Consider the following 56,000-nt stretch of genomic DNA (forward strand, 5'->3'; position numbering starts at 1 on the left):
CACAGCGCCGCCGCGTCGAGCAACTCACGGTTGGATTCGCTCCGTCCTTGCACCCGACAATTCTCGACGGTCTGGGCCCAAATCGCGAGCACCGAAGCGAGAATTGTTCAACAGTGTCCTAGTCGGCCTCCGGGCGCCGGCCGACAGCCCCGTCGGGGTGGTCGAGTCGTTCTGCGCCCGGTATGCCAGCGGGCGAACCCGAACCGCTCTGCGGCGACGGTCATTGGAGTGGTGTATCTCCGCACGGGCGAGAGAACTGCGTAGGGTCACACCCGGCTGACGGTCACTTCGTGCTTGGCGTGGCGGGCCAAGGCGCTGAGGTCACCTGGATCGCCGGTGAGGATGGTGGCCCCACCGGCGCCGTCGGCTACCGCAACGACGATGGCATCCACACCCGAAGGGATCCGTCGGCCGGTGACTTGCGACCGCAGGACGGCTGCGGCTCTGGCCACAAGCTCGTCCACGGGCCGCACGTCGCACGCTCGAAGAAGCCGGTTCTCGGGGTAGTCGCGCCGGTGGTCGCCGGTCAGCGCTCCGGTGAGGACGACGCAGGGCAGGCCAAGGGCTTGATCGGCCCAAGTCCGAGCTTCGGCTCGGTCCTCCTCGGTGACCGGGCCGAGTTCGGCGTCGAGCTCGGCGAGGTAGGTGTCGAGCTCGGCGATCTTGCTCAGACGGTCCAGCTCGGCCGCCACGGCGCGTTGAGCAACCTGTGACAGGTTCAACCGGGCGTTGCGGGCTTGGATGACGAGTTCGTCGGGCATCGTGATGTTGACCCTCGCCATGCGCATGGTATACGCATTGGCGGCGGCGGGGGACTGTCGCTTCGTCGAGTCCGCCATCGGCGACGCGCCGTGAAATGTTCACTGCTCGGGCCTCTGGCCGCGCTGGTAGCGTGCGAGCGCCTGGCCGACGACGGTAGGTCTCGTACGGGCAGACGGGCGCCGGGGGGCGCCCGCATCGATAAGGGGGTCAGCCGACCATGAAGCCGTCATCCAGGCGCGGCGTCGCGGTCATGTCCGCAGCGGCGCTGGCCGGCACGATGGCCTATACGGGAGCGACCGGTGTTGCAACTGCGTCCGCACAGACTGTGAGTTGCCCGGCCTCGACCGTCAGCAGCATCGCCGGCGGAGGCCGAGGCCGAGGCCGAGGCAGGGGCTAACTTCGTAGTCCTGGCCGGCCCGGCTGCTTCTCCCGGTGGCGATGTCGTGCACTAGAAGGAAGCCTATGACGCGCCTTCTGGCGCTGGTAGCACTCGTGGCAACCGCTACGGCATGCGGGGGATCCAGGTCACCCGCGACATCGCCAGCGGGATCGACCGCCGGTGCGTTGCGGTGTCAGACGAGGGCTTTTCAGCCGGGCGATCAGGATGTCATCCAGCCCTCGCTGGGGACGGGCTCTTCTGAACCGACGGGCGCAGTAAAATCGGAGCCAGGACGTCCCCTGGTCATCGTGGTTTCAAGCGGGGGTTGCCTCGGCCGGGACACGGTGACAGCGTTACGCGTGTTGAGCCCCGGCCATCTGCAGATCAGGTTCAAGGCGCCGGCCCGCAACGAGGTATGTAGCATGTCTGCGTTCTTCTTCGAGGTGGTGTCCGACTGGGTCACGCCCAATCCGGCGCCCGCGGTAGACATCGCCGTAGGTTGAAGCTCTGCCGCTCGCGTGGCATGGCCAACTACTCGGTGGCCGCTCGTCGCGAGACCGTGCGGTTTCATCCCCGCCTGCCTGAGCGCTCCCCTCGGTCGCGTGGTGGGAGCCGGCCCTGCCGGCCCGTAGGCTCACCGGGTGCCCCCCAGCTCCGACGGTGTCCGCCAGCAGCGCTTCCGCCCTCCTCCTGGGGCCACCGAGATCCTCTTGGTCCGTCACGGCGAGTCCGCTCCCGCGGAGCGCGGCGCCCCGTTTCCCCTCGTCGACGGGCACGGGGACCCGCCCCTGCACCCAGACGGGCGGCAACAGGCCCGTCTGGTCGCTGACCGCCTGGCCGGCGAGGACCTCGCCGCCTTGTACGTGACGAACCTTCGCCGCACGGCCGAGACCGCTGGTCCCCTAGCCGAGCGGCTCGGGCTGCGCCCGCTCGTTGAGCCAGACTTACGGGAGGTGTTCCTCGGAGAGTGGGAGGGCGGCCTGTTGCGTCACAAGGTCGCCGAGGGCGATCCGATCGCCGCCCGGATGATCGAGGAAGAGCGATGGGACGCCATCCCGGGGGCGGAGCCCGCCGCCGACTTCGCGGCCCGGGTGCGCGCCGGGCTGTTGCGGGTGGCCGACGCCCACCCCGACCGGATCGTCGCAGTGTTCACCCACGGCGGGGTCATCGGCGAGCTCCTGCGCCAGGCCACGCAGTCCCGCCCGTTCGCGTTCACCGGGGCGGACAACGCGTCGATCTCCCACCTGGTCGTCGCCGGTTCACGGTGGATCCTGAGGTGCTACAACGACACCACCCACCTCGGCCCGCGCTTCGCCGCGGCCCCCCAGCCGCCGACCTAAACCCGACCGGCTGACCCGCGGCGATGGCCGACCCGGTCAGTGGGGGCCGAACCCGAACGGGCGCCCGCGGTCCGGCGGCGTCCCCCGCCCGGCCCCGAGGATGTCGTGGACCAGGCCGTAGGCGAGCGCCTGCTCTGCGTCGAGCCAACGGCCGGCCGAGATGTCCGCCTCGACGTGCTCGAGGGGTCGGCCGGTGGCAGTAGAGAGGACACCGGCCAGGCGATCGAGCTCGATCTGACGCTGGCGGGACCACGCCGAGAGCTCGCCGGCCGTCCCCGACGCCGACGACGACGGCTCGCTCAGGTGGAAGCTGGCGTGGCGTGATGCGCTCCGGTGCTCTGCGGCGGCGAGCACCGCAACGGCGGAGCCCTCGACCCGCCCGACGCAGGCGGCCCGCACCGGCACTCCCATCAACCCGATCGTGTCGACCAGGGTCAAGGCGGCGCGCAGCGGCCCTCCCGGGCTGTCGATCTGCATCTGCACGGCGCTGTCGCCGGTGGCGTCAAGCAGCATCAGCTCAGCGGCCACCCGGCTGGCGGCCTCGTCGTCGAGCGGTCCCCGCAGGACCACCTGGCGCTGGTTGAGCAGCTGGCCGCGTAGCCACGCCTCCATCCCGTCCCCCACATCGCGGTCGTCGCCAGGAACGGTCATCGTGCCGGCCTCCCGCGCCCCACGTTCACCCGTCGACTGCTCAGCTGTCGTGCAGCCGCCAGTCCAGGCGCTGACCGAGCGCCGCGGCGTAGCGCTCGAGGGTGGAGAGCCGCACATCGGCGTCGCCCGACTCGAGACGGGCTACCGCCGACTGAGAGGTGCCCATCCTGGCCGCCACCTGGGTCTGCGACAGGCCCAACGCAGTGCGCTGCGCGACCAGCAGCTCGGTGAGGACGTGACGGCGCTCGGCCATCTCCCGGAACCCCGGGAAGACCGTCTCGTGGCGTCGCTCGTTGACCTGCGCTTCGTTCGGTTCCGACTCCTGCATTCCTCGCTCGACCCGTTCCCTTCACCGCTCGAACCCTACCCGGCCAATAGCGTTGGCGCTATCTCAAACTCGCGATATCATTCCAGCTATGTCAGTTATCCCGACCGTTGTCGACCAGTCCGCCCGCGGCGACCGCGCCTTTGACATCTACTCCCTGCTCCTGAAGGAGCGCATCGTGTTCCTCGGGCAGGAGGTGGACGACCAGATCGCCAACCTGCTCGTCGCCGAGATTCTCTATCTCGACGCCCACGACCCCGACCGGGAGATCTTCCTATACATCAACTCGCCGGGGGGCCAGGCCTACGCCGGCATGGCCATATACGACGTCATGCAGCATGTCCGGGCCCCGGTCTCCACCGTCTGCATCGGCATGGGCATGTCGGCGGCCGCGATGATCCTCTGCGGCGGAGCCAGCGGTCGGCGGCTGGCCACGCCCAACGCCAGGGTAATGATCCACCAAGGCTCAGCGGGGACCCGAGGGGCCCCGCGCGACATGGAGATCCACCTGCGGGAGGTACTGGCCACCACCAAGCGCATGGCCCAGATCATCTCCTTCCACACCGGGCGTCCACTGGAGCAGGTCGAGCGCGACATCGACCGGGACTACTTCATGACCGCGGATGAGGCCAAGGAGTACGGGATGATCGACGAGGTCCTCACCCCGCATCGCGGCATCTCGGCCGAGCTGCTGGCGTTGGCCGACGCGGCGGCGGCTGCGGAGGTCGCCGCGACCGCCTGACCCGCCGCTCACTCGTCCTCCGCGTCCTCCCGGTCCCACTCCTTGTTGCGGGCCTCGGTGGTCGCTTTCCAGTTGGCGGCGGCTTCGCGGGTCGGGTAGGGGCCGAGGCGCTCCGCGTTGGCGCAGCCGTCCTCGGGCTCGACCCGCTCGTGGCGCAGGCACCAATACCAAGGGCCGCTCGATGCTTCGGGCATGTGGTCTCCTCATCTCTAGGGGGTCTCTACCCGGGCGAGCCGGCTCAGACCCGTTCGGAGAGGAGCCGGGCCAGGCGGGCTGCGTCGCTGGCTCCCAGGCCTCGCAGCATCAGCCCGTGCGCCCATCGCTCTCCGCGCGCCTCGGTCCAAACCAGGAGGGCCTTGGCCACTATCGGCTCGCCGGGAGCGTCCAGCATCACCGTCTGGTCGACTCCGCGCACCAGGTCCTGTTCGGTGACCAACCGCATCCCCAACGCTGAGACGTCGACGGTGTGGCCACGGACTCCGGGCCCCGCAAGACCGCTGGCGAACACGGTGACCGCCAGTCGCACCGGGTAGCGCCGGGCCCGGCGCCGCTCCTCGAACGACTCCTCGGCCATGCCCTCCCTCCTGAACATGCGAGCGACTATCGGGGACAGTAGCGGCCGCTGGTCGCCGCGGGCGGCGGTCCCGCGCACCGCGGTACGGGTCAGCGGGTCGCGGCCCGGACCGTCTCGGCGGCGCCGTGGCGCGTCACATCGGCCAGCGCCTCGGTCACAAGCGACCGGAAGGCGGGATCTCGTCCGAGATCCGGGCCGAATACTTCCTCCACGCCAAGGAGGGCGTCGGCGACCGCCCGGGCCGAGCCGGCTTCCCCGACCCGGTCCCGCAGGAGCTGCGCCAGCGGGTCGTCGAGGGGCAACGGCCGCCCGTCGTCTGATCGCCCGGCGGCGACGAATCGCATCCAGCCGGCCACCGCCAGGCAGGCCAGGCGAGGTTCGTCTCCGGCGGCCAGCCGCTGGCGGATCACCGGGAGCAGCCGCTGAGGCAGCTTCTGGGTGCCGTCCATGGCCACTTGAACGGTGCTGTGGCGCAGAGCCTGGTTGGCGAAACGCGTTCGCAGGTCCGTCTTGTAGGCGTCGAGGTCGAAGCCGAACGGCACCTGGAGGGTCGGCGTGACGTCTTTGTCCATGAGGGCGTGTACGTAGGCCTCGTACCCCTCGGCTCGGATGGCGTCGGAGATGAACTCGTGCCCGGCCAGGGAGCCGAGGTAGGCGAGCGCAGAATGACTTCCGTTGAGCAGCCGGAGCTTCATCGCCTCGTACGGCTCCACGTCGCCGGTGAGGACCGCCCCGCCCTCCTCCCAGGCGGGACGAGCCGCCGGGAACCGGTCTTCGATTACCCACTGGCTGAACGGTTCGGCCACCACCACCGCGTGGTCGTCCAAGCCGAGCATCCCGGCCGCGTCGGCCCGGTCCTGATCGGTGGACGCCGGCACGATGCGATCCACCATGGTGCAGGGGAAGGTCACGTTGCCCGCCACCCACTCCGCCAGCCCTCGGGTGTCCTCGGCGGGCAGCATGGTCAGGAAATCCTCGACCAGGCGGCCTAGCAGGCGGCCGTTGCCCGGCAGGTTGTCGCATGACACCACCGCCAGCGGGGCGCCGCCGGTCCGGTAGCGACGCTGCAGGCCCCGGCCCAGCTGCCCCACGACGGTGGCGGGGACCCGGCCGGCGGCGTCCGCGGCCACCTCCGGGTCGTCCCGGCGCAGTCGGCCGGTGGCGGGGTCGTGGCGGTACCCCTTCTCCGTCACGGTGAGCGTCACGACCCGGGTGGTCGGCTGGGACAGCCGGACGAGGAGTTCGTCGCTGTCCTCCCGGGCGAAGAGCACCTGACGCACCGCGCCGACCACCGACACCCTCGACGATCCGTCCTGGCGTTCGAGAACGCTGTAGAGGCAGTCCTGTGGGGCCAGCGCGTCGACCACCGACCGGCTGCGCTGGGTCACCCCGCAGATGCCCCATCCGGTGTCGCCAGTGTTGGCCATGGCCGCCTCGGTGTAGACGGCCTGGTGAGCCCGGTGGAAGGCCCCCAGGCCGAGGTGTACCACCCCCACCGACACCGACCGGGGGTCGATCGACGGTCGCATCGAGGGGTCGAGTCGGGCGAGGGAGGCAAGGGTGAGGCGCTCGGTCACAGCACCGCTCCGAGCTGCCACGGGACGAACTCGTTGTCGCCTACCCCCAGCTCCTCGCTCAGCGTGCGCCGCCCCGACGCCACCGCGACGACGGCGTCGAAGATCCGCCGGCCGGCTTGTTCCACCGTCTCGTCGCCGTCGAGGATGCTCCCGCAGTTGATGTCCATGTCGTCGGGCATCCGCCGGTACACCTCGCTGTTGGTGGCCAGCTTCAGGCTGGGCGCCGGTTTGCAGCCGAACACCGAACCCCGCCCGGTGGTGAAGCAGACCACGTTGGCTCCGCCGGCCACGATTCCCGTGACCGACACCGGGTCGTACCCGGGGGTGTCCATGAACACCAGACCCCGCCTGGTCGGCCGCTCGGCGTAGCCGACCACCTGCTGCAGTCGGCTGGTCCCGGCCTTGGCCACCGCCCCCAGCGATTTCTCCAGGATGGTGGTCAGCCCCCCAGCCTTGTTGCCCGGCGACGGGTTGTTGTCGAGACTGCCTCCGGACGCTTCCACGTAGGACTCCCACCACCGGACGCGCTCGAGCAGCGCCTCGGCGACGGCCGGGTCGGCCCGACCGGTGAGGAGGTGCTCCGCCCCGTGGATCTCCGGTGTCTCACCGAGCACCGCGGTGCCGCCCTGCGCGATGAGCAGGTCGGCTGCGACACCCAGAGCCGGGTTGGCCGTGATCCCCGAGTAGGCGTCCGAGCCCCCGCAGTTCAGCCCGAGCACCAGCTCCGACACCGGCACCGGGCGTCGCCTCACCTCGGCGGCCGCGCCCACCATCTCCCGTATCCGGGCCACGCCCTCGTCCACCGTCGCTCGTGTACCGCCGAGGGCTTGGATGGTCATCGTGTGCACCGGTGTCGACGGAGGCAGATCGAAGCCTTCCGCCAGGCTGTCGACCTGGTTCACCTCGCATCCCAGCCCGAGGACTAGCAGCCCAGCGAAGTTGGGGTGGCGGGCGTAGCCGGTGATGGTGCGGCGCAGGAGGGACAAGCCATCACCGGACACGGCCATCCCGCACCCCGATCCGTGGGTCAGGGCCACCACCCCGTCCACGTCCGGGTGCTGCGCGAGGAGGTCGGACCCCGGTCGGAACCGGTCGGCGATCAGGCGGGCGGCTGTCGCCGAGCAGTTGACGGAGGTGAGGATGCCGATGTAGTTGCGGGTGGCGATCCTGCCGTCGGGTCGGACGATCCCGGCGAAGGTGGTCGCCGGCGGCGACGTCCCGCTGGAGGTAGCCGCCCGCGAGGCAGTACCGACCGGGGCCGGGCCGTCAGCCGATGGCACGCCGGTCTCGCCGGCCGGTCCGGTGGTGTGCGCAGCGGGCGGTCCCACCGCGAGGTTGTGGGTGTGGACGTGGTCGCCGGCTGCGATCGGCGAGGTGGCCACCCCGATCCGCTGCCCGTACTTGCGGACCGGTCCGCCGGCGGCCACAGCCCTAACCGCGATCTTGTGGCCTGCGGGCACGTCGGACCCGGCGGCGAAGGTCCGGGACCCGTCGTCTATCTCAGTGCCCGCCAGGACCTCCGATCGGGCGACCGCGACGTCGTCGTCGGGGTGCAGGCGGATGGCGACCCGGTCCAGCGGGGTGGCGGTCACGACGTGGCCTCCGCCCATCCGGCCAGATGGGAACGAGTCGAGCGAAGCGTGGGGATGTGGCCGGTGCCCCCCCGCCCCTGAAGGGACAGCGAGGCCGCCGCGCCGCCCAGGCGGGCGGCGGTGAGCAGGTCGTCGCCGCAGGCCAGGCGGCCGGCCACGGTGCCGATGAACACGTCGCCGGCCCCGGTCTGGTCCACCAGGGCGGGCGGCGGAACGGCCGGCAGACGCTGCGTCCCCCTCGCGTCGGCGATGACCACCCCGTTCGCACCGCAAGTGACGGCCGCGGCCCGCGCTCCCAGCGCCAGGCAGGCGGCGGCGGCCTCCGCCGGGTCGGAAAGCCCGAGGAGCTGAGAGGTCTCACCCGGGCAGGCCGGGGACACCACGGCCGCGGACCGCGCCAGCCGCGACAGGTGGGCGCCGGCCGCTTCCGGGGTGGTCAGCCGCGGGCGGTAGTTCGGGTCGTAGACGAAGCGGCCACCGCGCCGGTTGACCGCCTCGGCCAGGTGCGCGACCGCCTCCGCCGATGACGCGGACAGGCTGCAGGTGATCCCGCTGGCTACGACCACCGCGGCGTCCGCCACGCCGGTGCGGTCCACGTCAGCCGGGCTCAGGGTCGAGCCCGCGCTGCAGGCCCGGGCGTAGCAGAACTGACGGTCGCCGCTCGGGTCGGCGGACACGAAGTAGACGCCGTGCTGACCCTTCACCCGGCGGATCAACGAAGCGTCGATCCCGAGCTCGGCGACCCGGCGGACCAGCCCGTCGCCGAGCTCGTCGTCGGGCACCAGCGCCAGTAGCGCGGTGCGAGCCCCGGCGGCTGCGGCCGCAGCCGCGGCGTTGAGGGCGTCGCCAGAGAATCCCACCCGCGCCGGGCCGGGTCTGTCGAGTGCTTCGTCGCTCGACACCTCTACCAGGACCTCTCCCATGACCAACACGTCGGGGGTCACCAGCTGTGCACCGTTCCGTCTCGGAGCCGGTTGACCGGAAGGTAAGCGGCCCGGTAGGGATACCGGGCCGCGGCCTCCTCGTCGATGTCAACCCCCAGCCCCGGCTCCTCGCCGGCCAGCAACGCGCCGTCCTCGAAGCGGTACGAGTGGGGGAACACCTCGTCGGTCTCGGCGCTGTGGGCCATGTACTCCTGCAAACCGAAGTTCGGTATGGACACGTCCACGTGGAGGGCCGCAGCCAGGCAGACCGGCGACAGGTCGGTCGCGCCGTGGAATCCGGAACGGACGTGGTACAGCTCCGCTAGCCCCAGGATCCGCCGCAGGTGGGTGATGCCCCCGCCGTGGGACACCGGCGTGCGCACGAAGTCGATGAGCTGCTCGCTGATCAGCTGCCGGCAGTCCCACACTGCGTTGAACACCTCGCCCACCGCGATCGGCGTGGTGGTGTGGCCGCGGATCAGCCGGAAGCCTTCCTGCAGCTCGGCGGGGACCGGATCCTCCATCCAAAACAGCCGGTACGGTTCCAGGTCCCGGCCGAGCCGGGCCGCCTCGATCGGCGTCAGCCGGTGATGCACGTCGTGAAGGAGATGGAAGTCGAACCCGTACTTGTCGCGTACCGCGGCGAACAGGTCCGGGATGTGGCGGAGGTAGGCGGCGGTGTCCCAGACCGTCTCGGGCGGCAAACCGGCGACCGCCGGCTCGTAGGGCTGGCCGTGCCCGCCCACACCGTAGATGCCGGCCACTCCGGGCACCCCAGCTTGGACCCGCACCGCTCGGTACCCGGCCCTCAGGTAGGCGCCCACCTGTTCGACCGCCTCGTCGACGGTCTCGCCGTTGGCGTGACCGTACACGGTGGCTGCGTCCCGGCATCGGCCGCCCAGCAGCTGGTAGACCGGCAGTGCGGCCGCCTTGCCCTTGAGGTCCCAAAGGGCCACGTCGACCGCGGCGATGGAGGTCATCGTCACCGGCCCCCGTCGCCAGTAGGCGCCCTTGTAGAGGTAGTTCCAAGTGTCCTCGATGCGGCCGGCATCGCGCCCGATCAGCAACGGGCAGACATGGTCGGTGAGGTAGGACGCCACCGCCAGCTCCCGCCCGTTCAACGTGGCGTCACCGAGTCCGACGAGCCCCTCGTCGGTGGTGAGCTTCAGGGTGACGAAATTGCGGCCCGGGCTGGTGACTATGACCCGAGCTTCGATGATCTTCACCGTCGGATCCCCGCGGCGTCAACAACCCCCCGCACCCGGCTCTCGATGTCACCGGCGGAGGTCAGGTCCGAGCCGACCCCTACTGCGAACGCACCGGCCTGCAGCCACAGCGGCACGTCCTCGAGGCGGATACCGCCGGTCGGAATGATCTTGGCCCCGGGAAGGACCGCCAGCAGCGACCGCAGCATGGCCGGGCCGCCCACATGGGCGGGGAACAACTTGGCCGCCCCGCGCCCGGCGGCGTCGGCGACCTCCGCAGGGGTGAAGCCCCCCTCGATGAACGGCACCCCGGTTCGGGCTGCCACCGCCCGGACCGTCGGGGCCGGATAGGGGCTGACGAGGAATCGGGCCCCCGCGGACACGGCCGTCTCGGCGTCAGCAGCGGTCACCACCGTGCCGGCGCCCACCACCATCGCCCGGTTGCTGGCGACCGCCGCCACGGCGTCGGGCCACCCGGCTGTGGTCGCGGTCAACTCGACCACGCCGATCCCGGCGTCCGACAGCCGCTCGGCGACCGCGACGGCCTGCGCGGCGGTGGCCTCCCGGATCACCGGCAGCAAGACGGCCGCCGCGATGGCCTCGAGGGCGTCGGAGGTCACCGGCTCTGCTGAAGCCACGCGTGGTGAGGGTCGAAGTGGGGGATCATCTCCCGCCCGTCCCCCGCCATGACCCACAGGTAATAGAGCGAGTACCCCGGAGCGGCGACCACCGGGTGGTAGCCGGACCGGATGGCGGCGGCGTCGTCGTTGCGCACGAAGAACGCCTCCTCGGTGCCGGCGTCGTCGTAGCGCAGCTGCACCCCGAACCCGCCGGCGGGGTCGACCTTGAACAGGTAGACCTCCTCGAGGCGGACCTCCTCGGGTGGGGCCTGCCGGTCGTGCTTGTGCGCCGGGTACGAGGACCAGTTCCCAGGCGGGTTGATGGTCTCGCCGAGCAGCAACCGGCCGGCGGAGTGCTCGGGCCCGAGGATGGTGCGTACCGACCGCGACCAGTTGGACTGGCCGACCTCCGCGATGCGCTGGTCTTCGGGGCCTATGACCCGAGCGGAACCGGCCGTCCCGTCACCCACCGCGGCGGACGCCACCGCGAGCTCCGCCGGACCCCGGGCGGTGAGCCGCAACGGGCATCCCGGAGGTGCGTACACGGTGTGGCCCGGCGCCTCAAACACGCTCTTGCGGCCCCCGGCCGGGACCGCATCCTTGCCTTCGAACTCCACGTCGACCTCGCCGCTCAGGATGACCACGGCTGTCTCCTGCTCCGACGACTGCTCCCAGGATTGGCCGTCAGCCAGGTCGGCCAGGTCCAGCTGGATGATGTCGGTCTCCCGGCCTGGGGCCACCACTGTCTTCGTCACGTAGGGTCCTTCCTTTCGGGGGGGATGGGGCGGGGGCGGGCCCCGCGTCCGGTCATCCCGCGACCTCTTCTTTCATGCGGGTGACCAGCTGCGTCGGGTTCACGAAGCGCAGTGCGATGATCAGCAGCACCATCATCGACGCGGTGTAGATCACCGCCATGGAGTCGATGGACTGCTGCGCTCGAATGCCGGCCGAGAACACCGAGTAGTACAGCGCCACCACCAGCGTCTGGCTGCTCGGCCCGGCGGTCAGGAACGTCAGGTCGAACATGCCGACGGTGCGCACCAGCACCAAGATCCCCGCCGCCAGCACGCCTGGTACGAGCAGAGGGGCCAGCACCCGAGTGAACACCGATGTAGTGCGAGCCCCGCACATCCGGGCCGCGGCCTCGATCTTCGGGTCGACCTGCTCGATGAACGGCGTCATGGTGAGCACGACGAAGGGGACCGAGGGCACCAGGTTGGCGAGGATGACACCTGACAGCCGGCCGGCCAGGTGAACCTTGTAGAGCAAGGTGGCCAGAGGGATGCCGTAGGTGATCGGCGGGATCAGCACCGGAAGAAGGAACAGCAGCATGACCAGCTTCTTGCCGGGGAATTGCCTGCGGGCCAGCACGTACGAGGCCGGGACCCCGATGAGTACCGACACCACCACCACGACCAGCGCCACCTCACCGGTCACCGTCATCAGCTGCGACAGGTTGAAGCTGCTCCAAGCGTCGGAGTACCAGTGGGTGGTGAGCCCCTGCGGCCACCAACTCCCGAACCACCGGGTGGCGAACGAGTCGACCGCCACGGAGAAGATCACACCTGCCAGGCAGATGAAAAACAGCACGACCCCGCCCCACACCAACCAGGTCCCCGGCTTGGCGATGAGCCGGTGGCGGCTGCCGGTCTGGTCGTGGCCACCGGTCAGCGCGTCGGCGGCCATCAGCCCTTACCTCCCGTGGAACCGCGGTACATCCGGCTGCGCCAGAACAGCACCACACCGATGATGACCAGCATGATGGCGGCCATGATCATGGATATCGCTGACCCCATCGAATAGTCGTACTGCTCGAAAGCGGCGTGGTATGCCGCGATCGAAATGACATGGGTGGCGCCCGAAGGGTCGCCGACCAGCTGAGCCGAAGGGAACACCGAGAAGGCCAGCACGAACGACAGGCAGAACGTCATGGCCAGACCAGGTGACAGCAACGGCAGGGTGATGTGACGGAAGCGGTGCCACCAGCCTGCGCCGAGCGTGGCGGCGGCCCGCTCCAAGCTGGGGTCTATCCCCGAAAGGTAGGAGCTGATCAGGAGGAATGCGAACGGAAACCCGGTGATCACCAGCGAGAAAAACACACCCCAGTAGTTGTGGACCAGCCGCACCGGCTGGCTGACCAGGTGCAAGTCGACGAGGATCTTGTTCAGCCAACCAGCCTGTCCCAGGAACTCGAGTAGCCCCTCCGCGGTCAGGACCGTGCCGAGGGTGATGGGCACCACCAGCAGCGTCGTGAGCAGCCGCTTCCCCCTGAAACGGCCCCGCATCTTGTAGGCGATGGGCACCGACACGACCACGTTGAACAGCGCGGCGGGGATCCCCAACCACAAGGTGATGCCGATGCTGCCGCGCAGGTACGGGTCCGAGAAGAACGTTCGGTAGTTCGCCAGCGCCCCTCCTCCGTGCTGGGGGCTGAACGAGAGCTGCAGCCCGTACAGGAAGGGGTAGAGGAAAAGCAGCAGCATGAACAGCACGCCCGGAGCGAGCAAGGCCAAGCTTCGATCGATACCCCGCTCGGCCAGCCGGTGCCGCAAAGAGGCCTTCCCCCGGCCCGGCAGGACGGTCACGCTCGGGGCGGTGGTCACGCCGCCGCCTCGGCGAGGGCGCCGGCTCCGTCGGCCGGGTAGATGAGCACCCGGCCGGCCGCGACAGCCAGCGGTGCCCGGTCGCCGGGGGCGAGGCGGGCCTCGGTCCGGAAGTAGACCGGCTCGCCGCTCGGGAGCCGACCCTGGACGCTCTGCTCCCGGCCGTGGTACTCCACCACCTCCACGACGACATCGAAGCGGTTCTCGCCGGTCTCCGACACCACCAGGTCCTCCGGCCTGATGGCCGCCACCGCCCGGCCGGAGGGCAAATCGTCTCGGGCTGTGCCCTCCAGCTGAATGCTGCCTCCGCCCACGGTGACCCTCTCACCGTCGCGGCGGCTCACCGGCAGCTCTATCAGGTTGCGGTACCCCATGAACCCGGCGACGTATCGGTTGGCAGGCTGGCAGTACACATCCTCCGGGGTGCCGACCTGCTGGACCCGGCCATCCCGGAGCACCACCAGCCGGTCGGCCAGCGACAGAGCCTCCTCTTGGTCGTGGGTGACATACACCGTGGTGAGGCCAAGAGCCTGATGGAGTCGCCGGATCTCCATGCGCATCTCCAACCGGAGCTTGGCGTCGAGGTTGGACAGCGGCTCGTCCATGACCACGACCGGCGGACGGATGACGATGGCCCGGGCGATAGCAACTCGCTGCTGCTGGCCGCCCGACAGCTGGGCGGGGAACTTGGCGACGTGCTCTTCCAGCTGGACCAGTCGGATGGCCTCGTCCACCCGGTGGGCCGCCTCCTTCTTGGGGACCTTGCGCATCTGCAGCCCGAAGCCGACATTGCGTCGCACCGACATGTGGGGAAACAGGGCGTAGTTCTGGAAAACCATCCCGATGTCCCGCCGTTCCGGGGGGAGCCCGTCGATGCGGCGTTCGTCTAGCCAGATGCTCCCGCCACTGAGAGGAAGCAACCCGGCGAGGCAGTTGAGCGCGGTGGACTTGCCGCAACCCGACGCGCCGAGGAGTGCGATGAACTCACCGGCGTGGATGCTCAGATCCAGGTCAGCCAGAGCCGTCTGCCCCCCGAAGCGGCGGGTGACCCCTTCGAAGCGCAGCGTAGAAAAGCGCGGGTCCGACATGGATCAGGCCTTCGACTTCCCGCTGCCGACGCTGCGGTCCCAGATGTCGAACGCCTTGACCTGCTCGGGGGCCGGCAGGGACGTCTCCTTCGGGTACTGGGAGATCCACGACGAGTACTCCGGTCGCCCGTACTGGGCGATCACCTGCTGGCTGTGCTGGGGGGCCATGGACAGCGACACGCCGCTCACCGCGGGACCCGGATAGAAATACCCGTCGTCATAGGCGATGGCCTGCTGCGAGGGCTGCAGCATCCACTGGATCAGGTCCAAGTCGGCCGAAAGTACGTCGGAGGAGACGCCCTTGGGGACCACCGCGTACTGGGCGTCGGTCACCCAGTGCATCGGCTGCATCAGGGAAACCTTCACGTTGTTGGGCACGGTGCCGAGCACCCGCGGGTTGATGTCCCAGCCGGTGGTGGTGGCAATCATGTCTACACTGCCCGACGCCAGGTTCCTCATGGTCTCGGTAGTCCCCGACGGGTAATAGGAGATGTACTTGCCCAACTGCTGCAGGTACGACCACGTCTTGGTCCAACCGTTGGTGGGGTCCTTCGGGTTGCTGTCTCCGAGGAGGTAGGGCAGCCCCATCAGCAGGGTCCGGCCCGGGCCCGAGTTGGTCGGGTCGGCGTACTGGAACTTGCCCGGGTGGGCCTGCGCCCACGACAGCAGCTCCTGAGGGGTCGAAGGCGGGTTCGGGACCTTCTGGGGGTTGTACTCGAGCAGCGGTCCCGACGGGTAGTACACCAGTTCGATGCCATAGCCTTGTGCCAATTGCTCCATGGCGGCTGCCGGCGCCAAGTAGTTCGCCATGAGGTTCGGGAATCGGGCGCTGTAGGTCGGCAGCAGGCTGGTCAAGAGATTGTTAGCGATCCCGGCCGACAGCCCGTCAGTGCCGGTGAGCACCAGATCGGTCTGCACCTGGCCGGCCTGCTGCTGGGCCTGCAGCTTGCCGGCCATGGACGGCGCCGGCGCCGACGTGTAGGTCACGTTGTTGACGATGTCGGGATGGGCCTTGATGAAGTTCTGGATCATCCCCTTCGTCAGCTGCAGGTTTCCGGCGATGTCCAGGATGTTCAGGGTCACCGGATGGGCTGGCTTGGCCGGGACCGACGCCGGGGACTTGGCCGAGGTGGCCGTGCTGGACGGCGCCCCGGGCCCCCCACAGGCCGCTGCCACCATGCTCACGCCGGCGATCGATACGACGATCCTCGTATGCCTCATTCTCCTCATCTTCCTTTCCGGGACAACGGCTTTCGGCCGTCCCATTGGTTGCTCACCGGATGACCCGGAGGAGCGGTTGATGCTCGAACGATCAGCTGTGTTGGCACCGAGCGTTGGTGTTGGCCTCCGTCGGCGTCGCCGCGGCCGGCCAGCTGGTCCACCAACGACTCGACCGCGGCCCGGCCGCTCGCCTCGGTGGGCATGGCCACGGTCGTGAGGGACGGGGTGATCATGGAAGCCATCGCGATGTCGTCGAAGCCCACGACGCTGACGTCGTCGGGCACGCTCAGACCCCGCTGGTTGAGCCGGGACAACACCCCCAGGGCCATGAGGTCGTTGAAAGCCACGATGGCTCCCACCTCGGCAGCGATGGCGATGTCGGCCGCTTGCAGGCCGGCGTCGAAGTTCGGGGCGAACGGCCCAAGCTCAACGACCTCGACCCCAAAAGCCCGCGCCGCCAGTCGCAACCCTCGTCGTCGCTCCTTGTTGGACCACGACGTGGGAGGCCCCGACAAGAACGCGCATCGGGTGTGGCCCAAGGCGGCCAGGTGTTGGACCGCTTGGCGGCTCCCATCAGCAGTGTCCATGAGGACCGCCGGCAAGTTGGCGTACCGTCGGTTCAATAGCACCAGTGGGGTGCTCTCGGAGACCCTCTTCAAGTCCGCATCACCCATCCTGGCCGAGCACACAATGACCCCATCAACCTGCTTGGCCATGGCGTAAATCAACTCGGCCTCGAGGCGAGGGTCCTCTTCGCTGTCGGCGAGAAAGATGGCGTAGTCACTCTCCCGGGCCCGGGCTTGGATGCCTTTGACCACGGAAGGGAAAAAGGGGTTGGCCAGGTCGGGCACGACCACGCCGATGTTGGCCGTCCGGCCGGTAATGAGGCTGCGGGCCGCACGGTTGGGTCGGTAGCCCAGCGCGCGCGCCGCCTCCAGTACCCGCTCCCGGGTAGATGCCTGGACCAATTCGGGCATGGTGAACGACCTCGATACCGTCGATACCGACACCTCGGCTCGACGGGCCACGTCATGGACCGTGACTGCCAATTTCACCCTCCCCCCTTGCTCGGACATCATTCTTACAAACGTTTGCAGAAACTGTCAACTGCTTGTCGGAGCAGCGTGCAGCATGAAGCTCCGAGACAAGCCGGCGAGCGCCGACCGGGCAGTGGGCGGAGACCATCCCGTTGTAGGGTTCGACCGGCAACGTCGCTTTCAGCCAGCCGATCGTCGGCATGGCCGCCACCCCCGACGGGGGTGGCTACTACCTCACCGCGTCCGACGGTGGCATCTTCAACTTCTAGGCCACCGCGGCTCGCCGGGGAAGGTGAAACGTAAGCCGCCGGCGCAGGTGATGCGATGCAACCCCGGGATGGCCGCAACGTCGGTCAGCGGCCCGCAACCCTGGGTCAAGCGAGCCCGAGGTCGGATTCGAACCGACGACCTGACGCTTACAAGGCGCCTGCTCTGGCCAACTGAGCTACTCGGGCGAGGGAACCCTTCAACGTCAAGGGCTTAGGAGGTCCCCAGTCGGCGGGTCGCAATGGGCGCCGGCGGGGGACCGTCCCGTTCTAGCAGGACCCGACCGGGCGCAGCGGCGTAGCTCCGAGCGACTCCGGCTCGAGCCGGTACGTTGTCGACGGCACGCAGGCCCGAGCACATCCTCCCGGAGGCAGATGATCACCATGTCAACGTCCGACACTCCTAGCCGCGGCAAGTCAGGGATCGTCGTCGTCGGCGTCGACGGGTCCGAGCCCTCCAAGGAGGCGCTGAGGTGGGCCGCCGAGCAGGCCCGCCTGGTGGGCGCCCGGCTGCGGGTGGTGCTCTCCTGGGAGCTCCCCAGCGTCGCGTACATGGCGCCCTTGCCAGCCGGCCTGGACTTCGACAAGGACGCCCACCGGGTCCTCGACGAGGAGATCGCCGGGGTGCTGGGCCAGCCCGATGTCGACATCGAGAAGGTGGTCGCCGAGGGCCACCCCGCTCCGGTCCTCCTCGAGCTGTCCAAAGACGCCGACCTGCTCGTCGTCGGCAGCCGAGGCCACGGCGAGTTCGCCGGCATGCTCCTCGGTTCGGTCAGCGAGCACTGCGTCTCTCATGCCACCTGCCCGGTGGTGGTCGTCCACCGCCGCGAGGCCGCTGGGTCCCAGCCGGCGTAGTCGGTCAGGCGCCGGTCACGAGAACCGGGGCGCGGCCATGGCCGCCAGGCTCTCGTTTTTGTGGACCCGCTCGTCGTAGCTGATCATCCGGAACAGATCGGCGACGCTGTCCACCTCCGCGTAGTCGGCGGCGAACACCGACTCGAACGGCTGCTCCTCCCACTCCGGGTGCTCGGCGACCAAGTAGGCGTACTCGTGTTCGGCGTGGTCCTCGAAGTCGGCGTTGAGCCGGTAGCTCCATGCCGGGCGGATCACGTAGAGCAGCCACGACAGCTGGTAGTAGACGAACGCCAGCAGCTGCGGGAACAGGGTGAAGCGGATCCATCCCTCGCGGCTGTCGGAGCGGGCGATCATCTCCTCGAGGATCAACAGGTGCCACTGCTCGTTGTCCTCCTGCCCTCGACTCTCGGTGACCCGGTCGAAGACCCTCCGGGCCAGGTCCGGCCGCTGGTGGGTGTGGGTAATGGCGATGTAGGCCACCTGCTCCCAGCTCTGGTAGGGGACGCGAGCCACCAGTTCGAGGACCTTGAACTTGGAGAGCGTCCGCGGCTTTCCGTACACCGCATCGAGCAGAGCGAACAGCGCCTTCGCGCCCGGCCCGTACCGCCTCCTCGGTGCCTCCAGCGTCTCGCGCTGGGTCGTGGCCAGCTGCTCATGACTCAGCTGTGCCATCGCCCCCTGCGGTCTCGAGCCGGTCAGCCCCGCGGGTCGCACCTCCGCATCGCGCTTCGCTTCGCTCATCGTCCAACACTCCTTCGACGCCGCCTGCCGTGGGACGGTCCTACCCCCGGGCGGTGCGCTTCCCACGGTGTGACCTTCGTCGCCGGCGTTCTCGCCCAGGCGCATCTCGGACCTATCGCGCCCGAGGGGGCACATTTCTCCTCTGCCTGCTCAAGAGCGGCCTGCGGGTGCCGACAAAGGTTCCGACAACGGCGACCCGAGCTCACGGACAGGACCTGGTGGTATGGCAAAGATCAAGCTGAACAACCTCACGATCGTGGCGAGGCTCGTCTTCGGGCTCGGCGCGATCGTGGTCCTGCTGCTGGTCATGAGCGCGGTGGCCTGGACGTCCGCCAGTTCGGATCGATCGCATGCGAAAACCGAGAGCGTCCAGGTCGGCCAGACCCTGAACGGGACGCAGTTGAAAACCGACGCCGCCCTGCTCGCGCTCGACGAGAACTCCGTCGCTGGCGACTACGCCCTCCACGTGTCCCCGGCCGGCGACCTGGCGTCGTTCCAGGCTGACAGCTCGACGACGGCGTCCGACCTCGCGGTGGTGCCGGCAAGCCAGCTCTCGTCCGATGAGGCGGCCCTGATGAACGGGTACAAGCAGGCCTACCAGACGTACCTGTCGCTCTCCGGCCAGGCCAACGCCGCGCTGGCGACCGACACGCCGGCGTCTCGCGCTCACGCCGCCGACCTGATCGGCCAGCTGTCCGTCGGGTCCATGCTCACCCCGGCCAACAAGCTGGCGGCCATCCGCACGGCCAAGATGTCCAGTGACAGCGCGGGGGCGATCTCGTCTGCCAACAACTCCCAGACCCTGGTGCTGGTGCTGGGAGCGCTGGCCCTCGTGCTCGCGGTCTTCGCCTCGATCATGCTGATCCGCTCGGTGACCAGGCCGCTGCGCAAGACCGTCGATGTCCTGGAGACCCTTGCTGAGGGCGATCTCACTCGTACCGTCGAAGGCGTCTCCACCGACGACGCGATCGGCAAGATGGCGACCGCGCTCAACAAGGCGCTGGGCCGTCTGAGGGAGGCGATGGCCGCGATCGGCGAGCACTCCCGCTCCCTCGCCAGTGCCTCCGACGAGCTGTCCTCGATATCCGAGCAGATGACCGGGAACGCGGACGACACCTCGGCCCAGGCCAATTCGGCGTCGGCCGTCGCCGAGCAGGTGTCGCACAACGTGCAGACCGTGGCTGTCGGCACCGAGGAGATGGCCGCCTCCATCAGGGAGATCGCCCGATCGGCCAGCGAGGCGGCCCACGTGGCCAGCCAGGGGGTGACCGTCGCCGGAGCGGCGAACGAGACGGTCACCAACCTGGCCCGCAGCACCACCGAGATCGGCGAAGTGGTCAAGGTGATCACGGCCATCGCTGGCCAGACCAACCTCCTCGCGCTAAACGCCACGATCGAGGCGGCGCGCGCCGGCGAGGCCGGCAAGGGATTCGCGGTCGTCGCCAACGAGGTCAAGGAGCTGGCCCAAGCCACCGCCAAAGCCACCGAGGACGTGACCGCACGAACCAGGGCCATCCAGGCCGACTCCGAGCAGACCATCTTCGCCATCGGAGAGATCGTCCAGATCATGGAGCAGATCCACTCCGCCCAGGCGACCATTGCGTCGGCGGTCGAGGAGCAGAGCGCGACCACCAACGAGATCGGTCGGAACGTAACCGAAGCCGCCAGCGGCTCCAGCGAGATCGCCCGCAACATCGCCACCGTCGCAGGGACGGCGTTGGAGACCACGTCGGGCGCGTTGAGCACCCGACAGGCCGCCGACGAGCTGGCTCGGATGGCCAGCGAGCTCGAAGTGCTCATCGCCCGTTTCAGCTACTGACGGGAGCGGGAGGCGGCTCGCGTCCGGCGTCGCGAGCGGGGATGCTTGAACCGCAAGGGGCGGAGTGGCAGGCTCCACGGAATGGCACTCTCAGATCGCGACCGGGCGATCCTCGATTTCGAGCGCACCTGGTGGGCTCAGACCGGTCCCAAGGAGGATGCCATCCGCAGCCAGTTCGGCCTGTCCTCCACCCGCTACTACCAGCTGTTGGGCGTGCTCATGGACGCCCCGGAGGCCGAGGCGTATGATCCGCTGGTCGTGCGCCGGCTACGCCGGGGTCGCAATCTCCGCCGGCGGGCTCGCTTCGAGGGCCGCTCTGCCGGCGGCCGGCCGGCCCGTTGAGCCGCCGGCCCCCGATGCCGCCCCGCAGGGAAGGCGGCATCCAGACCGGCCGGGCCGTGGTCTTGCTGGTGGTCGCGGTGCTGGTAGCGGTGGTCCTCCTCAACAAGCTCGGCACCGGCAAATCCACGACGTCGACCGCCGCCGGGACGGCCACGACCACGCCTACCACCGTCAAAGGCGGTGGCGCCACGACCACCACCTCAACGACTGTTGCGCCGATCCCGCCTGGCCAGGTGAAGCTCCTGGTCCTGAACGGGACCCTCTCGGGCAACCTGGCCGGCACGGCGTCGAAGAAGCTGGCGGCCAGCCCCGGTTTCACCACCCTGGCCCCTGACAACACGACGTCCAAGGTCCTCACGTCGAGCGTCTACGCCGCGTCGCCGCAGTATCTGCCGTCGGCCCAGGCCGTCGCGGCCGTGTACGGCATCCCCGCCAGCGCCGTGACCACCCCGATCCCGTCGTCCGCGCCGATCGCCGCGTCGGAGAAGGCCCTGGCCAACGTGGTCCTCATCATCGGGCCAGACATCGCGGGCAAGGTGGCGGCGGGCTGAGCGCGTCGGCCGCCGAGCTGGCCCGCCGGCTCGCCCCGTGGCGTGGCGAGGGGTCGGGCATCCTCACCGACTTCGACGGGACGTTGGCGCCGATCGTCGACGATCCCGACGCGGCCGAGGCCCTTCCCGGCAGCGCCGAGGTGCTGAGCGCCCTCGCCGCCCGCCTCGCGCTCGTGGCGGTCGTCTCCGGCCGCCCGGCGTCGTACCTGACCCGCCATCTGCCCGACGCCCGCGGGGTGGTCCTCGCCGGCCTCTACGGTCTGGAACGGGTCGTCGACGGTCGCGTCGTCGAGAGCGACGAGGCCCGCCGGTGGCGTCCCGTCGTAGCCGAGGTCGCCGACCGGGCCGAGCGCGAAGCGCCTGCAGGGGTGACCGTCGAGCGGAAAGGGTCCTCGGTGGCGCTCCACGTGCGCACCGCGCCCCAGCACGCCGGGTGGATCGAGCGCTTTGCCGAGCACGCCGCCGGCGGCAGCGGGCTGGTCGCCCATCCGGGGCGCATGTCCGTCGAGCTGCGGCCTCCGACCGGGGGCGACAAGGGGAGCGTCGTCGAGGAGCTCGGAGCCTCCCTGAGCCGGGTGGCGTTCCTCGGTGACGACCGCGGAGACCTCCCGGCGTTCGCGGCGTTGGAGCGCCTGCGCGCCGGTGGCGTCACGACGTTGGCGGTCGCAGTGGACAGCACCGAGGCGCCTGCCGAGCTGCTCGCCGCGGCCGACGTCGTCGCGGCCGGTCCCGCCGCGGTCCTCGAGGCGCTGCGCACACTGCTGGGCTGAGCCGCGTCACTACAGGCCAGCGTCGCTACAGGCGAGCGTCGCTGGCGGTTGTGAGTGCTGCCGCGTCGACCAGCGCGTCCCACCAACCCAGCGGGGAGTGGGCGCCGACCGCCGTCGCCAGCCGCTCGGCTGCGGCCGTCCTGGCGTCGGGCCGGCGGTCCAGCGCCTCGGCGATGGCCTCTGCGGTGGCGGTGACGTCGAAGGGGTTGATGCCGAGGGAGTGCTCGCCCAGGGAGTCCCACACGCCGGCCTGACGGCTGAGGACCACCGTGCCGGAGCGGTCGTTCACCAGCGGGCCCTCCTGGGCCACCAGGTTGAGGCCGTCGCGGATCGGGTTGACGAGCAGGACGTCATAGCGGCGCAGCGCGGCGACCGACCGGTGGTAGTTGTCCGTTGGGTCGAGGACGATCGGCGTCCATTCGTCGTCGCCCCACTTGGCGTTGAGCAGCTCGACTACCGTCCGCACCTCTTGGCCGTACGCCAAGTAGTCGGGGAGGCCCTGGCGCGACGGGTACACGAACGCCCCGAACACCACCCGACCCCGCAGGTCGGCTCGGGTCTCGAGCAGCTCGTCGAACGCCCAGAAACCCCGCAGGATGTTCTTGGACAGCTCGATCCGGTCGACCCTGACGATGAGCTGGCGGTCCCCGACGAGGCGGTCCAGGGCGGCCAGCTCGGAGCGGCACTCCTGCGACGCGGCGACGGCTCGAAGGTCGTCGGCGTCGGTGGCCGCCGGCGCGACGAAGGTGGCCGGGGACGCCCCGAGGACCGTCCGGCAGCACTCCGCAAATGCGTCCGCCCACCGAGGCGAGTGGAACCCGACCGCACCCGCCCCAGTCATGCCCGCAAGGAGCTCAGCCACCGAGTCGTCCGGGAGCACCGCCATCTCGCCGGGGCTGCACCACGGGGTGTGCACGAAAAGCGACGTGCGCAGATCAGGGCGCCGGTCCCGCAGCATGGCGCCGACCAGGCCCAGGTGGTAGTCCTGAAGCAGCACGGTGGAGCCGGCCTCGGCCGTCGCCGCGACCGCGTCGGCGAACGCGGAATTGACCGCCCGGTACGACGCCCACGCGTCGCGCCAGTGACGATCGAAACGAGGCCGGCGGGGCAGGTCCCACAGCCCATGGGTGCAATACCAGAGGGCGCCGTTGGCGACCACGTCGTAGTACGCCTGGTACTGGACCGGGTCCACCACCACCGGCTTCCACCGGAACCCGTCGTCGGCGTGCACGATCCCGTCGGGGGCGCCGGCGCCCGCCGCGGCCTCCCGGTCGGCGTCGCCGAGGGCCGCAGACACCCACAGCGCACCGGCGCGCTGCGCGCCCGGTCCGAGCGTCACGACCAGGCCGCCGGCGCCCCGCCGAGGGACGAGCGAACCGTCGGCACCCCTCGAAAAGGCCAACGGCCCACGGTTGGAGACCACGACGGGTGAGGGCATCGGCTGGACCCTACTCATCTCCGAAGCCGCCCGATCCTCGCCACATGAGCGGGAAACGCCGGGGACCCGGCACCATGGGCGGATGCACCTCGTTGCCGCGCCCGACAAGTTCCGGGGCAGCGCGACCGCCGGCCAGGTCGCGGCGGCGATCGCCGGCGCTGCCCGTCAGGCCGGGTGGAGCTGCGACCCGGTGCCGGTCTCCGACGGCGGAGAGGGCTTCTTGGACGTGTTCTCCGGCCGGCTACGCACCGCGGTCGTGCGGGGTCCGCTCGGCCAGCCGGTGGAGGCCAGGTGGCGGATGCTCGACGACGACCGGACCGCAGTGGTCGAGACCGCGCTGGCGTCGGGCCTGCTGCTCGTCGGCGGCGCGGAGGGCAACGACCCGGTCGCCGCTGACACGACCGGCACCGGGCAGCTCATCGCCGAGGCGGTCAAGGCGGGCGCCCGGCGGGTCCTGGTCGGTGTCGGCGGCTCGGCGACGACCGACGGCGGCCTGGGGGCGCTAGCGGCGCTCGAGCCGCACAGCCGCCTGCGCGGCATCGAGGTGGTGGTCGCCTGCGACGTCGAGACCCGCTTCGTGGACGCGGCGCCGGTGTTCGCTCCCCAGAAGGGGGCTTCCCCGGCCCAGGTCGAGCTGTTGACCCGCCGCCTGCAGCGCCTGGCCGGCATCTACGGGCCGGTGATCGCGGGGCAGCCTGGCTCCGGGGCGGCGGGCGGCCTGGCCGGGGGACTGGCAACGGTTGGCGCGACCCTGGTGTCGGGTTTTGAGGTGGTGGCTGACGTGCTGGACCTCGCGGCGCGCATCGAGGAAGCCGACTTGGTGGTGACCGGGGAGGGTTATCTAGACGAGCAGTCCTTCGCCGGCAAGGCCGTCGGGGGCGTCGCGGCGCTGGCCGCCGAGGCGGGCGTGCCGCTGGTCGTGGTCGCGGGCGACGGGGAGGACCCCCAGCCGGTCCGGTGGCGCAGCCTGGTGGCCCGCGCCGGCGCCGAGCGGGCGTGGTCCGAGCCGCTCGAGGTGATCGCCGAGATCATCGCCGACGAGCTGGCGGAGGTGGGGAAAGGGGCGTGACGCCGGCGAACCCGGCGGGGTCAGGCCGTCTTGCGATGTGCCGGGATCTCCGCCAGCGGCGGGCGCTGCGAGAAGCGGAGCGTGAGCGGCTCGGCGGAAGGCCGCTCGAGGGTCGCCGGGCGGCGCTCGGTGGCCAGGCCGGCACGTTCCAGACCCAGCTGCCAGATGGCCAGCGACTGGGCCGACAGCTGGTGGAGGGGACGGTTGCGGTGGACCCGCCGGCCGAGATCGGACTGGACGATGCAATCGGGACCGAATCGGGCGGTGACGTCGATCAGCAGCCCGAGGTCCACGCCGTAGCCGCCGACGAAGGGCACCGCTTCGAGCACCTCGCGCCGTCCTGCGCACTCGCCGGCGAGGGGCTGCACCATCGACGCCAGGTGAGGGAAGAGAAGGGCGATGAGCGGCCGGGCCGACAGCTCGGTGACCCGTCCCCCTTCTCCGTCGCGCCCGTCTAGCGGACGGGTGTAGAAACCCTTGGCAAAAGCGGCGTCGTCGCTGGCGAGCAGCGGCCCCACCACCCCGAGCACGAACTCCGGCCCGAAGGCACGGATGTCCGCGTCGCAGTAGGCGACGATGTCGCCGGAGCTGACGTGCAGGCCCCGCCACATGGCCTGCCCCTTGCCGTGCTCGGTGCCGTACTCCGGCAGGACCGACGCGGCCGCGACCACCGTCGCCCCGGCCGCCTCGGCCACCTCGGCGGTGGCGTCACTGGACCCGTCGTCGACCACGATCAGCTCGTCGACGACGCGGTGGCGCTCCATCAGCTCGCCTCGGATGGTCGCGACGACCGCGCCGACGGTGGCCTCCTCGTCGCGGGCGGGAACGATCACCGACACCCGCCGCCCTCGGCGGTCAGCGTGGACGCGCTCGGGCGGGAACTCGGAGGCGTCGACGATCCCAGACACCCCGGCATCCTGCCACGCGCTTCTCGTCCTACGGGACGGCCGTCGCCGCGTGTCGCAGCCCGCAGGCGGCCGGTGTAACATTGAACGGTCATCATCAAGAGCGGCTGAGGGACGGGCCCAGCGACGCCGCGGCAACCAGACCAGATCGCCACCTCGGCGGCTGGGCACGGTGCCAATGCCCGGTTCGATGAGGAGGAAACTTGCCGTTCGTAGAAGGTCTCCGGTGCCGCGAGTGCGCGCGCCCCTATCCGGCCGAAGCACTGCACGTGTGCGAGTGGTGCTTCGGCCCCCTCGAGGTGGTCTACGACTACGAGGCCATCGCCGCCTCGGTGAGCCGGGAGCGCATCGCCGCCGGACCGCTCACCATCTGGCGCTACGCGGATCTCCTTCCTGCCCGCCCCGACGGGGCGGTGGACCTCGGCGCCGGGTTCACGCCTCTCGTGCGCGCCGACCGCCTGGCGGCCGAGCTCGGCCTCGGTGAGCTGTGGCTGAAAAACGACACGCTCAACCCGACCGGCTCGTTCAAGGACCGGGTCGTCTCCGTGGCGCTGACCAAGGCCCGGGAGCTGGGCTTCAAGGTGGCGGCGTGCGCCTCGACGGGCAACCTGGCCAACTCGGTGGCGGCCCACGCGGCGCGGGCCGGGATGGCGTCGGTCGTGTGCATTCCCTCCGACCTGGAGCCGGGCAAGGTCATCACCACCGCCATCTTCGGCGGCCAGCTGATCGCCATCGACGGGACCTACGACGACGTCAACCGCCTTTGCGCGGAGCTGGCCGGCGAGCACACCGACTGGGCGTTCGTGAACGTCAACGTGCGGACCTACTACGCCGAGGGGTCCAAGACCCTGGCGTTCGAGGTCGCCGAACAGCTGGGATGGGAGGTCCCCGACCACGTCGTGGTGCCCGTCGCGTCCGGCAGCCAGCTCACCAAGATCGCCAAAGGCTTCGCCGAGCTGGCCACCGTCGGCCTGATCGAGCCCGGCCCGACCGTGCGGGTGTCGGGTGCGCAGGCCGCCGGCTGCTCGCCGGTGGCCACCGCGTTCGAGGCCGGCGCCGACTTCGTGACCCCGGTGCGCCCAGACACCATCGCCAAGTCGCTGGCCATCGGCAACCCGGCCGACGGCGTGTACGCCCTCGACGTGGTCCGCTCATCGGGAGGCGCCCTGGCGTCGGTGACCGACGACGAGATCGTGGAGGGCATCTCGCTGTTGGCCCGCACCGAAGGGATCTTCGCCGAGACCGCCGGCGGGGTCACCGTCGCCACGCTCGCCAAGCTGGCCGCTCAGGGAGTGGTCCGCTCCGACGAGCGGGTCGTCGCCTACATCACCGGCAACGGGCTGAAGACCATCGACGCGGTCGCCCACCGAGCCAAGCCCACCGCCACCATCGCCCCCACCCTGGCCGCATTCGATGCCGCCGTCGACCTCGCAGGAGTCCGCTGACCATGGCCGTCACCGTCCGTATCCCCACCCAGCTTCGCCCCCTGGCCGGCGGCAACAGCGAGGTCAGCGTCGAGGCGTCGACGGTGGCCGAGGCGCTGAAGGCGCTCGACGTCGCCCACCCGGGCTTCCACGACCGCCTCTACGACGACAATGGCACCCTCCGCCGTTTCGTCAACGTGTTCGTGGCCGACGAGGACATCCGGTTCCTCTCCGGCGTCGACTCGCCCGTCGCTCCCGGCACGACCATCTCCATCGTTCCGGCGGTGGCCGGCGGCTGATCCCGGGCCGCGCCCGACAGCCGGTTGACGGTAGGGCCACACAGGCGGTTAACTGTTAGCACTCGACCCATGAGAGTGCTAACAGAGGGAAGAACTGACCGATGCCCAAGCTGATTGCCTTCGACGAGACCGCCCGCCGGGCGCTCGAGAGCGGTATGAACCAGCTCGCCGACGCCGTGCGAGTGACCCTTGGCCCGAAGGGCCGCAACGTGGTGCTCGACAAGAAGTGGGGCGCCCCGACGATCACCAACGACGGCGTGTCGATCGCCAAGGAGATCGACCTCGAAGATCCCTACGAGCGGATCGGCGCCGAGCTGGTCAAAGAAGTAGCCAAGAAGACCGACGACGTCGCCGGTGACGGCACCACCACCGCGACCGTGCTGGCCTGGGCGCTGGTGCGCGAGGGCCTGCGCAACGTGGCCGCCGGCGCCAACCCGATGTCGCTCAAGAAGGGCATCGAGGCCGCCGTCGAGGCCGCCGTCGCCTCCCTGAAGGCCATCTCCAAGGAGACCGAGACCAAAGAGCAGATCGCCCAGGTGGCGTCGATCTCCGCAGCCGACACCGAGATCGGCGGCTTGATCTCCGAGGCCATCGACAAGGTGGGCAAGGACGGCGTCATCACCGTCGAGGAGTCCCAGACCTTCGGCATGGACCTCGACCTCGTCGAGGGCATGCGCTTCGACAAGGGCTACATCTCCCCGTACTTCTCCACCGACACGGAGCGGATGGAAGCGTCGCTCGACGACCCCTACATCCTCTTCGTCGGCTCGAAGATCACCGCGGTGCGCGACCTGCTGCCGCTGCTCGAGAAAGTCATGCAGTCCTCCAAGCCGCTGGTGATCATCGCCGAGGACGTGGAGGGCGAGGCTCTGGCCACCCTGGTCGTCAACAAGATCCGCGGCACCTTCAAGAGCGTCGCGGTCAAGGCGCCCGGCTTCGGCGAGCGCCGCAAGGCGATGCTGCAGGACATGGCCATCCTCACCGGCGGCCAGGTCGTCACCGAGGAGGTCGGCCTCAAGCTGGAGAACACCACCCTTGACCTGCTCGGCCGGGCCCGCAAGGTCGTCGTGACCAAGGACGAGACCACCATCGTCGAGGGCGCCGGGTCGGACTCCGACATCAAGGGCCGGATCAACCAGATCAAGACCGAGATCGACAACACCGACTCGGACTACGACCGGGAGAAGCTGCAGGAGCGCCTGGCCAAGCTGTCCGGCGGTGTTGCGGTGATCAAGGTCGGCGCCGCCACCGAGGTCGAGCTCAAGGAGAAGAAGCACCGCATCGAGGACGCGGTTTCCACGACCAAGGCCGCCGTCGAAGAGGGCGTCGTCCCCGGCGGTGGCGTGGCCCTGCTGCGCTCGCAGGCCGCCATCCTCGACGCCGCCGAGAAGCTCGAGGGTGACGAGGCCACCGGTGCTCGCATCGTGGCCCGCGCTGTGGAGGAGCCCCTCAAGCAGATCGCGGTCAACGCCGGCCTCGAGGGCGGGGTCATCGTCGAGCGGGTCCGCAACCTGAAGAACCCGGCGGAGGGCCTCAACGCCGCCACCGGCGAGTACGAGGACCTGTTCAAGGCCGGGGTCATCGACGCTGGCAAGGTGACCCGCTCCGCGCTGCAGAACGCCGCGTCGATCGCTGCGCTGTTCCTCACCACCGAGGCGGTCATCGTCGACAAGCCCGAGGAGAACGCCGGCGCCATGCCCGGTGGGGGCATGGAGGACTACTAGCCCGGCCGATGTGACGGAGGACTACTAGTCCGAGCGGAGACCCCAAGTCTCTGATCGCTGAAATAGCTGTTCGATGGCGGCCCTCCGGGGCCGCCATCGGCGCGCCTGGAGGTCTAGCGTGGTTGTCATGGCCGCCACCGACGACACCAGGGTGCTCCCGATGACAGGAGCACTGGCCCCGCCAACGTTCTCCAGCGTCGAGGAGGAGCGGTTGCACCGCAAGCAGAAGCTGGCGGGCGCCCTGCGCATCTTCGGCCGGTTCGGCTTCTCGGAGGGGGTGGCCGGTCACATCACCGCCCGAGACCCCGAGCTGCCCGACCACTTCTGGGTCAACCCGTTCGGGCTCAGCTTCCGCCACATGCGGGTGTCGGACCTGATCCTGGTCAACCACCAGGGGGAGGTCGTGGAGGGTTCCAGGCCGGTCAACCCGGCCGCGTTCGCCATCCACTCGGCGATCCACGCGGCCCGCCCCGACGTCGTCGCCGCCGCGCACAGCCACTCGGTGTACGGCAAGGCGTGGGCGTCGCTCGGCCGTCCCCTGGACCCGATCACGCAGGACGCCTGCATGTTCTACAACGACCACGTGGTCATCACCGACGGCGCCGGGGTGGTGGCCTTCGACCCCGAAGCCGGGAAGGACATCGCCGCCGGCCTGGGATCCAACAAGGCCGCCATCCACCAGAACCACGGGCTGTTCACCGTCGGCCAGAGCGTCGACGAGGCCGCCTGGTGGTTCGTGACCATGGAGCGCTCGTGCCAGGCCCAGCTGCTGGCGGAGGCCGCCGGCACCCCGAAGCTGATCGCTCCCGAAGCGGCCCAGTACACCCGGGAGCAGACCGGCTTCCCTCACGCTGGCTGGTTCTCGTTCCAGCCGCTTTGGGATGAGATCGTGCGCAGCGACCCGGAACTGTTCGAGTGAGCCGGCCGTAGACTCCTCGCGTGAGCGAAGCGTTGACCCCATCGGTGGGGTGGGGGGTCCTCCACCTGTTCTGCAAGCTGCGGCCCGACACCGACGGCGAAGCGGTGGTGTCGGCGTTGAAGGCCGCCGCCTCTGACGCCCAGCAAGTGGTGCCGTTCTCGGTGTTCGGGCACAAGGCCGATCTCGGGATCATGGCGTTGGGTGAGGACCTGGTCCGCCTCCGGGCGTTGCAGTCCGCACTCCAGGCCGCCCGTCTCGAGGTCGCCGACTCTTACCTGTCGCTCACCGAGGTGTCGGAGTACGCCAAGGGCATGCCCCCCGAGCATCTCGAGGCTCGCCTCCACCCGGTCCTGCCCCCCGCCGGCAAGCGGGCGATCTGCTTCTACCCGATGTCCAAGCGGCGGGGCGACCAGGACAACTGGTACACACTCGACTTCGAGTCCCGCAAGGCTTTGATGATGGACCACGGCAAGTCCGGGCGAACCTTCTCCGGCCGGATCGTCCAGTTGATCACCGGTTCCACCGGTCTCGACGACTACGAGTGGGGGGTCACCCTCTTCGGCCAGCGGCCCGACGACTTGAAGGACTGCGTGTACACGATGCGCTTCGACGAGGCGTCCGCCAAGTACGCGGAGTTCGGGCGCTTCTACACCGGGGTGATCGGCGACATCGACGAGGTGGCCGCTTTGGTCGGTCTGGTCTGACCGGACACCGGCGGTGAGCACGGAACTGCTGTACCTGCGAGACGCGTATCTCCGCGACGTCGAGGCGACGGTGGTCGGGCTGGACCACGAAAGGCGCCGGGTAGCCCTCGACCGGACGGTCTTCTACCCGACCGGCGGCGGGCAGGCCCACGACACCGGCACCTTGGCCGGGATGCCGGTCATCGACGTGCGCAAGGAAGCCGACCAGGTGTGGCACACCCTCGGCGGCGGGGACTCCCTACCAGCCGCCGGGACGGCCGTGCGCGGAGAGATCGACTGGGAGCGGCGCCACCAGCTCATGCGCACCCACACCGCCCTCCACGTGTTGTGCGGGGTGATCTGGAACGAGTGGGGTACCCCGGTGACCGGCGGCAACATGGAGCCGCTGTCCGCCCGGATGGACTTCGAGTTCGACCCGCTCCCCGAAGGCTTCGGTCCCCGGGTTGAGGCGCTGGTCAACGCCGAGCTGGAGGCCGACCGGCCGATCGAGGTGAGCTTCTTGCCTCGCGCTGCCGCCGTCGCCGACCAGGACCTGATCCGCACCAAGGTCAGCTTGATCCCGGCGACTGTCCCCGAGATCCGGGTGGTCGACATCGTCGGCCTGGACAAGCAGGCAGACGGCGGCACCCACGTGCGCAGCACCGGCGAGGTGGGGCGGGTCGTGGTGGTCAAGACCGAGTCGAAGGGCAAGGGCAACAAGCGCATCCGGCTGCAGGTCGTAGACCGCTAGCCGCCCCGGGCCGGGACGCACGCAGCGGCCGCGGTGGCAGGAAGGGCGCTCGCCGTCGCCGCCGGCGTGCGCCTAGCCTGCATCCGGTGAAGACCGATCTGCCGCCTTTGCCCGCGGCGAGCGACTCCCTCGACGCGCTGCGCGCTGGTCTGGGGGGTCTGGGACGGGTGGTCGTGGCGTTCTCGGGTGGCGTCGACTCGGCGCTGCTCGCCCGCGTCGCTCACGACACGCTCGGCGCCGACGCCGTTTTGGCGGTTACGGCGGTGTCCCCGTCGCTGGCGCCGTCGGAGCTGGCGGACTGCCGGCGGCTGGCCGCCGAGTGGGGTTTGCGGTGGGTAGCGGTCGACACCGACGAGGCGTCGCGCCCCGGGTATGTCGCCAACGGCGCGGATCGCTGCTACCACTGCAAGTCTGAGCTGATGGCGGCTCTGGTCCCGCTGGCCGCCGCCGAGGGCGCGACGGTGGTGCTCGGCGTGAACCTCGACGACTTGGGTGACCACCGCCCCGGGCAGCGGGCCGCGGCCGAGGCCGGCGCCCGGTTCCCGTACGTCGAGGCCGGGCTGTCCAAGGCCGACGTCAGGGAAGCCGCCCGCCGGCTGGGGCTCGACGTGTGGGACAAGCCGGCGGCCGCCTGCCTGGCGTCGCGGGTGCCCTACGGCACGCCGGTGACGCTCGGCACCCTCGGGCGCGTCGCCCAGGCCGAGGAGCGCCTGCACGGGCTGGGATTCCGGCAGGTCAGGGTCCGTCACTACGGCGACCTGGCCCGCCTGGAGGTGGAAGTGGCCGACCTCGAGCGGGCCGTGGCCGCGCGGAGAGCGATCGTCGACGCGGTGCGGTCGGCCGGGTACTCCTATGTCACCCTCGACCTCGAGGGGTTCCGCTCCGGCAACCTCAACCAGTCCCTGACACCCGGTTCCTAGGCGCCTGCCCTGCGCAAGCTCCTGGCTCTGGGGATCGTCGCCGCGCTCGTCGTGGTCCTGGGCGTGGCCGATGTCGTCGTCCGCCACACCGTCGAGGCCGACATCGCCAAGCACATCGAGGCGCAGGTTCCGGGCACCAGCGCCTCGGTGCGCATCTCGTCGTGGCCGTTCGTCGGGCGGCTGGCCGCGTCCGGCACCGTCCCTGACCTCCGGGCCCAGGTCAGCGGGGTCAAGATCGGGCCTTTCGCGGTGGACTCGGTGGACATCGTGGTACAAGACATCAAGGTGTCACGCTCCGATCTCGCTCGCGGCAAGGTGGTCTTGAAGTCGATCCGGACCGCGGCCATCGAGGCCGTCATTTCCCAACAGTCCCTCGACAGCGGCCTCGGGCTGCCCGTCACGCTCGGCGCCGGGACCGTCGGTCTGGCCGGCGTGCAAGCCGCGGCTCGGGTGGCCGTGTCCTCCGACCGGCTCACCATCAGCGTGCCGCCGCTGCCGGCCATCACCCTGCCGCTCCTGCCCACCGCGCTGCTTCCTTGCAGCGCCAACGCGGTCATCAGCGTCGGGCAGATCACGCTGTCGTGCACCACCTCCTCGATCCCGCCGGCGCTGCTCGCCGCGGCCGCCGCCGGGTAGCAACCGTGGAGGACTACACCCAGGCGCTGACCGACTACGGCGAGGCGTTGGCCGACGGCGTGGAGGAGGCGATGCCCGCGTGGGTGCGGACCTCGGTGACCCGGATCGTGGCGGCGTGGGCCGGTGGCTCGTGGGCCGGGGCCCTCGACCGGGAGACGGCCGCGGCCACCGACGCGGCCGGTGAGGCCGCCGCCGCAGAGGTCGGAGCCGCGCTGCGGGCGCTGGTGCGCGCCGACGTCGACGCTCAGCGCAGCACGCCGCTCACGATCGTCCGGGGCGCGGTGCGCTGGCCGACGGGCGTGCTGCGAGCCGTCGGCGTGCCGCCCGTCGAGCGCGGCGAGTTCGAGGCGTCGGTGTTCCCCGACGACGACTACGGCTTGACCCCGGCGTCGCTGGCCGACCTCGACCCCCGACTCGGCGAACTGGCCATCGCGTGGGGCGCAGCCAAGGCCTGGGTGCACAAGCGGCGCCACTCCGGCGCTTGAGCCGCCGCCGTCAGCGAACACCCCGGCGAGTCACCGGCGTTTGCGGGGCTTCTTGCGCTTCGCCGGCGGCAGGTCGATGAGACCGTCGGCGGTGTTGCTCATCGGCTGGGCCGGCGCCTGGGCCCAGCCGGCGGCAGAAAGAGAGCGACCTTCGAAGAACAGGCAGCCGTCGGGGCACGCGAAAGGGTCCTGCGAGTTGGCTCCGACCCGGCAACGCTGCACCACCTCCCCCGACGGGGTGCTCCGCGCCAGGTAGTGCCGGCAGTCCTGGCGGACAGCGGGGGGATCGGTCGCCATGGCCACATGATCCCACGCCGTGCCCGCCCTCCCCGCGCGCCGGTGCACCTCGAGCCCCGGCGCTGGGCCGTAGGCTTCGCGGATGGGAACACGCCTGCTCGTCATCGGCGGGGACGCAGCCGGTATGGCAGCGGCCTCCGTTGCTCGCCGCCGCCGGCCCGACATGGAGATCGTCGCGGTCGAGCGGGGAGGGTGGACCAGCTACTCCGCCTGCGGTATCCCGTACCTGGTCGGCGGGTCGGTCGATTCGGTTGACGCCTTGGTGGCGCGCCGACCCGACCAGTTCCGGGCTATGCGCATCGACATGCGCGTCGAGCACGAGGTGAAATCGATCGACCTCGACGCTCGCACCGCGGAAGTCCACAACCTGGCGCATGGGCGGACCTACTCGCTCGGGTTCGACCTCCTGCACCTAGCCACCGGGTCCTCCCCGATGCGCCCCGCGGTGCCGGGCATCGACGCCCCCCACGTCCACGGCGTGCAAACCCTGAACGACGCGCAGCGTCTCCTCGACGACATCAAGTCCCGCCGGCCCGAGCACGTCGTGGTCGTCGGCGGCGGCTACATCGGCCTCGAGCTGGCGGAGGCGTTCGTGTCGAGGGGCGCCAGCGTCACGATCATCGACGCCGCCCCCGAGGTGATGCACACGCTGGACCCGGACATGGGCGCCCTCGTCGGGCGTGCCCTGCGAGCCACGGGCGTAACCCTCCGCCTCGGCGAGGCGCTGCTCGGCGTGGAGGACGGGGAGGTGGTCACCTCGCAGGGGACCATCCCCGCCGACCTGGTCGTTCTCGGCACCGGCGTCCGACCCAACAGCGACTTGGCCCAGGCCGCCGGGGTGGCCCTTGGCGTCAACGACGCGGTCGTCGTCGACCGCCAGCAGCGCACCTCGGTGGAGGGAGTGTGGGCGGCGGGGGACTGCTGCCAGTCGATCCACCGGATCTCCGGCCGGCCAGTCCACCAGGCCCTCGGCACGGTCGCCAACAAGCAGGGCAGGGTCGCCGGTCTCACCATCTCGGGAAGCTACGCCACCTTCCCCGGGGTCGTCGGCACCGCGGTGACCCGCCTGTGCGACATCGAGATCGGCCGCACCGGGCTCAGTGTCACAGAGGCGACCGTCGCCGGGTTCGACGTGGTCAGCGCCAAGATCGAGACCACCACCAACAGCAGCTATCTGCCGTCGGCTCGGCCGGTCACGGTCAAGATGGTCGCCGAGGCCCGGACCGGGCGGCTGCTCGGCGTTCAGATCGTCGGTGGTCCCGGCGCGGCCAAGCGAGTCGACGTGGTGGCGGTCGCGGCCGGCGAGGGGATGGACGCCGAGGACCTGCTGATGGCCGATCTCGGTTACGCCCCGCCGTTCTCCTCGGTGTGGGACCCCCTGCAGGTCGCGGCGCGCCAGATCGTGGCGCAGCTCTCCGCCTGATCCCGGCCCGGCCTGCGCGCCGGCGCCGCGGTGGCGCGGCGCCGGGTGTCAGTGCTCGCTGCCCGACGGATAGCCTCAGATCGATGGCAGATTCCCACGCGACCGAAGCGGACCTGGTCCGCTGGAGCGAGGCGCTGGCTGCGATCGCCCGCACCGGGCTCGGGTTCACGCAGAGCCTCTACGAGCAGGAGCGCTTCGAAGAGGTTCTCAACGTGGCCGCCGAGATCAGGATGGCCGCCGGCCGGGACGACCATCGCAACGGCCCGGCCGACCTCGTCGAGGGGTGGCTCGACAGCGTCGGCCACGGCGTGGCCGGCTACGTCACCCCGAAGGTCGCGGTGGGCGCCGTGGTCGGCAACGACCGCGGCGAGATCCTGCTGATCAAGCGGGGTGACTCGGGCGTGTGGCTCTACCCGACGGGATGGGCCGACGTCGGCTACTCCGCATCCGAGGTGGTCGTCAAGGAGGTCCTCGAGGAGACCGGCATCGAGGCCGAGCCGGTCCGGGTGATCGCCATACTCGACGGGTTGCGGCTCGGGGCGAGGGGACTGCCGTTCTACTCCCTCGTGTTCCACTGCCGGGCCGTCGGCGGTCGGATCAACCCCCACCCCCTCGAGGTGCAAGACGTCGGCTGGTTCGCCGAGGACGACCTGCCCGAACCCCTCGCCGGCGCCGACCGCTGGAAGGACCAGGCATTCGCCGCCATCCGCGGCGAACCGGTGGAGGTCCTCTACGACGCGCCGCGCCGGCCGGCCTGGCGCGGCGACGAGTAGCACCCTGCGACTGGTATCCCAGATGCGCCTGCCCATCAAGCGCCGGCAGCCGCCAGCGCCCGCGGAGGACCCGGTCCGGGGTCAGGCGCTCGACGCCGCCGCCGAGAGGGTGCTCGCGGGGCTGTCGTCGCTCAGCGACCTGACCGCGCCGTTGGCCATCTCCTACCTGGACCGGGTCGGCAAGCCCACACCGTGGATGACCCCGGCCGCCGGCGTGCGGATCACCTCCGCCGGCTACGCAGCCCACATGGCCGTCGAGGCCGACGGGGCCGCGTTCGGCGTCGAGAGCGTGCCGGTGCTCGGCACGCTTCCTGACCTGCGCCGGGGGCGACCGCCCCAGGACCTTCTCCTGCGGGTCGTCAAGGCCACCAGGAAGACGTTCCCGGTGATACGGGCCGTCGACGACCTGACGTGGGAAGGGTTCGTGAGCCGGCGCATGGCCCGCGTCGACGACGAACTCAACCGCCCCCTCGTCGACGGGCTACTGCGCTTCGGCTGGGTGCTGCGCCAGGTCGACCTCAGGTACGGCTTGGAGCCGGAAAAGGTCGGCTGATCAGGCCTGGAGCTGGGCGAGAAGGCCGGCGATGACCGACACCTTCCCGCCGGTGCGCTCCCACTCGTCGCCGAGGGGCCCGTGGTCCACCAGCCCAGAAGCGTCCGGCGCGATCCCGAGCGCCGCCGCGGCAGCCGCCGCGAGGGGGGCCGGCTCGACGGCCGGCGCCTGATCGCCGTAGGCCACGAACACCTCCAGCCCGTCCCACAGCTGGTCTAGCGGCGCCGGCGGCTCCGCTCCGGTGGCCAGAGCCAGGGAGGTGGCCGAGAACACCTCGTAGGTCCCGACCTTGGGCGGCCGGCGGTACCCGGCGACGGGGTGGAGCCGCCACTCGAGGGTGACCTCGCCGGGGCCGTCGTCGCGCAGCCACACCTGCGAGCCGTTGACGTACGCGTCGACAGGCTCGCCGAAGCGGTCGTCGAGAGCGACGATCAGCTCCGGGGTGGCCCGCCACACGCAGGTGGCAACCAAAGAGCCGGCGCTAGCTGACGTCGCCCTGCTCCCGCAGGAACCGCTCGACCTCGTCCGCGAGGCGGCCGGCATCGACGGGCAGGGCAGCGTTGGCCTCGTCGCGGCGTTCGTCGTCGTCGGCTTCCTCGAGCTGGGCGACGTAGGCGGCCGCGTCCTCGTCGTCGGCGACCCGCTCGGAGACCTGGCGCTCGTACTCCTCCGCCGCGACGCGCAGCTCGAGAGGGTTGACCCGGGCGCCGACCAGGCTGGCGGAACGCTCGACCAGGGCCAGCGCCGCCTTGGGGGAGGGGACCTGGTGCACGTAGTGGGGCACCGCGGCCCAGAAGCTGGCGGTGCGCATCCCCGCCTTGTCGAACGCGTCGTGCAGCACGCCCACGATTCCCGTCGGGCCCTCGTAGGTGGAGGCGGACAGCCCGAGCCGGCCGGCCAGCTCGGCGTCGTCGGTGGTGCCGGTGACCTTGACCGGCCGGGTGTGGGGGACGTCGGCGAGGAGCGCCCCGAGGGTGGCGGCCATCTCGACCCCGAGGGACGTGGCCACCTCGACGATGGCCGAGCAGAACGTCCGCCACTTGAGCTGGGGCTCCACGCCTCGCACGAGCACCACGTCGCGCCCGGTGCCGGGGACCTCGGCGTGAAGGAACTCGGTCACCGGCCACTCCACGGCGCGGGTGGCGCCGTCGACGATCTTCACCTGAGGACGGGTCTCGGTGAAGTCGAAAAACTCCTCGGGGTCCAGCTCCGCGAACGGCACCGCGCCCCAGGCCTGGGCCAGGTACGACACCGCGAGCGAGGCGGCGTCACCGGCGTCGTTCCAGCCCTCGAACGCCACGACGAGCAGGGGGCGGCGCAACTGCGGATGGTGGTCCCAACGGACGGGCTCCATCCATCGAAGGTACCGCTCGCGTCACCGGTTGGTGCGGGCATTGCCGGCCCGGCGCGAGGAGAGGCGACCTGGGTGGGAGGGGGCCGGCGGACAGGGGGGGAGACCGCCGGCCTCGCGCCTCCCACTGCCCCGATGGTACCCAGCACAGGTGTGTGTTGGATCACGGCAGCATGAACGCGACATGTCCACCGTACGCTTCTGGGACGATGAAGTTCTCGTCGCCGACGTCCGCCTGGTTCGCGGCCACCTTCGAGGCCCCGACTGCCGCGCAGGAGCAGGGCTGGGCGGCCATCGGCCGGGGCGAGCACACCCTCATCCTGGCCCCGACCGGCTCCGGCAAGACGCTGGCCGCGTTCTTGTGGGCCATCGACCGTCTCCTCACCTCCCCGCCGGTCGACGCCGCTGAACGCTGCCGGGTCCTCTACGTCAGCCCGCTCAAGGCGCTCACCTACGACGTCGAACGAAACCTCCGGGCCCCCCTGACCGGGATCGCCCGGGAGGCGGGGAGACTCGGCATCGAGCTGCCCGAGGTGCGGGTCGGGACCCGGACCGGGGACACCCCGGCGGAGGACCGCCGGGCCATGGCCAAACGGCCGCCGGACATCTTGATCACCACCCCCGAATCCCTCTACCTCCTCCTTACCTCCAACGCCGCGTCGGTCCTGCGAGGGGTTCGCCACGTCATCGTCGACGAGATCCACGCGATGGCCGGCACTAAGCGCGGCGCCCACCTGGCCCTGTCCCTTGAGCGGCTGGAGGAGCTGACCGAGCGGCCTCCCCAGCGCATCGGCCTGTCCGCCACCCAGCGCCCCCTCGACGAGCTGGCCCGCTTCCTCGGAGGACGGGGACCGGGCGGGGGCGACCGGCCCGTGACCATTGTCGACGCCGGGGTGCGCAAGACCCTCGAGCTGTCGATCGTCGTGCCCGTGGAGGACATGGGGGAGCTGGGACGGCCTCTTTCCCCGCCCTCCGACGACGACGGCGCCGACCTGGTCATGCGGGGTCCGGCCGCCGGCACCCCCGAGGTGCGCTCGTCGATCTGGCCTGCGGTCTATCCCCGCATCCTGGAGCTGATCCGGGCCCACCGCTCGACGCTGATCTTCGTCAACTCCCGCCGGCTGGCCGAGCGCCTGGCCGCCCGGCTGAACGAGCTGGCCGCCGGCGAGGAGGACGGGGCCGGCGACCAGTTCGGCTACACCCAGTCGGGCAGCGGCTTCCACGCCGCCGGCGCGCCACCCGAGCTGGTCCGGGCCCACCACGGTTCGATCGCCCGGGAACAGCGCCTGGAGATCGAGGACGCCCTCAAGGCCGGCCGGCTCCCGGCGCTGGTCGCCACCTCCAGCCTGGAGCTCGGTATCGACATGGGGGCCATCGACCTGGTGATCCAGGTGGAGGCGCCCACGTCGGTGGCCTCCGGCCTGCAGCGAATCGGTCGGGCCGGCCACCACGTCGGCGAGCCGTCAAAGGGGCGGATCTTCCCGAAGTTCCGCCACGACCTGCTCGTGGCGGCCGTCGTGGCGCAGCGCATGCACGCCGGCCTGGTGGAGGAGACGAGGGTCCCCCGCAACCCCCTCGACGTCCTCGCGCAGCAGATCGTGGCCATGGTGGCGGCATCCGCCGGGCCGGTCCCCGTCGACCAGGTGGCCGCCGTCGTGCGCCGGGCCTACCCCTTCGCCGACCTGGGCGGCGAAGCCTTCGACGGGGTGCTGGACATGCTCGCCGGCCGGTACCCGAGCGACGAGTTCGCGGAGCTGCGACCCCGGCTCCTTTGGGACCGGGTGGCGGGCACGCTGACGGCGCGGCCGGGAGCCAAGATGCTCGCCGTCACGAGCGGAGGGACCATCCCCGACCGCGGGCTGTTCGGGGTGTTCACACCCAACGGAGGCCGGGTCGGGGAGCTCGACGAGGAGATGGTCTACGAGAGCAGGGTCGGGGAGACGTTCCTTCTCGGAGCGACCACCTGGCGGATCGAGGACATCACCCGGGACCGGGTGGTCGTGACTCCCGCCCCGGGCGTGCCGGGGAAGATGCCGTTTTGGCACGGCGACGTCCTCGGCCGTCCATACGAGCTCGGGGTCGCGGTCGGGGCGTTCACCCGGCGGCTGGCCCGCATGGACGACGCCGCCTTGCGCGCGGACCACGACCTCGACGACCTGGCGGTGCGCAACCTGCGGGCTTACGTCGCCGAGGAAATGGAGGCGACCGGCGGGCTGCTGCCCACCGACCGCCAGATCGTGGTGGAGCGCTTCCGCGACGAGCTGGGTGACTGGAGGGTGGCGGTCCTGTCGCCGTTCGGGGCCCGGGTCCACGCCCCCTGGGCGATGGCCATCGAGGCCAAGCTGCGCCACACCCAGGGGGTGGACGTACAGGCGGTGTGGAGCGACGACGGCATCATCGTTCGCCTGCCGGAGGCCGAGGACGCCCCGCCTACCGACGCGGTCATGATCGACCCGGACGAGATCGAGGAGCTGGTGGTGGGCGCCATCGGCGACTCCGCCCTGTTCGCGGCCAGGTTCAGGGAGAACGCCGCCCGCAGCCTGCTCCTGCCCCGCCGCCGGCCCGGGGCCCGCACCCCGCTGTGGCAGCTGCGCCAGAGGGCCGCCGACCTGCTCGCGGTGGCTTCCAAGTACGGGCAGTTCCCGATCCTCCTCGAGACCTACCGGGAGTGCCTGCGCGACGCGTTCGACCTGCCGGCGCTGACGACGCTGCTGCGGGACGTGGCGGCGCGCAAGGTCCGGGTGGCGACCGTCGAGCTGCCAAGCCCGTCTCCGTTCGCCAGCGGCCTGGCGTTCGCGTACGTGGCGCAGTTCATGTACGAGGGCGACGCCCCGCTCGCCGAGCGGCGGGCCCAAGCGCTGACCCTCGACCGGCGCATGCTGGCCGAACTGCTCGGCACCGACGAACTGCGCGACCTGCTCGACGCGTCGGTCCTGACTGCGCTGGAAGCCGAGTTGCAAGCGCTCGACGAGCGGCGGTGGGCGTCGTCTGTCGACCAGGCCGCCGACCTGTTGCGCCGGCTGGGCGATCTCACCCCGGCCGAGCTGGTCGCCCGCTGCACCCCCGAGGTCGGGCCGGGGGTGGTCGACGCGCTGCTCGCCGAGCGGCGGGCCGCCCCGGTGCGGGTGGCGGGCGAGGAACGCCTCATCGCCGCCGAGGAAGCCGGCCGCTACCGAGACGGTCTCGGCGTGACCCCGCCGCCAGGCCTGGCCGACGCGTTCCTCGAGCCGGTGCCCGACGGGCTGGTCCAGATCCTGCGCCGCTGGGCCAGGGTTCACGGGCCGTTCGTTCCCGCCGAGCCGGCTGCCCGCTTCGGGCTGTCCGCCGAAGCGGTCGTGGCCGTCCTCGACCGCCTCGCCGGCGAAGGCCGCCTGGAACGGGGGGCGTTCCGGCCCGGGGGCAGCGGACGCGACGAGTGGTGCGACACCGACGTCCTTCGCATCCTGCGCCAGCGTTCGCTGGCCGCGCTTCGCAAGGAGGTCGCCCCCGCCGAGACCGCCGCCCTGGTCCGGTTCCTCCCCGCCTGGCACGGCGTGGCGGCGGTCGGCCGGCCTCCCGCGGCCGGCGGTCTCGATCGGCTCTTCGAGGTCGTCGGTCAGCTGCAGGGCTTCGCCATCCCCGCCAGCGTGCTGGAGACCGACGTCTTGCCGGCGCGGGTACGGGGCTACCAGCCCCGGATGCTCGACGAGCTGATGGCGGCCGGGGAGGTGATGTGGGTCGGTGCCGGTTCGCTGGGGCGCTCAGACGGGCGGATCGTGCTCGGGCTGCGCCAGCAGGCGCCGCTGCTTTGGCGGCGGATGGGCTTCGCCGGCGGAGTCCTGGCCGGCATGCCCAGCCCGGCGGACCCCGCGCCCGTGGCCGGAGCCCCGCCCGCAGTCGACCCCGCGCTCGCGCCCGGCGCTCCGCCCGCCGCGGCCGGCGACGTGGACGGCGAGACGCACCGTCACCTGCGGAGGGTGCTGGCCGAGCGGGGTGCGTGTTTCTTCCGGGAGCTGGGTCTGCCCGGCGCCAGCGACCAGGAGATCGTCGAGGCGCTGTGGGACCTGGTCTGGGCCGGCGAGGTCACCGGTGACGCGTTCGCCGCGGTCCGGGCCACCGTCGCGGTTTCGGGATCGGGGCGGCGAGCCGCGGTCCGCCGCAGCACCGGCCGGCCCGGACTGGCCCGCCCCCGGCCCCGCTTGGGTGGCATCGGCGTCCTGGGACCGCCACGCGGGCAGGGACGGTGGTCCCTCGTCGAGCGCGAGCTTGGCCTCCGGTCGCCGACGCCGACCGAGGCCGGCGTCGCGGTGGCCGGCCAGCTGCTCGAACGTCACGGCGTGCTGACCCGCGACGCGGTGCGGGGCGAAGGGGTCCCTGGCGGTTTCGCCGGGATCTACCCGGTGCTGCGCACCATGGAGGAGTCGGGCCGGATCCGGCGGGGGTACTTCGTCGAGGGCATGGGCGGCGCCCAGTTCGCCCTGGCCGGAGCGGTCGACCGCCTCCGCTCCGTGCGGGTTCCCGACCAGCCGGCGGAGCCCGAACCGTCCGGTCCTGACGCCGACGGATACCGGGGCGGCGACGAGTGGGCCGTCCCCGACCGGGTCATCGTGTTGCCGGCCGCTCGAGGCGTGGACAGCGCGCCGGGGACCGACGGGTCGGTGCTGGTTCTGGCGGCCACCGACCCCGCCAACGCGTTCGGTCTCAGCGTCCCCTGGCCGGTGCGGGGCCCGACCCGGGTCCCTGGCGCCTACGTCGTGCTGGTCGACGGTGAGCTGAGCCTCTACGTCGAGCGGGGCGGCAAGGGGCTGGTCGCGGCCCGCGAGCTCGACGGCGCGTGGGAGGGGCGGGCCATCGGGGCCCTGTCGCATCTGGTCGCGTCCGGCCGCTGGGGCCGCCTCGCCCTGCAGCGCTGGCCCGAGGAGCTCGAGGCGTACCTCCGGGACGCGCAGTTCACGCCGACCCCCAAGGGTCTGGTCCGCTACGGGTCCTAGCCGCGCCGCGGTCCTAGGGTCGAGGGATGCCGGAGGGCGACACCATCTTCCGCACCGCGGTGTCCCTGCGGCGGTGGCTGGTCGGCCGGACGGTCACCGCCGCCCGCGCCGCGCCGCCCGCAGTGGCGGCGGGGAGGCTCGTCGGCTGCACCGTCGAGGGCGTCGAGGCCCACGGCAAGCACCTTTTGATCCGCTTTTCGGGCGATCTGGTGCTGCACACCCACATGCGGATGACCGGCTCCTGGCACGTCTACCCTGCCGGCGATAAGTGGCGTAAGCCGCCCGGCCAGGCCCGACTGGTGCTCGAGGCGGGTGAACGGGTCGCGGTGTGCTTCAACGCGCCGGTGATCGAGCTGCTCGCGGCGCGGGAGCTGGCCGTCCACCCGTCCCTGCGCCGGCTGGGACCCGACGTCCTCGTGCCCGCCGCCCTCGATCCGGCCGCGGTGCGATCCCGGGCCCGGACCCGGGCCGCAGCGTCGCCGACCGCCGGCGAGCTGCTCCTCGACCAGCAGGTGGTCGCCGGCATCGGCAACATCTACCGCTGCGAGTCGCTGTTTGTCTGCCGGGTGTCGCCGTGGACTCCGTCGGAGGCTCTAGACGACGAGTCCCTCGACGCGCTGGTCGCGACAGCGTCGCGGCTGATGGGCGCCAACGCCCAGTCCAAGTCGCCGGCGCGCTCCTTCGACGGGCCGGGGCAGCGGACCTGGGTGTACCGCCGAGGAGGCCGGCCGTGCCGGCGGTGCGGGACCACGATCCGCCGAGACGTGCTCGGCCGCCAGGCCCGCCCGGTGTACTGGTGTCCCGGCTGTCAGCCGTCGCCCGGCGCCGCCACGGCAACCCGGGCCGACCCCCAACCCCGCTGAGGCAACCTGAGAAGGGCGCGCCAGCAGCACCCGAACGCTGCGGAAGGAACGTGGTGGCGCGACGCCCCCCGGTTAACTAGCTTCCCCCGGCATCGTGCTGTGCGTCTCGAAGGTCACCGAAGCCGACGACGAACTGGTGTCAGCCGTCGTGCGGCTCCTGCCGCAGCTGTCGACCAGCGCACCGGCCCCGTCGGTGGCCGACTTGCAGGAGATCGTCGGTTCGCCGGCCACGGTGTTCTTCGTCTTGCGCGACGGGGAAGGCGGCCCGATCGTGGGCACCCTCACCCTGGCCATCTTCCGCATCCCCACCGGTGTGCGGGCGTGGATCGAAGACGTGATCGTCGACGAGGCGGTCCGGGGTCAGGGAGGCGGCGAGATGCTGACCCGCGCCGCTCTCGACGCCGCCAAGCAGGCCGGGGCCAGGACCGTCGAGCTGACCTCCCGACCGTCCCGCCAGGCCGCCAACCGCCTCTACCAGCGGCTGGGGTTCGTCACCCGCCAGACCAACCTGTACCGCTACGACCTGATCTGACCATCCCCGCTGCCACTACACGATGTGGTCTGGACCGAGCTCCTCGGCTTCTAGCAGGGTGAACCCGTCGATGATCGTCCGCAGCACCTGCTGAGCGACGCGGGGGTCGACGCCGGAGGCCGTGGCCGTCTCGCCGATCCGGGTCAGCATCTCGTCCTCTCGGCCACGGTCGACGACGGGCATGTGGTGGGCCCGTTTGTAGTGAACGACCTGGCCCACCAGTTGTGCCCGCTCGGCGAGGAGCGCGATGAGGCGTCGGTCGACATCGTCGATGCCGTCCCGGATCGCTGAGAGGTCGAGGTCAGGGCTCGGGGCGGGATTGTCCACCGCTCGATCATGCCCGACTGCTGTGCCCCCTGGCACGCCCGGTTTGCTGCCGTTTGGCGGGAGGCGGGGTGGCGGTACGATCATGAGCGAACGCAACGAATCCCATCCCGACAGGGGGAGTAGTGACCGAATCGATCACCGTCACCGACAACCGCAGCGGCGAGGTAGTCGAGATCCCCATCGTCGATGGTGGGGTCTCGGCTGACGAGTTCCGCAAGCTGCTGCCGGGAGTCTGGTTCCATGACCCGGCGTTTCTGACGACGGCCGTAGCCTCGAGCGCCATCACCTATCTCGACGGTGACAACGGGGTCCTGCGCTACCGCGGGTATCCCATTGAGCAGCTGGCCGAGAAGTCGTCGTACCTGGAGGTGGCCTACCTGCTCTTGAAGGGCGAGCTGCCCACCTCCGAGCAGCTGAGCACCTGGACCGACGACATCACCAACCACACCTACATCCACGAGAACTTCCGGAAGCGGTTCCTCGACGGGTTCCACTACGACGCCCACCCGATGGGGATGCTCGTATCGGGCCTGGCTGCGCTCTCGACGTTCTACCCCGAGGCCAAGCAGGTCACCGACCCCGAGGTCCGGCAGCGCCAGATCGTCCGGCTGATCGCCAAGGCCCCGACCCTGGCCGCGGCCGCCCACCGCTTCAGCCTGGGCATGCCGTTCGTCTACCCCGACAACAGCCTCAGCTTCACCGAGAACTTCCTCTCAATGATGTGGAAGGTCGCCGAGCCGCGCTACGAGCCGGACCCGGCGCTGGCCCGAGCCCTCGACGTGCTGTTCATCCTCCACGCCGACCACGAGCAAAACTGCGGCACCCTCGCCATGCGCACCGTCGGCTCGTCCCACGCCGACCCGTACTCCGCCGCCGCGGCCGCCGCCGCCGCCCTCTACGGCCCCCGCCACGGCGGCGCCAACGAGGCGGTCCTGCGGATGCTGACCCAGATCGGGTCGATCGACAACGTCGACGCGTTCATCGCCGACGTCAAGGCCGGGAAGGGCAAGCTTCAAGGCTTCGGGCACCGGGTCTACAAGAACTACGACCCGCGGGCCAAGATCATCAAGAAGACCGCTGACGAGGTGTTCGCCGTCACCGGCCCCAACCCGCTCCTCGACATCGCCCTCAAGCTCGAGGAGGTGGCGCTGTCGGACGAGTACTTCGTGTCCCGCAAGCTGTACCCGAACGTCGACTTCTACTCCGGCCTCATCTACCAGGCGATGGGCTTCCCGACCGGTATGTTCACGGTTCTCTTCGCCATCCCCCGCACCGCCGGCTGGCTGTCGCACTGGCAGGAGCTGCTGGAGCAGGACAGCAAGATCTACCGGCCCCGCCAGATCTGGACCGGTGCCGACGAACGCGACTACGTGGAGCTCAACAAGCGGTAGCCCCGCCGGCGGCGCCCAGGCGCCGCCGGGCCGCGCCGCTCCCGATCCAGGTCCCTCAGCGCTTGGCGCTGAGGGACCTGGCCGCTTCGGACGCGGTGGTCGGCCGGTGGGTGCGCAGCAACCCCTCCTGGACGACGGTGACGGCGAGGTCGCCGTTGCGGGTGTAGATCGTGCCGACGGCCAAGCCCCGTCCGCCGGCGGCGATCGGGCTGCGTTGGGTGTAGAGCAGCCAGTCGTCGGCTCGAAGCGGCCGATGGAACCACATCGCGTGGTCCAGGCTGACCTGCTGCGCGTCAGGGTCGTCCCAGATGAGCCCGTGGGGAAGCATGATCGTGTCAAGCAAGGTCAGATCGCTGGCGTAGGCGACGATGCAGGCGTGCAGCATCGGGTCGTCGTCGAGCTTCCCATCGGCCCGGAACCACATGGCGTGCTCGGGGGCTCGAGGCGGAGAGTCGGGGCCGTTGCGCACCGGGTCGCCGATGTAGCGGACGTCGACGGGCCGCGGTCGATCGTGCCAGCCCCCCAACCGCTCTCCGTGGCGTTCGCGCCAATCGGGGAGGGTCTCGGGGTCGGGTACCGGCGGCATCGGGGTCTGATGGGCGACGCCTTCCTCGGGGACGTGGAAGGACGCCGAGAGGTGGAAAATTGCCTCGCCCCGCTGGATCGCCGCCACCCGGCGGGTCGTGAACGACCGGCCGTCGCGGATGCGGTCGACCTCGTAGAGGATGGGGATGGTCGGGTCACCCGGGCGCAAGAAGTACGCCTGGAGGGAGTGCACGGAGCGCAGATCGTCGCGGGTCACTGTCCGTCCCGCCGCCACCAGCGCCTGGGCCGCGACCTGACCGCCGAAGACACGCAGGCCCGGGCCTGCCGGGCTTGTCCCCCGGTATATGTCGACCTCCACCGCCTCGAGGTCGAGGGTGGCGACGAGGTCGTCGAGGGCGGCTGTCACCCCGCCATTGTGGCCCACGCTCACGCCGGCGCGTCCCGCCGGCCCGTCCCACGACCCGCGCGGCCTGCCGATGGAGCGCTGGGGGTAGGGTGACGGGAATGGCAAGGAGCGTGCACGGCGTGCGTGACCGTCTGCGCAGCCCAGAAGGCCAGAAGCTGCTCAAGTACTCGGCGGCGTCGGTGGTCTCGGTGGTCACCAGCGTGGTCTTCCTGGTCATCTTCGATGGTCTCATCGGGTGGCCTGCGGTGGTGTCGAGCACCCTGGCGACGGCGATCGCCACCATCCCGTCCTATGAGCTCAACAGGAAGTGGGCGTGGGGCAAGTCGGGCCGGGGCCACCTGTGGAAAGAAGTGGTGCCGTTCTGGGCGCTGGCGTTTCTCGGCTGGGGGTTCTCCACGCTCTGCGTCGACGTCGCCGAGAGCTTCGCCCAGCACCACCACTACGCCCACCTGCTCAAGACCGGGCTGGTGACGGTGGTCTACGTCGCCGCCTTCGGGGTTCTTTGGGTCGCGAAGTTCGTGATCTTCAACAAGTTGCTGTTCGTCCACGACCACCACCACGACACGATCAACACCACCAGCGCCCCGGTGTGGACCGCGGAGCCCGACCAGGCCGGAGCGTTCGACTGACCCCCTCGGTCCTCGAGGTGGCGCACGCGACCAAGGGGTTCATGCCAGACGACGAGGGGATGGCCCTCCACGAGGCGGGAAGACGGGCCGCTGCGGCCGGCGCCGGTCCCCTTCTCGAGATCGGCACCTACTGCGGCAAGTCCGCGCTGTACCTCGGCGACGCAGCCAGAAGCCACGGCCAGGTGCTCTTCAGCGTCGACCACCACCGCGGCTCGGAGGAAAACCAGGCGGGATGGGACCACCACGACGCCGAGGTGGTGGACGCCTCGGGCCGGATGGACACGTTGCCCTTCGCTCGCCGGGCGGTGGCCGCCGCCGGGCTCGAAGCCCACGTGGTGCTGATCGTCGGCCCGTCGGTGACGGTGGCATCCGCGTGGAGCACGCCGCTGGCGTTGCTGTTCATCGACGGCGGCCACGGCGAGGACGTGGCGTGGGCCGACTACCGGGCCTGGGCCCCCAAGGTCGCGGAGGGCGGCATGCTCGCCATCCACGACGTTTTCGAGGATCCCGCTGATGGCGGCCGCCCCCCCTACGACCTGTACCGCCACGCCATCGCGTCAGGGCGATTCGCGGAGCAGCCCGACGCCGGGTGCGGCAGCCTTCGGGTCCTGCGGCGGCTCGCGTAACGGCTAGGCGGTAGCCGGCGGGCTATCGGGTAGCCGGCGGGCTATCGGGTCGCCGGTGGGCCTATCGGATAGCCGGTGGGTGCAGGCCGGATCGCCACAGCGCGACCCGCAGCCGGAGCAGGCCCATGAGGGTGCGAGGGATCCGGCGGGCGATCGAGGTGCGCGGCGGGCGGCCGTCTGAGACAGTGACTGGCACCTCCGTGACGGTGAGCCCGGCCCGCTCCGCTCGCAGCACCACCTCCGTGTCGAAGATGTCCCCGCCGAAAAGGCAGGTGCGGACATGGGGGAGCAGCGCCTCGCGCTCCAGCAGCTTGAGGCCGTGCGTGTCGCTGACCTTCAGCCCGAACGCCACCTTGAGCAAGGTGGAGAAGACCGCGGTCACGATCCGCCTGGCGACGGGACGGCCGTCGTCGGCCCCAGGGCCGCGCTTGGAGCCGACGACGATCGCCGCGGCTTCCTGCTCGGCGGCTTTGCGGGCCGCGTCGACGAACTCCAGGTTCACGAGATCGACGTCGAAGTTGATGACCTGGCGCCCGGACGCCGCGACGAACCCGGCCCGCAGGGCCCGGCCGTAGTCGGCGTGGGGCAAGGAGAGGACCGACACCTCCTCCATCGCCGCTGCCATCCGGGCCGCCACCGCCGCGGTGTCGTCGGTGGAGCCGTTCTCCACGACCAGCACCTCGAAGGCGTCCCCGCGTTCCCGCAACCCGGTGACGGCGCGGCGCAGAGCCTCCTCCAGGTAGGACGCTTCGTTGTGCGCCGGCATCACGATGGAGAGGGAGGGACCAGGCTGGCCGGATGCGGCTTCGATGCAGGAACGCTAGCGGCCTCCACGCACGAGCCGCGGCCGGTGCGTCTGTACAGTTGGGCATCGACCTCCTCGTTGTCTCCATGGCCAGCCGGCGCCCGACTCCGAACGTGCCCCGCGTCGCGGTGGCTGGCGCCCCGCTGGCTGCGCGGGCGTGACGGCATCTGGTTCGTCCCAGTTTGACCGCCCGTCGTCCACCGGTCAGAGTCTGAGGCTCATGACCGACGAGTCCCTCCGGATAGCGCTGCTGGTGTACCGGGGGAACCCGCACTCCGGCGGTCAGGGCGTCTACACGCGTTACTTGGCGCGAGAACTGACCGAGCTGGGGCACCGGGTGACGGTATTCGCCGGTCAACCCTGGCCGCTGCTCGACGACGGGGTCGGTTTCGTGCCGGTGCCCAGCCTGGACCTGTACCGCCAGCCCGACCCGTTCCGGGTGCCCAAGATGGGCGAGTTCCGCTCGGCGGTTGACGTCATGGAGTTCGCTCTCATGTGCACCGCCGGCTTCCCCGAGCCGCGAACGTTCAGCATCCGCGTCCGCAGGGCTCTGGCTGCCAGGCGCGGGCAGTTCGACGTGGTCCACGACAACCAGACCTTCGGTCGGGCGCTGCTCGGGATCATGAGCGATGGCTGGCCGGTACTCGGCACCTGCCACCACCCGATCACCGTCGACCGGGTCCTCGACCTGGCCCACGCCGACGGGTTCAAGAAGCGGCTCACCGTCCGCCGCTGGTACGGGTTCGTCGAGATGCAAAAGCGGGTCGCCCGCCGCTTCCCGCGGGTCGTGACCGTCTCCGAATCCTCCAAACGCGACATCGTCGAGCAGATGGGGTTGCAAGAGGAGCGAGTGCAGGTCGTGCCGATCGGAGCCGATCACACCCACTTCCGACCGCACCCCGAGATCGCCAAGGTGCCGGGGCGGATCATGACCACCGCCAGCGCCGACGCCCCGATGAAGGGCCTGATCCCGCTCCTCGAGGCCCTGGCCAAGCTGCGCGTCGAGCGGCCCGACGCCCACCTGCTGGTGGTGGGCCGGTTGAAGGAGCAGAGCCCAGTGGCGGCCGCCATCGCCCGTCTCGGGCTCAGCGAGCACGTCACCTTCGCCTCCGGGGTCAGCGACGACCGCCTCGTCGAGCTCTACGCCGAAGCCCAGGTGGCCGTGGTGCCGTCCCTCTACGAGGGGTTCTCGCTGCCGGCAGTGGAGGCCATGGCGTGCGGGGTGCCGCTCGTGACCACCACCGGTGGCGCGCTGCCGGAGGTGGTCGGCGCCGACGGGGTCACCGGCATGCTCGTCGCGCCGGGCGACCCGGGCCAGCTGACCCACGCCATCAGCCGCGTCCTCGAGGACGACGAGCTGTCCGCTCGGCTGTCGGTCGCCGGCCGGGCCCGGGTCCTGGAGCGCTTCACCTGGCAGGCGTGCGCGGCCGCGACCGCCGAGCACTACCGCTGGGTCCTCGACCGGGCACGAGCCGAGCAGAGCGCGGTGGGCTCATGCTGACCGTCCGCTACGACAGGCTCGGGGTCCAGCCGGGCGACCGGCTCATGGACATGGGCGCAGGCGGCGGCCGCCACGCCTTCGAGGCGATGCGCCGCGGCGCGGTGGTCATCGCCGTCGACGCCGATTCCGGGGAGGTGAAAAACGCCGCCGGGATGATGCAGGCCATGGTGAGCGAGGACCGCGCGACGCGCGCCAGCGGAGGCCGGGGAGCGGCCACGGTCGGCAACGCCCTGTCCCTCCCGTTCGCTGACGGCACCTTCGACCGGATCATCGCCGCCGAAGTGCTCGAGCACATCCCCGACGACCGAGGCGCCATCGCCGAGCTGGCCCGGGTGCTCCGCCCCGGCGGGACGATCGCAGTCACCGTCCCACGGTGGCTGCCGGAACTGGTCACATGGGCGATCTCCGACGACTACCACATGGTCCCGGGCGGCCACGTTCGCATCTACCGCCGGTCGGTGCTCACCCGCCGCCTCGAAGCCGCCGGGCTGTCCCCCTACGGCGGCCACCACGCCCACGCCCTTCACAGCCCGTACTGGTGGCTGAAAGCCGCGGTCGGGGTCGACAACGCCGAGCACCCGCTGGTGCGCGCCTACCACCGGATGCTGGTTTGGGACATCACCGCTCACACCCCGGTCACCAGGCTGCCCGAGAAGGTGTTGAACCCTGTGCTCGGCAAGAGCACGGTCATCTACCTGCGAAAGCCGGCATGACCTCAGACGCTGCTGTCCTCACCGCCGCCGAGGTGGCCCAGACCGCGGAGTGGATCGCCTCGGTGCAGCTGCCCTCAGGGCAGATCCCGTGGTACCCGGGAGGCCACGCCGACCCGTGGAACCACACGGAGGCCGCGATGGCGCTGGCCGTCGCCGGTCGAGTGGAGGAGGCCGAGGCCGCCTACGACTGGTTGCGTAGCACCCAGCTGCCGGACGGGTCTTGGTGCCTGTATTACCTGGCCGACGGCGTGGAGGAGCCCCGCCGCGACCCGAACGTGTGCGCCTACGTGGCCGCAGGCACCTGGTGGCACTTCTTGACCACCGGGGACCGGCCGTTCGTCGATCGCATGTGGCCGGTCGTCGAGCGGGCCGTCGAGTTCGTGTTGGGGCTGCAGCGCCCTTCGGGGGAGATCGTCTGGTCACGCGACGCCGACGGGGTCGCCGGCCGCTTCGCTCTGCTCACCGCCAACGCGTCGATCCACCACAGCCTCCGCTGCGCCGTCGCGCTCGCCGCGGCGGTCGGCGAGCAGCGCCCCGACTGGGAGCTGGCCGCGGCCCAGGTCGGCGCGGCGGTCGCTCACCGCCCCTCGGCGTTCCTGTCCAAGGACAGCTGGGCGATGGACTGGTACTACCCGGTCCTCGGCGGCGCCCTGACCGGTGAGCGGGCCGCGGAGCGCATCGACGGGTCTTGGAACGAGTTCGTGATGCCCGGCGTCGGAGTCCGCTGCGTCGTGACCAACCCTTGGGTGACCGCCGCGGAGACCGCCGAGTGCGTGATGGCCCTCGACGCCATCGGACGGCGCGACCAGGCCGCCGAGCTGCTGTCGTGGACCGGCCACCTCCGCGACCACGACGGGGCGTACTGGACCGGGTGCGTGCACCCGCAGTGCGTCCGGTACCCCGGCGGCGAGCGCTCGACCTACACCTCTGCCGCGGTCATCCTCGCCGACCACGTGCTGTCGTCGAGCGCTGCGACCGCGGGCCTGTTCCGAGGCGAGACGCTCGGCCCGGCGCTGGACCTCGGCGAGCTGGAGACCTCCACCGACCGCTGATCCCGACCGCTCCCCGGCTCGAGCCGTCCCGCCGGCTCAGGTGGCCGGTACCCCCGCCGCGATCACGGCCCGGGCCGCCCGCCGCCCGGACCCGATACAAGCCGGGATCCCCGACCCGCGATACGACGAACCGGCTAGCGCGACCGCCGGGGACGCCGCGCGCAGCGAGGTCTCGATGCTCGCGACCCGCTCCAAGTGGCCCACCGTGTACTGGGGGAACGCCGCTGGCCACCGGGCGACCCGGGTGCTGGTCGGCTCCGGGAGGGACCGCCCGAGCGCCGCGCCCAGCTCGCCGGCCAGCCGATCTACCAGGGTCTCGTCGTCGAGATCGAGGGCTCGATGGTCACGGAACCGCCCGGCCGACAACCGCACCACGCTGGTCCCCGGTTCGCTCCAGTGCGGCCATTTGTTGGACGCGAAGGAGCACGCCGTCATCAACCGGCCCGCGGAGCGCGGCACCAAGAACCCGTTGACGCCCTCTGGCGCCGGGACAGACGACGCAGCGAACGACATCGTCACCAGCGCCACCGACGCGTAGTCGACCAGGCGCAGCCCGGCCGACGCGTCCGGGGCCATGCCCTCGACGATTCCCGCTGCCGCCGGCGCCGGCGCCGCTACCACGGCGCCGTCGTATCGCTCGCCGCCGTCGAGCGTCACCCCGCCGCCCGGCGCCGGCCGCACGTACCTCACGGCGACGTCGCGGAACGCGACGCCCCGCTCCACGAGGCGCTCGACGAGAACGGCGACCATCCGGCCCAGGCCGTCGCGGGGCGTGAGGAAGATGGGACCGGTGGCGCCGCTCGGCGACGTGCCCCGCAGCGCCAGCAGCAGGCTTCGGGACTTGCGGGCGGCCGCGAGGAGCTGGGGGACCGTCGCCGCGGCGCTCAGCTCGTCGGCCCGCCCGGCGTGGATGCCCCCGACCAGCGGGTCGACCAGGCGCAGCGCCACCTCCTTGCCGAACCGGCGAGCCACCAGGTCGTACACCGACACGTCCTCGGCGATGTCGGTGCGAGGCAGGACCAGGTCCAGTCCGGCGCGTGCGGCACCGAGCGGGGAGAGGATCCCGCTGCGGACGATCGCGGAGACCTTGCCCGGCACCCCGAGCACCAGCCCGGCGGGCAGCGGTCGCAGCCGCTGCCCCCACCAGACCATGGACGATCCAGCGGCCGGCGCGAGCAGCTCGTCGGCCAAGCCCAGCTCGGCGCACAACTGGACCGCCTCGGGCACCCGGGTGAGGAAGGCGTCAGGGCCGGCGTCCACCGGCCGCCCCTCGAAGTCGGGGGTGTGGATCTTCCCGCCGAGGCGTCCCGGCTCGTACACCACGACCTCTGCAGCAGGGTCCGACCCGGTCAGCTCCCACGCGGCGGCCAGCCCGGCGATCCCCCCGCCGGCGACGGCGTACCTCACTGGGCGCCCGAACCGCTCGTCGCCGGCGTCGAGTGGACCAGGTCCACCAGCCGGGCCAGCACCGACGGGTCGGTCGATGGCAGCACGCCGTGCCCCAGATTGAACACGTGCCCCGGCAGTCCGGCCGCCGTGGCCAGCACCTGACGGGCTTTGACCTCGGTCGCCTCCCACCCGGCGATGACCACCGCAGGGTCCAGGTTGCCTTGGAGGGCGACGGTGGCGCCTGTGCGCTCCGCGGCAGCGTCGAGAGGCACCCGCCAGTCCACGCCGACGACGTCGGCGCCCGCCTCGGCCAGGAGGCCGAGCAGCTCGCCGGTGGCCACACCGAAGTGGATGCGGGGCACGCCCAGGTCGGCCACGCCGGCGAACACCTTGGCGCTGGCCGGCAGCACGTAGCGGCGGTAGTCGTCGGGGGCCAGCGCTCCGGCCCAGCTGTCGAACACCTGCACCGCCGACGCGCCCGCCCCGACCTGCGCCCGGAGGGAGGCGATGGCGTAGTCAGCCAGGCGATCGAGCAGCGACGCCCACAGCTGCGGGTCGGTGTACATGAGGGTCTTGGTGCGCAGGTAATCCTTCGAGGGGCGACCTTCGATCAGGTAGCTGGCGACGGTGAACGGGGCGCCCGCGAACCCGATGAGCGGCACGTCGAGCTCCTTGGCGACGATGCGTACCGTCTCGACGACGTAGGGCGTGTGCTCCTCGGCGTTGAACGGCGGCAGCCGGTCAAGGTCGGCCGCGGACCGGAAAGGCTCGCTCGCCACCGGCCCGACGCCCGGGACGATGTCCACCCCGAAGCCGGCCCCGTGCACCGGCACGACGATGTCGGAGTACAAGATGGCGGCGTCCACCCCGTAGCGGCGAACCGGCTGAAGGGTGATCTCCGCGGCCAGCTCCGGCTTGGCGATGGCCTCGAAGAAGCTGCCGGTGCCCCGCACCGCCCGGTACTCGGGGAGGTGACGCCCGGCCTGACGCATGAACCACACCGGGGTGTGCGCCGCCGGCTGACGCCGGCACGCGGCGAGGAACGCGCTCGGGGCCCGCTCTGTCACCGTTTTGCCCGGTAGGTGCGGTCGTGCGTCGCGTTCATCGCCTTGACGCTACTGGCGGTTCACTGCTCTGGCCCCCGCAGGGCGCGACCCACGATCCCCGCGACTCGCCACGGGAACGTCGCGGCTCCCCGGAACAGTTCGATACCTAAACGGACCGGGAAGAAGCCGCCGTGGCTGACCGCCGCGGGCGCCCCGCCGAGCGCCGCGGCCAGGGCCGGCGGATCGACGTGGCCGGCGATGAGGAACACGTCGGTGGCGGTGCCGTCGCCGGACGAGGCGTGGCACGCCTCGACGTTGCACCCGTGGCCTTCGAACCACGACGCGGCGGCGTGGAGCAACCCGATGCGGTCCGGGGCTCTCACCGTCACCAGCACCCGCCCCAGCTGCTGGGGTTGTGTCTCGACCACCACCGGCGGCTCGGGCGCCCACGCCACCGGCACCGACAGGCGCTCGCCGAGGACCGCCCTAAGGCGGTGACCCACCCGCTCCCACTCCGCGTCGTCGAAGGGCAGCGTCGGGGGGGCCAGCACCGCTACTCGTTGCAGGGCGAGGCGGCTGCGGGGCAGGACGGTAGTCGCGGCGTCGACGACCGACAGCCCTTCGCTGGCCAACGCGCCGGCGGTACCGGCCAGCAGCCCGGGCCGGTCCTCGGCCACCACCGTGAGGCGGAACACTCCGGGCTGGTCGGTCGGGTTGGCGACCGCCCGCACCTCGCCGGCGGCGAGCGGAGGATGGCACAGCACCGCCTCGCCGGCGACGACCTCGGCCGGGGCGCCCATCAGCCAGGGGGTCCCCACCTCGCCGAGGATCTCGTCGACCAGATCGGCAGGAAGGCTCGTCGCCTCCAGGATCCGCCGGAGGTCTGCTGGACTGGCCACGGCAGATCGTAGCCTGGGGGCAGCCCGATCGGATCTGTGGCTTGCAATGGGACCCTCCGAGCAATAAGGCTTACACCTTCCCCTCTATGGCACACCCCGAGCTCCCGGCGGAGCAGGCCCACGTGGACCACGCCTACGCACGCCTGGAAGCGATGCGCGCCGCGGCGACCGGCATGCTCCAGGAGGCGTTCGGTGAGCGCGGCGGCACCTTCCAGTCCTTCACGGAGCGTGACATCAGGGTCCGGACCAGCCTCAGCCGCCTCGAGCAGCTCCAGATCGGCGACGAGGCCCTGGTTTTCGGTCGGATCGACCGGATCGGACCGTCCACCAACGGCGAGCCGGGGGCCGACGAGACGTTCCACATCGGCCGGCTGGCCATCTCCGACGCCGACCAGGAGCCGCTGGTGGTCGACTGGAGGGCTCCGGTGGTCGAACCCTTCTACCGGGCGACCGGCGCCCACCCGATGGGTCTCCGTCGCCGCCGGCACTTCCTCACCGAGGGACGCCGGCTGCTCGACCTCGAAGACGAGCTGTTCGACGAGGAGGGCACCGACGAGGGGGTCGGGCTGGGTCTGTCGGGCTCGCAGGTCCTCCTTGCCGCCCTCTCGCGGGCCAGGACCGGCCGGATGCGCGACATCGTGGCCACCGTCCAGCGGGAGCAGGACGAGATCA

Annotated in this window: 58 protein-coding genes, 1 tRNA gene and 1 riboswitch (1 of these 60 running past the window's edge); of the genes, 30 read left to right on the forward strand and 29 right to left on the reverse strand. The window is 71.0% G+C overall.

Translation table 11 applies throughout. The features are described 5' to 3' along the window. Positions 1-266 precede the first annotated feature (266 nt). On the reverse strand, positions 267-782 hold the full coding sequence (locus K6U06_RS21075) for a hypothetical protein (protein WP_262323951.1): 516 nt from the start codon (positions 780-782) through the stop codon (positions 267-269). 1,000 nt (positions 783-1,782) lie between these two features. Here K6U06_RS21075 and K6U06_RS21080 point away from each other — a divergent pair. Beyond that, the gene (locus tag K6U06_RS21080) at positions 1,783-2,481 is read left to right on the forward strand and encodes a histidine phosphatase family protein (protein ID WP_262323952.1); all 699 of its coding nucleotides are present in this window, start codon (positions 1,783-1,785) and stop codon (positions 2,479-2,481) included. A gap of 36 nt (positions 2,482-2,517) precedes the next feature. On the opposite strand, the gene K6U06_RS21085 is transcribed toward K6U06_RS21080, so the two are convergent. Further along, on the reverse strand, positions 2,518-3,132 hold the full coding sequence (locus K6U06_RS21085; protein WP_262323953.1) for an ATP-dependent Clp protease proteolytic subunit: 615 nt from the start codon (positions 3,130-3,132) through the stop codon (positions 2,518-2,520). 40 nt (positions 3,133-3,172) lie between these two features. Further along, complete coding sequence (locus K6U06_RS21090) at positions 3,173-3,460, reverse strand: helix-turn-helix domain-containing protein (RefSeq protein ID WP_262323954.1); 288 nt, start codon at positions 3,458-3,460, stop codon at positions 3,173-3,175. 88 nt (positions 3,461-3,548) lie between these two features. On the opposite strand from K6U06_RS21090, the gene K6U06_RS21095 reads away from it, so the two are divergent. After that, positions 3,549-4,199 carry an ATP-dependent Clp protease proteolytic subunit gene (locus K6U06_RS21095; protein WP_262323955.1) on the forward strand — a complete coding sequence of 217 codons (651 nt, stop codon included), beginning with the start codon at positions 3,549-3,551 and terminating at the stop codon, positions 4,197-4,199. 8 nt (positions 4,200-4,207) lie between these two features. Here K6U06_RS21095 and K6U06_RS21100 read toward each other — a convergent pair whose 3' ends face one another. The 14 genes from K6U06_RS21100 to K6U06_RS21165 form a co-directional block, all read right to left on the reverse strand. Next, entirely contained in the window at positions 4,208-4,393 is a 186-nt protein-coding gene (locus K6U06_RS21100; protein ID WP_262323956.1) for a hypothetical protein, read from the reverse strand. A 44-nt stretch (positions 4,394-4,437) separates the two neighbouring features. Continuing rightward, a complete protein-coding gene (locus K6U06_RS21105) occupies positions 4,438-4,791 on the reverse strand; it encodes a PilZ domain-containing protein (protein WP_262323957.1) in 354 nt (117 codons plus the stop codon). Between the two features lie 71 nt (positions 4,792-4,862). Continuing rightward, positions 4,863-6,350, reverse strand: a complete 1,488-nt coding sequence (locus tag K6U06_RS21110) for a mannitol dehydrogenase family protein (RefSeq protein WP_262323958.1) — start codon at positions 6,348-6,350, stop codon at positions 4,863-4,865. After that, on the reverse strand, positions 6,347-7,960 hold the full coding sequence (locus K6U06_RS21115; protein WP_410051118.1) for a UxaA family hydrolase: 1,614 nt from the start codon (positions 7,958-7,960) through the stop codon (positions 6,347-6,349). Before K6U06_RS21115 ends, K6U06_RS21110 begins: the two co-directional genes overlap by 4 nt. Beyond that, positions 7,939-8,886, reverse strand: coding sequence for a PfkB family carbohydrate kinase (locus K6U06_RS21120; protein WP_262323960.1), 948 nt, complete (start codon positions 8,884-8,886; stop codon positions 7,939-7,941). The genes K6U06_RS21115 and K6U06_RS21120 overlap by 22 nt, the downstream gene beginning before the upstream one ends. Continuing rightward, positions 8,883-10,091, reverse strand: a complete 1,209-nt coding sequence (manD, locus tag K6U06_RS21125; RefSeq protein ID WP_262323961.1) for a D-mannonate dehydratase ManD — start codon at positions 10,089-10,091, stop codon at positions 8,883-8,885. Before manD ends, K6U06_RS21120 begins: the two co-directional genes overlap by 4 nt. Continuing rightward, a complete protein-coding gene (locus tag K6U06_RS21130) occupies positions 10,088-10,708 on the reverse strand; it encodes a bifunctional 4-hydroxy-2-oxoglutarate aldolase/2-dehydro-3-deoxy-phosphogluconate aldolase (protein ID WP_262323962.1) in 621 nt (206 codons plus the stop codon). Before K6U06_RS21130 ends, manD begins: the two co-directional genes overlap by 4 nt. Continuing rightward, positions 10,687-11,445 carry a 5-deoxy-glucuronate isomerase gene (gene iolB, locus K6U06_RS21135; protein WP_262323963.1) on the reverse strand — a complete coding sequence of 253 codons (759 nt, stop codon included), beginning with the start codon at positions 11,443-11,445 and terminating at the stop codon, positions 10,687-10,689. Before iolB ends, K6U06_RS21130 begins: the two co-directional genes overlap by 22 nt. Before the next feature lie 52 nt (positions 11,446-11,497). Further along, positions 11,498-12,376, reverse strand: a complete 879-nt coding sequence (locus K6U06_RS21140) for an ABC transporter permease (RefSeq protein WP_262323964.1) — start codon at positions 12,374-12,376, stop codon at positions 11,498-11,500. After that, the gene (locus K6U06_RS21145) at positions 12,376-13,293 is read right to left on the reverse strand and encodes an ABC transporter permease (protein WP_262323965.1); all 918 of its coding nucleotides are present in this window, start codon (positions 13,291-13,293) and stop codon (positions 12,376-12,378) included. Before K6U06_RS21145 ends, K6U06_RS21140 begins: the two co-directional genes overlap by 1 nt. Then, the gene (locus tag K6U06_RS21150; protein ID WP_262323966.1) at positions 13,290-14,381 is read right to left on the reverse strand and encodes an ABC transporter ATP-binding protein; all 1,092 of its coding nucleotides are present in this window, start codon (positions 14,379-14,381) and stop codon (positions 13,290-13,292) included. Before K6U06_RS21150 ends, K6U06_RS21145 begins: the two co-directional genes overlap by 4 nt. Positions 14,382-14,384: 3 nt before the next feature. Next, positions 14,385-15,602 (reverse strand): extracellular solute-binding protein, encoded by a 1,218-nt coding sequence (locus tag K6U06_RS21155; RefSeq protein ID WP_262323967.1) that lies wholly within the window; start codon positions 15,600-15,602, stop codon positions 14,385-14,387. A 5-nt stretch (positions 15,603-15,607) separates the two neighbouring features. Continuing rightward, on the reverse strand, positions 15,608-16,657 hold the full coding sequence (locus tag K6U06_RS21160; RefSeq protein ID WP_262323968.1) for a LacI family DNA-binding transcriptional regulator: 1,050 nt from the start codon (positions 16,655-16,657) through the stop codon (positions 15,608-15,610). Positions 16,658-17,020: 363 nt separating this feature from the next. Beyond that, positions 17,021-17,094: transfer RNA gene (locus tag K6U06_RS21165), tRNA-Thr, on the reverse strand. A 195-nt stretch (positions 17,095-17,289) separates the two neighbouring features. On the opposite strand from K6U06_RS21165, the gene K6U06_RS21170 reads away from it, so the two are divergent. Next, a complete protein-coding gene (locus K6U06_RS21170; protein WP_262323969.1) occupies positions 17,290-17,760 on the forward strand; it encodes a universal stress protein in 471 nt (156 codons plus the stop codon). Between the two features lie 15 nt (positions 17,761-17,775). Here K6U06_RS21170 and K6U06_RS21175 read toward each other — a convergent pair whose 3' ends face one another. After that, positions 17,776-18,501, reverse strand: a complete 726-nt coding sequence (locus K6U06_RS21175; RefSeq protein WP_262323970.1) for an alternative oxidase — start codon at positions 18,499-18,501, stop codon at positions 17,776-17,778. Between the two features lie 223 nt (positions 18,502-18,724). Between K6U06_RS21175 and K6U06_RS21180 the strand changes: the two genes are divergently transcribed. The 4 genes from K6U06_RS21180 to otsB all read left to right on the forward strand — a co-directional run bounded on the left by K6U06_RS21180 (position 18,725) and on the right by otsB (position 21,983). Beyond that, the gene (locus tag K6U06_RS21180; RefSeq protein ID WP_262323971.1) at positions 18,725-20,320 is read left to right on the forward strand and encodes a methyl-accepting chemotaxis protein; all 1,596 of its coding nucleotides are present in this window, start codon (positions 18,725-18,727) and stop codon (positions 20,318-20,320) included. Between the two features lie 81 nt (positions 20,321-20,401). Then, the gene (locus K6U06_RS21185; RefSeq protein ID WP_262323972.1) at positions 20,402-20,662 is read left to right on the forward strand and encodes a DUF3263 domain-containing protein; all 261 of its coding nucleotides are present in this window, start codon (positions 20,402-20,404) and stop codon (positions 20,660-20,662) included. Positions 20,663-20,676: 14 nt separating this feature from the next. After that, complete coding sequence (locus K6U06_RS21190; RefSeq protein ID WP_262323973.1) at positions 20,677-21,213, forward strand: LytR C-terminal domain-containing protein; 537 nt, start codon at positions 20,677-20,679, stop codon at positions 21,211-21,213. Between the two features lie 59 nt (positions 21,214-21,272). Continuing rightward, on the forward strand, positions 21,273-21,983 hold the full coding sequence (gene otsB / locus K6U06_RS21195; protein WP_262324038.1) for a trehalose-phosphatase: 711 nt from the start codon (positions 21,273-21,275) through the stop codon (positions 21,981-21,983). A 25-nt stretch (positions 21,984-22,008) separates the two neighbouring features. On the opposite strand, the gene K6U06_RS21200 is transcribed toward otsB, so the two are convergent. Further along, the gene (locus tag K6U06_RS21200; RefSeq protein ID WP_262323974.1) at positions 22,009-23,421 is read right to left on the reverse strand and encodes a trehalose-6-phosphate synthase; all 1,413 of its coding nucleotides are present in this window, start codon (positions 23,419-23,421) and stop codon (positions 22,009-22,011) included. Between the two features lie 82 nt (positions 23,422-23,503). On the opposite strand from K6U06_RS21200, the gene K6U06_RS21205 reads away from it, so the two are divergent. Then, positions 23,504-24,490: a glycerate kinase gene (locus tag K6U06_RS21205; RefSeq protein ID WP_262323975.1), complete on the forward strand. Its 987-nt coding sequence runs from the start codon at positions 23,504-23,506 to the stop codon at positions 24,488-24,490. A gap of 20 nt (positions 24,491-24,510) precedes the next feature. Here the strand turns inward: K6U06_RS21205 and K6U06_RS21210 are convergent, their stop codons facing one another. Then, entirely contained in the window at positions 24,511-25,398 is an 888-nt protein-coding gene (locus tag K6U06_RS21210; protein ID WP_262323976.1) for a glucosyl-3-phosphoglycerate synthase, read from the reverse strand. 88 nt (positions 25,399-25,486) lie between these two features. Next, a riboswitch (SAM riboswitch) is annotated at positions 25,487-25,592 on the forward strand. Positions 25,593-25,598: 6 nt separating this feature from the next. Between K6U06_RS21210 and thrC the strand changes: the two genes are divergently transcribed. The 9 genes from thrC to K6U06_RS21255 all read left to right on the forward strand — a co-directional run bounded on the left by thrC (position 25,599) and on the right by K6U06_RS21255 (position 33,236). Continuing rightward, positions 25,599-26,840 carry a threonine synthase gene (thrC, locus tag K6U06_RS21215; protein ID WP_262323977.1) on the forward strand — a complete coding sequence of 414 codons (1,242 nt, stop codon included), beginning with the start codon at positions 25,599-25,601 and terminating at the stop codon, positions 26,838-26,840. A gap of 2 nt (positions 26,841-26,842) precedes the next feature. Beyond that, positions 26,843-27,118 carry a MoaD/ThiS family protein gene (locus K6U06_RS21220; RefSeq protein WP_262323978.1) on the forward strand — a complete coding sequence of 92 codons (276 nt, stop codon included), beginning with the start codon at positions 26,843-26,845 and terminating at the stop codon, positions 27,116-27,118. Positions 27,119-27,219: 101 nt separating this feature from the next. Then, entirely contained in the window at positions 27,220-28,842 is a 1,623-nt protein-coding gene (gene groL, locus K6U06_RS21225; RefSeq protein ID WP_262323979.1) for a chaperonin GroEL, read from the forward strand. A gap of 127 nt (positions 28,843-28,969) precedes the next feature. Then, on the forward strand, positions 28,970-29,761 hold the full coding sequence (locus K6U06_RS21230) for a class II aldolase/adducin family protein (RefSeq protein ID WP_262323980.1): 792 nt from the start codon (positions 28,970-28,972) through the stop codon (positions 29,759-29,761). Between the two features lie 20 nt (positions 29,762-29,781). Further along, positions 29,782-30,465, forward strand: coding sequence for a chlorite dismutase family protein (locus tag K6U06_RS21235; protein ID WP_262323981.1), 684 nt, complete (start codon positions 29,782-29,784; stop codon positions 30,463-30,465). Positions 30,466-30,478: 13 nt separating this feature from the next. Further along, positions 30,479-31,195, forward strand: a complete 717-nt coding sequence (locus K6U06_RS21240) for an alanyl-tRNA editing protein (protein ID WP_262323982.1) — start codon at positions 30,479-30,481, stop codon at positions 31,193-31,195. An 86-nt stretch (positions 31,196-31,281) separates the two neighbouring features. Beyond that, positions 31,282-32,115, forward strand: coding sequence for an ATP-dependent sacrificial sulfur transferase LarE (gene larE / locus K6U06_RS21245; protein WP_262323983.1), 834 nt, complete (start codon positions 31,282-31,284; stop codon positions 32,113-32,115). Between the two features lie 63 nt (positions 32,116-32,178). Further along, on the forward strand, positions 32,179-32,751 hold the full coding sequence (locus K6U06_RS21250; protein WP_262323984.1) for a hypothetical protein: 573 nt from the start codon (positions 32,179-32,181) through the stop codon (positions 32,749-32,751). A gap of 5 nt (positions 32,752-32,756) precedes the next feature. After that, complete coding sequence (locus K6U06_RS21255; RefSeq protein ID WP_262323985.1) at positions 32,757-33,236, forward strand: hypothetical protein; 480 nt, start codon at positions 32,757-32,759, stop codon at positions 33,234-33,236. Between the two features lie 30 nt (positions 33,237-33,266). Here the strand turns inward: K6U06_RS21255 and K6U06_RS21260 are convergent, their stop codons facing one another. Continuing rightward, positions 33,267-33,533 (reverse strand): hypothetical protein, encoded by a 267-nt coding sequence (locus K6U06_RS21260; protein ID WP_262323986.1) that lies wholly within the window; start codon positions 33,531-33,533, stop codon positions 33,267-33,269. 82 nt (positions 33,534-33,615) lie between these two features. Between K6U06_RS21260 and K6U06_RS21265 the strand changes: the two genes are divergently transcribed. From K6U06_RS21265 to K6U06_RS21275, 3 genes are all read left to right on the forward strand, one after another. Further along, positions 33,616-34,956, forward strand: coding sequence for an FAD-dependent oxidoreductase (locus K6U06_RS21265; RefSeq protein ID WP_262323987.1), 1,341 nt, complete (start codon positions 33,616-33,618; stop codon positions 34,954-34,956). Positions 34,957-35,039: 83 nt separating this feature from the next. Beyond that, positions 35,040-35,729 (forward strand): NUDIX hydrolase N-terminal domain-containing protein, encoded by a 690-nt coding sequence (locus K6U06_RS21270; protein WP_262323988.1) that lies wholly within the window; start codon positions 35,040-35,042, stop codon positions 35,727-35,729. Positions 35,730-35,751: 22 nt separating this feature from the next. Continuing rightward, on the forward strand, positions 35,752-36,282 hold the full coding sequence (locus K6U06_RS21275) for a hypothetical protein (RefSeq protein WP_262323989.1): 531 nt from the start codon (positions 35,752-35,754) through the stop codon (positions 36,280-36,282). Here K6U06_RS21275 and K6U06_RS21280 read toward each other — a convergent pair whose 3' ends face one another. Then, the gene (locus K6U06_RS21280) at positions 36,283-36,753 is read right to left on the reverse strand and encodes a hypothetical protein (RefSeq protein WP_262323990.1); all 471 of its coding nucleotides are present in this window, start codon (positions 36,751-36,753) and stop codon (positions 36,283-36,285) included. 10 nt (positions 36,754-36,763) lie between these two features. Next, on the reverse strand, positions 36,764-37,636 hold the full coding sequence (locus K6U06_RS21285; protein ID WP_262323991.1) for a PAC2 family protein: 873 nt from the start codon (positions 37,634-37,636) through the stop codon (positions 36,764-36,766). A gap of 206 nt (positions 37,637-37,842) precedes the next feature. On the opposite strand from K6U06_RS21285, the gene K6U06_RS21290 reads away from it, so the two are divergent. The 3 genes from K6U06_RS21290 (at position 37,843) to K6U06_RS21300 (ending at position 43,998) form a co-directional block, all read left to right on the forward strand. Further along, complete coding sequence (locus K6U06_RS21290) at positions 37,843-42,603, forward strand: DEAD/DEAH box helicase (RefSeq protein ID WP_262323992.1); 4,761 nt, start codon at positions 37,843-37,845, stop codon at positions 42,601-42,603. A 26-nt stretch (positions 42,604-42,629) separates the two neighbouring features. Further along, on the forward strand, positions 42,630-43,466 hold the full coding sequence (locus K6U06_RS21295) for a DNA-formamidopyrimidine glycosylase family protein (RefSeq protein ID WP_262323993.1): 837 nt from the start codon (positions 42,630-42,632) through the stop codon (positions 43,464-43,466). Positions 43,467-43,563: 97 nt separating this feature from the next. After that, the gene (locus K6U06_RS21300; RefSeq protein WP_410051119.1) at positions 43,564-43,998 is read left to right on the forward strand and encodes a GNAT family N-acetyltransferase; all 435 of its coding nucleotides are present in this window, start codon (positions 43,564-43,566) and stop codon (positions 43,996-43,998) included. 15 nt (positions 43,999-44,013) lie between these two features. Here K6U06_RS21300 and K6U06_RS21305 read toward each other — a convergent pair whose 3' ends face one another. Next, entirely contained in the window at positions 44,014-44,325 is a 312-nt protein-coding gene (locus K6U06_RS21305; RefSeq protein ID WP_262323995.1) for a chorismate mutase, read from the reverse strand. 122 nt (positions 44,326-44,447) lie between these two features. On the opposite strand from K6U06_RS21305, the gene K6U06_RS21310 reads away from it, so the two are divergent. Beyond that, positions 44,448-45,716, forward strand: a complete 1,269-nt coding sequence (locus tag K6U06_RS21310; protein WP_262323996.1) for a citrate synthase — start codon at positions 44,448-44,450, stop codon at positions 45,714-45,716. Positions 45,717-45,771: 55 nt separating this feature from the next. On the opposite strand, the gene K6U06_RS21315 is transcribed toward K6U06_RS21310, so the two are convergent. After that, positions 45,772-46,668 carry an acyl-CoA thioesterase gene (locus K6U06_RS21315; protein WP_262323997.1) on the reverse strand — a complete coding sequence of 299 codons (897 nt, stop codon included), beginning with the start codon at positions 46,666-46,668 and terminating at the stop codon, positions 45,772-45,774. 98 nt (positions 46,669-46,766) lie between these two features. Here K6U06_RS21315 and K6U06_RS21320 point away from each other — a divergent pair, with 98 nt between their 5' ends. Together K6U06_RS21320 and K6U06_RS21325 are read left to right on the forward strand one after the other, a co-directional pair. Continuing rightward, positions 46,767-47,297, forward strand: coding sequence for a GtrA family protein (locus tag K6U06_RS21320; RefSeq protein ID WP_262323998.1), 531 nt, complete (start codon positions 46,767-46,769; stop codon positions 47,295-47,297). A gap of 41 nt (positions 47,298-47,338) precedes the next feature. Continuing rightward, entirely contained in the window at positions 47,339-47,923 is a 585-nt protein-coding gene (locus tag K6U06_RS21325) for a class I SAM-dependent methyltransferase (RefSeq protein WP_262323999.1), read from the forward strand. Positions 47,924-47,984: 61 nt separating this feature from the next. On the opposite strand, the gene K6U06_RS21330 is transcribed toward K6U06_RS21325, so the two are convergent. Next, positions 47,985-48,689 carry a glycosyltransferase gene (locus tag K6U06_RS21330; protein WP_262324000.1) on the reverse strand — a complete coding sequence of 235 codons (705 nt, stop codon included), beginning with the start codon at positions 48,687-48,689 and terminating at the stop codon, positions 47,985-47,987. A gap of 259 nt (positions 48,690-48,948) precedes the next feature. Here K6U06_RS21330 and K6U06_RS21335 point away from each other — a divergent pair, with 259 nt between their 5' ends. The 3 genes from K6U06_RS21335 to K6U06_RS21345 are packed head-to-tail and all read left to right on the forward strand — an operon-like array spanning position 48,949 to position 51,994. Next, positions 48,949-50,229 carry a glycosyltransferase family 4 protein gene (locus K6U06_RS21335; protein ID WP_262324001.1) on the forward strand — a complete coding sequence of 427 codons (1,281 nt, stop codon included), beginning with the start codon at positions 48,949-48,951 and terminating at the stop codon, positions 50,227-50,229. After that, the gene (locus K6U06_RS21340) at positions 50,223-50,942 is read left to right on the forward strand and encodes a class I SAM-dependent methyltransferase (protein WP_262324002.1); all 720 of its coding nucleotides are present in this window, start codon (positions 50,223-50,225) and stop codon (positions 50,940-50,942) included. Before K6U06_RS21335 ends, K6U06_RS21340 begins: the two co-directional genes overlap by 7 nt. After that, on the forward strand, positions 50,939-51,994 hold the full coding sequence (locus K6U06_RS21345; protein WP_262324003.1) for a prenyltransferase/squalene oxidase repeat-containing protein: 1,056 nt from the start codon (positions 50,939-50,941) through the stop codon (positions 51,992-51,994). The genes K6U06_RS21340 and K6U06_RS21345 overlap by 4 nt, the downstream gene beginning before the upstream one ends. Before the next feature lie 36 nt (positions 51,995-52,030). Here the strand turns inward: K6U06_RS21345 and hemG are convergent, their stop codons facing one another. From hemG to K6U06_RS21360, 3 genes are read right to left on the reverse strand one after another with little or no spacing between them, the layout of a single operon-like run. Then, complete coding sequence (hemG, locus tag K6U06_RS21350; RefSeq protein WP_262324004.1) at positions 52,031-53,401, reverse strand: protoporphyrinogen oxidase; 1,371 nt, start codon at positions 53,399-53,401, stop codon at positions 52,031-52,033. Beyond that, positions 53,398-54,450 carry a uroporphyrinogen decarboxylase gene (gene hemE, locus K6U06_RS21355; RefSeq protein ID WP_262324005.1) on the reverse strand — a complete coding sequence of 351 codons (1,053 nt, stop codon included), beginning with the start codon at positions 54,448-54,450 and terminating at the stop codon, positions 53,398-53,400. The genes hemG and hemE overlap by 4 nt, the downstream gene beginning before the upstream one ends. Before the next feature lie 59 nt (positions 54,451-54,509). Next, a complete protein-coding gene (locus K6U06_RS21360; protein WP_262324006.1) occupies positions 54,510-55,328 on the reverse strand; it encodes a hypothetical protein in 819 nt (272 codons plus the stop codon). Positions 55,329-55,414: 86 nt separating this feature from the next. Between K6U06_RS21360 and K6U06_RS21365 the strand changes: the two genes are divergently transcribed. Then, positions 55,415-56,000, forward strand: the start of a protein-coding gene (locus tag K6U06_RS21365; RefSeq protein WP_262324007.1) for a HelD family protein. It continues 2,099 nt past the right edge of the window; the window shows 586 of its 2,685 coding nt (coding positions 1-586); its start codon is at positions 55,415-55,417; its stop codon lies beyond the right edge, outside the window.

It is taken from the genome of Acidiferrimicrobium sp. IK (genome assembly GCF_025499425.1).
GTDB lineage: Bacteria > Actinomycetota > Acidimicrobiia > Acidimicrobiales > Palsa-688 > Acidiferrimicrobium.

Coding starts and splice junctions, on each gene's coding strand:
- K6U06_RS21075 (WP_262323951.1), bottom strand. CDS start 782: ATGGCGAGGGTCAACATCACGATGCCCGACGAACTCGTCATCCAAGCC.
- K6U06_RS21085 (WP_262323953.1), bottom strand. CDS start 3,132: ATGACCGTTCCTGGCGACGACCGCGATGTGGGGGACGGGATGGAGGCG.
- K6U06_RS21090 (WP_262323954.1), bottom strand. CDS start 3,460: ATGCAGGAGTCGGAACCGAACGAAGCGCAGGTCAACGAGCGACGCCAC.
- K6U06_RS21095 (WP_262323955.1), top strand. CDS start 3,549: ATGTCAGTTATCCCGACCGTTGTCGACCAGTCCGCCCGCGGCGACCGC.
- K6U06_RS21100 (WP_262323956.1), bottom strand. CDS start 4,393: ATGCCCGAAGCATCGAGCGGCCCTTGGTATTGGTGCCTGCGCCACGAG.
- K6U06_RS21105 (WP_262323957.1), bottom strand. CDS start 4,791: ATGTTCAGGAGGGAGGGCATGGCCGAGGAGTCGTTCGAGGAGCGGCGC.
- K6U06_RS21115 (WP_410051118.1), bottom strand. CDS start 7,960: ATGGGCGGAGGCCACGTCGTGACCGCCACCCCGCTGGACCGGGTCGCC.
- K6U06_RS21140 (WP_262323964.1), bottom strand. CDS start 12,376: ATGGCCGCCGACGCGCTGACCGGTGGCCACGACCAGACCGGCAGCCGC.
- K6U06_RS21150 (WP_262323966.1), bottom strand. CDS start 14,381: ATGTCGGACCCGCGCTTTTCTACGCTGCGCTTCGAAGGGGTCACCCGC.
- K6U06_RS21155 (WP_262323967.1), bottom strand. CDS start 15,602: ATGAGGCATACGAGGATCGTCGTATCGATCGCCGGCGTGAGCATGGTG.
- K6U06_RS21170 (WP_262323969.1), top strand. CDS start 17,290: ATGTCAACGTCCGACACTCCTAGCCGCGGCAAGTCAGGGATCGTCGTC.
- K6U06_RS21175 (WP_262323970.1), bottom strand. CDS start 18,501: ATGAGCGAAGCGAAGCGCGATGCGGAGGTGCGACCCGCGGGGCTGACC.
- K6U06_RS21180 (WP_262323971.1), top strand. CDS start 18,725: ATGGCAAAGATCAAGCTGAACAACCTCACGATCGTGGCGAGGCTCGTC.
- K6U06_RS21185 (WP_262323972.1), top strand. CDS start 20,402: ATGGCACTCTCAGATCGCGACCGGGCGATCCTCGATTTCGAGCGCACC.
- K6U06_RS21190 (WP_262323973.1), top strand. CDS start 20,677: ATGCCGCCCCGCAGGGAAGGCGGCATCCAGACCGGCCGGGCCGTGGTC.
- K6U06_RS21200 (WP_262323974.1), bottom strand. CDS start 23,421: ATGCCCTCACCCGTCGTGGTCTCCAACCGTGGGCCGTTGGCCTTTTCG.
- K6U06_RS21205 (WP_262323975.1), top strand. CDS start 23,504: ATGCACCTCGTTGCCGCGCCCGACAAGTTCCGGGGCAGCGCGACCGCC.
- K6U06_RS21220 (WP_262323978.1), top strand. CDS start 26,843: ATGGCCGTCACCGTCCGTATCCCCACCCAGCTTCGCCCCCTGGCCGGC.
- groL (WP_262323979.1), top strand. CDS start 27,220: ATGCCCAAGCTGATTGCCTTCGACGAGACCGCCCGCCGGGCGCTCGAG.
- K6U06_RS21230 (WP_262323980.1), top strand. CDS start 28,970: ATGGCCGCCACCGACGACACCAGGGTGCTCCCGATGACAGGAGCACTG.
- K6U06_RS21260 (WP_262323986.1), bottom strand. CDS start 33,533: ATGGCGACCGATCCCCCCGCTGTCCGCCAGGACTGCCGGCACTACCTG.
- K6U06_RS21265 (WP_262323987.1), top strand. CDS start 33,616: ATGGGAACACGCCTGCTCGTCATCGGCGGGGACGCAGCCGGTATGGCA.
- K6U06_RS21270 (WP_262323988.1), top strand. CDS start 35,040: ATGGCAGATTCCCACGCGACCGAAGCGGACCTGGTCCGCTGGAGCGAG.
- K6U06_RS21275 (WP_262323989.1), top strand. CDS start 35,752: ATGCGCCTGCCCATCAAGCGCCGGCAGCCGCCAGCGCCCGCGGAGGAC.
- K6U06_RS21285 (WP_262323991.1), bottom strand. CDS start 37,636: ATGGAGCCCGTCCGTTGGGACCACCATCCGCAGTTGCGCCGCCCCCTG.
- K6U06_RS21290 (WP_262323992.1), top strand. CDS start 37,843: ATGAAGTTCTCGTCGCCGACGTCCGCCTGGTTCGCGGCCACCTTCGAG.
- K6U06_RS21295 (WP_262323993.1), top strand. CDS start 42,630: ATGCCGGAGGGCGACACCATCTTCCGCACCGCGGTGTCCCTGCGGCGG.
- K6U06_RS21320 (WP_262323998.1), top strand. CDS start 46,767: ATGGCAAGGAGCGTGCACGGCGTGCGTGACCGTCTGCGCAGCCCAGAA.
- K6U06_RS21325 (WP_262323999.1), top strand. CDS start 47,339: ATGCCAGACGACGAGGGGATGGCCCTCCACGAGGCGGGAAGACGGGCC.
- K6U06_RS21330 (WP_262324000.1), bottom strand. CDS start 48,689: ATGCCGGCGCACAACGAAGCGTCCTACCTGGAGGAGGCTCTGCGCCGC.
- K6U06_RS21335 (WP_262324001.1), top strand. CDS start 48,949: ATGACCGACGAGTCCCTCCGGATAGCGCTGCTGGTGTACCGGGGGAAC.
- K6U06_RS21340 (WP_262324002.1), top strand. CDS start 50,223: ATGCTGACCGTCCGCTACGACAGGCTCGGGGTCCAGCCGGGCGACCGG.
- K6U06_RS21345 (WP_262324003.1), top strand. CDS start 50,939: ATGACCTCAGACGCTGCTGTCCTCACCGCCGCCGAGGTGGCCCAGACC.